The 56379-nt window shown below is 60.1% G+C and carries 54 protein-coding genes and 1 pseudogene (2 of these 55 cut by a window edge); 24 read left to right on the forward strand and 31 right to left on the reverse strand.

The window, feature by feature from the left end; all coding sequences use genetic code 11:
* The 3 genes from JFT63_RS17270 to JFT63_RS17280 all read left to right on the forward strand — a co-directional run.
* On the forward strand, positions 1-89 hold the final stretch of the coding sequence (locus JFT63_RS17270; protein ID WP_198844361.1) for an AAA family ATPase. Its footprint begins 1873 nt before the window's first position; the window shows 89 of its 1962 coding nt (coding positions 1874-1962); its start codon lies beyond the left edge, outside the window; its stop codon occupies positions 87-89.
* Positions 90-245: 156 nt separating this feature from the next.
* Entirely contained in the window at positions 246-1292 is a 1047-nt protein-coding gene (locus JFT63_RS17275) for an N-acetylmuramidase family protein (protein ID WP_057701011.1), read from the forward strand.
* Position 1293: 1 nt separating this feature from the next.
* Positions 1294-1884: a hypothetical protein gene (locus JFT63_RS17280; RefSeq protein ID WP_198844362.1), complete on the forward strand. Its 591-nt coding sequence runs from the start codon at positions 1294-1296 to the stop codon at positions 1882-1884.
* A gap of 113 nt (positions 1885-1997) precedes the next feature.
* On the opposite strand, the gene JFT63_RS17285 is transcribed toward JFT63_RS17280, so the two are convergent.
* Positions 1998-2861: a LysR family transcriptional regulator gene (locus tag JFT63_RS17285; RefSeq protein WP_198844363.1), complete on the reverse strand. Its 864-nt coding sequence runs from the start codon at positions 2859-2861 to the stop codon at positions 1998-2000.
* A gap of 98 nt (positions 2862-2959) precedes the next feature.
* Here JFT63_RS17285 and JFT63_RS17290 point away from each other — a divergent pair, with 98 nt between their 5' ends.
* The 6 genes from JFT63_RS17290 (at position 2960) to JFT63_RS17315 (ending at position 9664) form a co-directional block, all read left to right on the forward strand.
* A complete protein-coding gene (locus tag JFT63_RS17290; protein ID WP_198706462.1) occupies positions 2960-3901 on the forward strand; it encodes a DMT family transporter in 942 nt (313 codons plus the stop codon).
* Between the two features lie 77 nt (positions 3902-3978).
* Positions 3979-6066, forward strand: a complete 2088-nt coding sequence (gene dnaX / locus JFT63_RS17295; protein ID WP_198844364.1) for a DNA polymerase III subunit gamma/tau — start codon at positions 3979-3981, stop codon at positions 6064-6066.
* Positions 6067-6109: 43 nt separating this feature from the next.
* Positions 6110-6448 carry a YbaB/EbfC family nucleoid-associated protein gene (locus JFT63_RS17300; protein WP_003193199.1) on the forward strand — a complete coding sequence of 113 codons (339 nt, stop codon included), beginning with the start codon at positions 6110-6112 and terminating at the stop codon, positions 6446-6448.
* Positions 6449-6588: 140 nt separating this feature from the next.
* A complete protein-coding gene (locus JFT63_RS17305; protein ID WP_057701006.1) occupies positions 6589-7623 on the forward strand; it encodes an NADP-dependent oxidoreductase in 1035 nt (344 codons plus the stop codon).
* A 66-nt stretch (positions 7624-7689) separates the two neighbouring features.
* Positions 7690-8292: a recombination mediator RecR gene (gene recR, locus JFT63_RS17310; RefSeq protein ID WP_198844365.1), complete on the forward strand. Its 603-nt coding sequence runs from the start codon at positions 7690-7692 to the stop codon at positions 8290-8292.
* Between the two features lie 223 nt (positions 8293-8515).
* On the forward strand, positions 8516-9664 hold the full coding sequence (locus JFT63_RS17315; RefSeq protein WP_198844366.1) for an acyl-CoA dehydrogenase family protein: 1149 nt from the start codon (positions 8516-8518) through the stop codon (positions 9662-9664).
* 109 nt (positions 9665-9773) lie between these two features.
* Here JFT63_RS17315 and JFT63_RS17320 read toward each other — a convergent pair whose 3' ends face one another.
* Entirely contained in the window at positions 9774-10322 is a 549-nt protein-coding gene (locus JFT63_RS17320; protein WP_005790291.1) for an adenine phosphoribosyltransferase, read from the reverse strand.
* 78 nt (positions 10323-10400) lie between these two features.
* Positions 10401-11135 carry a fumarate/nitrate reduction transcriptional regulator Fnr gene (fnr, locus tag JFT63_RS17325; protein WP_005790290.1) on the reverse strand — a complete coding sequence of 245 codons (735 nt, stop codon included), beginning with the start codon at positions 11133-11135 and terminating at the stop codon, positions 10401-10403.
* Positions 11136-11290: 155 nt separating this feature from the next.
* Here fnr and JFT63_RS17330 point away from each other — a divergent pair, with 155 nt between their 5' ends.
* The gene (locus tag JFT63_RS17330; protein ID WP_057701004.1) at positions 11291-11752 is read left to right on the forward strand and encodes a hypothetical protein; all 462 of its coding nucleotides are present in this window, start codon (positions 11291-11293) and stop codon (positions 11750-11752) included.
* A gap of 6 nt (positions 11753-11758) precedes the next feature.
* Here the strand turns inward: JFT63_RS17330 and hemN are convergent, their stop codons facing one another.
* From hemN to ccoG, 6 genes are all read right to left on the reverse strand, one after another.
* Positions 11759-13141, reverse strand: a complete 1383-nt coding sequence (gene hemN / locus JFT63_RS17335) for an oxygen-independent coproporphyrinogen III oxidase (RefSeq protein WP_057701003.1) — start codon at positions 13139-13141, stop codon at positions 11759-11761.
* A gap of 103 nt (positions 13142-13244) precedes the next feature.
* On the reverse strand, positions 13245-13928 hold the full coding sequence (locus tag JFT63_RS17340; RefSeq protein ID WP_198706457.1) for a sulfite exporter TauE/SafE family protein: 684 nt from the start codon (positions 13926-13928) through the stop codon (positions 13245-13247).
* On the reverse strand, positions 13921-14133 hold the full coding sequence (gene ccoS / locus JFT63_RS17345) for a cbb3-type cytochrome oxidase assembly protein CcoS (protein ID WP_005790284.1): 213 nt from the start codon (positions 14131-14133) through the stop codon (positions 13921-13923). The genes JFT63_RS17340 and ccoS overlap by 8 nt, the downstream gene beginning before the upstream one ends.
* A 22-nt stretch (positions 14134-14155) precedes the next feature.
* Positions 14156-16606: a heavy metal translocating P-type ATPase gene (locus JFT63_RS17350; protein ID WP_198844367.1), complete on the reverse strand. Its 2451-nt coding sequence runs from the start codon at positions 16604-16606 to the stop codon at positions 14156-14158.
* Positions 16607-16614: 8 nt separating this feature from the next.
* A complete protein-coding gene (locus tag JFT63_RS17355; protein WP_186558355.1) occupies positions 16615-17154 on the reverse strand; it encodes a FixH family protein in 540 nt (179 codons plus the stop codon).
* A gap of 15 nt (positions 17155-17169) precedes the next feature.
* On the reverse strand, positions 17170-18573 hold the full coding sequence (gene ccoG / locus JFT63_RS17360; protein ID WP_198844368.1) for a cytochrome c oxidase accessory protein CcoG: 1404 nt from the start codon (positions 18571-18573) through the stop codon (positions 17170-17172).
* Between the two features lie 423 nt (positions 18574-18996).
* On the opposite strand from ccoG, the gene JFT63_RS17365 reads away from it, so the two are divergent.
* Positions 18997-19461 carry a hypothetical protein gene (locus JFT63_RS17365; protein WP_198844369.1) on the forward strand — a complete coding sequence of 155 codons (465 nt, stop codon included), beginning with the start codon at positions 18997-18999 and terminating at the stop codon, positions 19459-19461.
* Between the two features lie 129 nt (positions 19462-19590).
* On the opposite strand, the gene ccoP (JFT63_RS17370) is transcribed toward JFT63_RS17365, so the two are convergent.
* The 8 genes from ccoP (JFT63_RS17370) to ccoN (JFT63_RS17405) form a co-directional block, all read right to left on the reverse strand.
* Positions 19591-20568 (reverse strand): cytochrome-c oxidase, cbb3-type subunit III, encoded by a 978-nt coding sequence (gene ccoP / locus JFT63_RS17370; protein WP_198844370.1) that lies wholly within the window; start codon positions 20566-20568, stop codon positions 19591-19593.
* Positions 20565-20750, reverse strand: coding sequence for a CcoQ/FixQ family Cbb3-type cytochrome c oxidase assembly chaperone (locus JFT63_RS17375; protein WP_003193169.1), 186 nt, complete (start codon positions 20748-20750; stop codon positions 20565-20567). Before JFT63_RS17375 ends, ccoP (JFT63_RS17370) begins: the two co-directional genes overlap by 4 nt.
* A 5-nt stretch (positions 20751-20755) precedes the next feature.
* Positions 20756-21364 (reverse strand): cytochrome-c oxidase, cbb3-type subunit II, encoded by a 609-nt coding sequence (gene ccoO, locus JFT63_RS17380; RefSeq protein ID WP_003193167.1) that lies wholly within the window; start codon positions 21362-21364, stop codon positions 20756-20758.
* A complete protein-coding gene (ccoN, locus tag JFT63_RS17385; protein WP_122732170.1) occupies positions 21364-22806 on the reverse strand; it encodes a cytochrome-c oxidase, cbb3-type subunit I in 1443 nt (480 codons plus the stop codon). Before ccoN (JFT63_RS17385) ends, ccoO (JFT63_RS17380) begins: the two co-directional genes overlap by 1 nt.
* Positions 22807-23251: 445 nt before the next feature.
* A complete protein-coding gene (ccoP, locus tag JFT63_RS17390; RefSeq protein ID WP_198844371.1) occupies positions 23252-24199 on the reverse strand; it encodes a cytochrome-c oxidase, cbb3-type subunit III in 948 nt (315 codons plus the stop codon).
* Complete coding sequence (locus tag JFT63_RS17395; RefSeq protein WP_003193161.1) at positions 24196-24396, reverse strand: cbb3-type cytochrome oxidase subunit 3; 201 nt, start codon at positions 24394-24396, stop codon at positions 24196-24198. Before JFT63_RS17395 ends, ccoP (JFT63_RS17390) begins: the two co-directional genes overlap by 4 nt.
* A 3-nt stretch (positions 24397-24399) precedes the next feature.
* Positions 24400-25008 (reverse strand): cytochrome-c oxidase, cbb3-type subunit II, encoded by a 609-nt coding sequence (ccoO, locus tag JFT63_RS17400; protein ID WP_003193159.1) that lies wholly within the window; start codon positions 25006-25008, stop codon positions 24400-24402.
* 10 nt (positions 25009-25018) lie between these two features.
* Positions 25019-26443, reverse strand: a complete 1425-nt coding sequence (ccoN, locus tag JFT63_RS17405) for a cytochrome-c oxidase, cbb3-type subunit I (RefSeq protein ID WP_198844372.1) — start codon at positions 26441-26443, stop codon at positions 25019-25021.
* A 79-nt stretch (positions 26444-26522) separates the two neighbouring features.
* On the opposite strand from ccoN (JFT63_RS17405), the gene JFT63_RS17410 reads away from it, so the two are divergent.
* Positions 26523-27209 carry an alpha/beta family hydrolase gene (locus JFT63_RS17410; protein WP_198844373.1) on the forward strand — a complete coding sequence of 229 codons (687 nt, stop codon included), beginning with the start codon at positions 26523-26525 and terminating at the stop codon, positions 27207-27209.
* A gap of 57 nt (positions 27210-27266) precedes the next feature.
* Here the strand turns inward: JFT63_RS17410 and JFT63_RS17415 are convergent, their stop codons facing one another.
* From JFT63_RS17415 to JFT63_RS17430, 4 genes are all read right to left on the reverse strand, one after another.
* A complete protein-coding gene (locus tag JFT63_RS17415; protein ID WP_157243898.1) occupies positions 27267-27719 on the reverse strand; it encodes a hypothetical protein in 453 nt (150 codons plus the stop codon).
* A gap of 123 nt (positions 27720-27842) precedes the next feature.
* Positions 27843-28700: a hypothetical protein gene (locus tag JFT63_RS17420; RefSeq protein WP_186558361.1), complete on the reverse strand. Its 858-nt coding sequence runs from the start codon at positions 28698-28700 to the stop codon at positions 27843-27845.
* A gap of 163 nt (positions 28701-28863) precedes the next feature.
* The gene (locus tag JFT63_RS17425) at positions 28864-30429 is read right to left on the reverse strand and encodes a methyl-accepting chemotaxis protein (RefSeq protein WP_032879969.1); all 1566 of its coding nucleotides are present in this window, start codon (positions 30427-30429) and stop codon (positions 28864-28866) included.
* A gap of 204 nt (positions 30430-30633) precedes the next feature.
* Positions 30634-31425 (reverse strand): CPBP family intramembrane glutamic endopeptidase, encoded by a 792-nt coding sequence (locus JFT63_RS17430; RefSeq protein ID WP_198844374.1) that lies wholly within the window; start codon positions 31423-31425, stop codon positions 30634-30636.
* Positions 31426-31845: 420 nt separating this feature from the next.
* Between JFT63_RS17430 and JFT63_RS17435 the strand changes: the two genes are divergently transcribed.
* Complete coding sequence (locus tag JFT63_RS17435) at positions 31846-32706, forward strand: DMT family transporter (RefSeq protein WP_198844375.1); 861 nt, start codon at positions 31846-31848, stop codon at positions 32704-32706.
* Positions 32707-32817: 111 nt separating this feature from the next.
* Here JFT63_RS17435 and JFT63_RS17440 read toward each other — a convergent pair whose 3' ends face one another.
* Positions 32818-33699 (reverse strand): DMT family transporter, encoded by an 882-nt coding sequence (locus tag JFT63_RS17440; RefSeq protein ID WP_198844376.1) that lies wholly within the window; start codon positions 33697-33699, stop codon positions 32818-32820.
* 153 nt (positions 33700-33852) lie between these two features.
* Between JFT63_RS17440 and aceK the strand changes: the two genes are divergently transcribed.
* The 5 genes from aceK to JFT63_RS17465 all read left to right on the forward strand — a co-directional run bounded on the left by aceK (position 33853) and on the right by JFT63_RS17465 (position 41952).
* The gene (gene aceK / locus JFT63_RS17445; RefSeq protein ID WP_057700988.1) at positions 33853-35568 is read left to right on the forward strand and encodes a bifunctional isocitrate dehydrogenase kinase/phosphatase; all 1716 of its coding nucleotides are present in this window, start codon (positions 33853-33855) and stop codon (positions 35566-35568) included.
* Between the two features lie 70 nt (positions 35569-35638).
* Entirely contained in the window at positions 35639-39550 is a 3912-nt protein-coding gene (hrpA, locus tag JFT63_RS17450; protein WP_198844377.1) for an ATP-dependent RNA helicase HrpA, read from the forward strand.
* Positions 39551-39862: 312 nt separating this feature from the next.
* Complete coding sequence (locus JFT63_RS17455; RefSeq protein WP_057700986.1) at positions 39863-40984, forward strand: beta-ketoacyl-ACP synthase III; 1122 nt, start codon at positions 39863-39865, stop codon at positions 40982-40984.
* Between the two features lie 123 nt (positions 40985-41107).
* Positions 41108-41722 (forward strand): RNA polymerase sigma factor, encoded by a 615-nt coding sequence (locus JFT63_RS17460; protein WP_057700985.1) that lies wholly within the window; start codon positions 41108-41110, stop codon positions 41720-41722.
* Positions 41716-41952 carry an anti-sigma factor family protein gene (locus tag JFT63_RS17465; protein ID WP_057700984.1) on the forward strand — a complete coding sequence of 79 codons (237 nt, stop codon included), beginning with the start codon at positions 41716-41718 and terminating at the stop codon, positions 41950-41952. The genes JFT63_RS17460 and JFT63_RS17465 overlap by 7 nt, the downstream gene beginning before the upstream one ends.
* A 116-nt stretch (positions 41953-42068) precedes the next feature.
* On the opposite strand, the gene JFT63_RS17470 is transcribed toward JFT63_RS17465, so the two are convergent.
* On the reverse strand, positions 42069-43391 hold the full coding sequence (locus tag JFT63_RS17470) for a putative porin (RefSeq protein WP_198844378.1): 1323 nt from the start codon (positions 43389-43391) through the stop codon (positions 42069-42071).
* 284 nt (positions 43392-43675) lie between these two features.
* Here JFT63_RS17470 and JFT63_RS17475 point away from each other — a divergent pair, with 284 nt between their 5' ends.
* Positions 43676-44809, forward strand: coding sequence for a GNAT family N-acetyltransferase (locus JFT63_RS17475; protein ID WP_057700982.1), 1134 nt, complete (start codon positions 43676-43678; stop codon positions 44807-44809).
* Positions 44810-44929: 120 nt separating this feature from the next.
* On the opposite strand, the gene aqpZ is transcribed toward JFT63_RS17475, so the two are convergent.
* The 5 genes from aqpZ to JFT63_RS17500 all read right to left on the reverse strand — a co-directional run bounded on the left by aqpZ (position 44930) and on the right by JFT63_RS17500 (position 50029).
* Complete coding sequence (gene aqpZ / locus JFT63_RS17480; RefSeq protein ID WP_198706446.1) at positions 44930-45631, reverse strand: aquaporin Z; 702 nt, start codon at positions 45629-45631, stop codon at positions 44930-44932.
* Between the two features lie 174 nt (positions 45632-45805).
* Positions 45806-47638, reverse strand: a complete 1833-nt coding sequence (locus JFT63_RS17485) for an ABC transporter ATP-binding protein (RefSeq protein ID WP_057700980.1) — start codon at positions 47636-47638, stop codon at positions 45806-45808.
* An 82-nt stretch (positions 47639-47720) separates the two neighbouring features.
* Positions 47721-48284, reverse strand: coding sequence for a peptidylprolyl isomerase (locus tag JFT63_RS17490; RefSeq protein WP_032879982.1), 564 nt, complete (start codon positions 48282-48284; stop codon positions 47721-47723).
* A 3-nt stretch (positions 48285-48287) separates the two neighbouring features.
* Positions 48288-49091, reverse strand: a complete 804-nt coding sequence (locus JFT63_RS17495; protein ID WP_198844379.1) for an alpha/beta fold hydrolase — start codon at positions 49089-49091, stop codon at positions 48288-48290.
* A 14-nt stretch (positions 49092-49105) separates the two neighbouring features.
* The gene (locus tag JFT63_RS17500; protein WP_005790234.1) at positions 49106-50029 is read right to left on the reverse strand and encodes a LysR family transcriptional regulator; all 924 of its coding nucleotides are present in this window, start codon (positions 50027-50029) and stop codon (positions 49106-49108) included.
* Between the two features lie 49 nt (positions 50030-50078).
* On the opposite strand from JFT63_RS17500, the gene JFT63_RS17505 reads away from it, so the two are divergent.
* The 3 genes from JFT63_RS17505 (at position 50079) to JFT63_RS17515 (ending at position 52217) form a co-directional block, all read left to right on the forward strand.
* Entirely contained in the window at positions 50079-50393 is a 315-nt protein-coding gene (locus JFT63_RS17505; RefSeq protein WP_057700977.1) for a hypothetical protein, read from the forward strand.
* 151 nt (positions 50394-50544) lie between these two features.
* Positions 50545-51144, forward strand: a complete 600-nt coding sequence (locus tag JFT63_RS17510; protein ID WP_198706445.1) for an FMN-dependent NADH-azoreductase — start codon at positions 50545-50547, stop codon at positions 51142-51144.
* A gap of 203 nt (positions 51145-51347) precedes the next feature.
* On the forward strand, positions 51348-52217 hold the full coding sequence (locus JFT63_RS17515; RefSeq protein WP_034128297.1) for a carboxylate/amino acid/amine transporter: 870 nt from the start codon (positions 51348-51350) through the stop codon (positions 52215-52217).
* On the opposite strand, the pseudogene JFT63_RS17520 reads toward JFT63_RS17515, so the two are convergent.
* Together JFT63_RS17520 and JFT63_RS17525 are read right to left on the reverse strand one after the other, a co-directional pair.
* Positions 52174-53198 (reverse strand): annotated as a pseudogene (locus tag JFT63_RS17520) (NADP-dependent oxidoreductase). The gene JFT63_RS17515 and the pseudogene JFT63_RS17520 overlap by 44 nt on opposite strands.
* A gap of 61 nt (positions 53199-53259) precedes the next feature.
* On the reverse strand, positions 53260-54048 hold the full coding sequence (locus JFT63_RS17525) for an SDR family NAD(P)-dependent oxidoreductase (protein WP_198844380.1): 789 nt from the start codon (positions 54046-54048) through the stop codon (positions 53260-53262).
* Positions 54049-54173: 125 nt separating this feature from the next.
* On the opposite strand from JFT63_RS17525, the gene JFT63_RS17530 reads away from it, so the two are divergent.
* Positions 54174-54740, forward strand: coding sequence for a TetR/AcrR family transcriptional regulator (locus tag JFT63_RS17530; RefSeq protein ID WP_198844381.1), 567 nt, complete (start codon positions 54174-54176; stop codon positions 54738-54740).
* Between the two features lie 16 nt (positions 54741-54756).
* Here the strand turns inward: JFT63_RS17530 and JFT63_RS17535 are convergent, their stop codons facing one another.
* Complete coding sequence (locus tag JFT63_RS17535; protein WP_198844382.1) at positions 54757-56049, reverse strand: mechanosensitive ion channel family protein; 1293 nt, start codon at positions 56047-56049, stop codon at positions 54757-54759.
* Positions 56050-56241: 192 nt separating this feature from the next.
* Between JFT63_RS17535 and JFT63_RS17540 the strand changes: the two genes are divergently transcribed.
* On the forward strand, positions 56242-56379 hold the 5' portion of the coding sequence (locus tag JFT63_RS17540; RefSeq protein ID WP_005790219.1) for a DEAD/DEAH box helicase. 1209 nt of this gene lie beyond the right edge of the window; only the first 138 of its 1347 coding nucleotides appear in the window; its start codon is at positions 56242-56244; the stop codon falls past the right edge of the window.

The following is a 56379-nucleotide window of genomic DNA, read 5'->3' on the forward strand; positions in this document are numbered from 1 at the left end:
CAACCCGCCAACTCTATCTGCCCTACGATGTGGTCGAGTGGCTCGACTATCACAACTACCAGAAAACCCGCGAATTACACGGTTACTGACGGATTTAATCCAGCTGTTTCACAACTTTTAAACAGCCCTCTAGACAATCCCCAGAACGCCTTGTTAGCTTGCGCCAGCCACTTGTTTCAAACTATGACAAGGGCATGGATTGATATTGAAGTGCTATCGCTTCTCTACCTACAAGGATGTCTGTCATGAAAAGCCTGCAAGGGTTGCCTCGACTTATCAGTGCTTCAGTCGGCGCGCCCGGCAAAGCCCGCAACTTGCCCGCCGATGTGCAGTGTATCCAGTACTTATTCAATCTGATCATTCCCAGGATGGGCTTTGCCTTGCAGGAAAACGGCGAGTGCGACGGCCAGTTGGTGCAGTGCATCAGCCAGTATCAGTTCCGCCATCTCAAATATGCTCATCCCGACGGAGTGATCGACCCCACGGGGCGTACGTTCAACAGCTTGATCGAGGAAGCGGTGAAAGTCCCGGTGCGAGCTTTCCCGACCTTGCGTATTCCCAGCTTTCTCAACGCATTGGGCAATAACAACGTCGATGCGGTGCAAGCCACGGTCAATGTCTACCTGAACCAGGTGCGTGCGGTGATCGAGGCCGAGCGGCGCAACCGCCAACTAATGCTGCAGGCCACCTGCGACGGCGGCACGACGCTGAGCGATACGGACTTCCAGAATGCTGCCAAGCAATTGGGCAACGGCATCTCGGTGAATGTGGTCAAGGCGTTCGCCACCATCGAGTCGGGCGGGAAGGTGGGGTTCGGGCCGGCCAGGCTGCCGATCATTGCCTTTGAAGGTCATCACTTTCGCAAGTACACCAAGCACATCTACGACCAGTCGCACCCGCTGCTATCGTACATCTACAAGAAAAAAGCCGGGCCGCAGTGGCAGACCAACAACAAGGACCAGGTCAAGGCCTGGGAAACCATGGCCACCGCGTTTGCTCTCGACCAGGAAGCGGCACTGATGTCGGCGTCCTGGGGCATGTTTCAGATCATGGGGTTCAACTTCGCATCCTGCGGGTTCAAGACGGTGTTCGAGTTTGCAGCGGCGTTAAAAGTAAACGCCGGTAATCAACTCAAGGCCTACCTCAGTTTTTGCAGCAAGAGTACGGCGTTGATGAGTGCGATGAAAAACAAGGATTTCACGGCCATGGCCCGTAACTATAACGGCGATGACTACGGCAACTATGACGTGCTGATGAAGCAAGCCTACGAAGCCTTTGAAGGGAAGAAATAAGATGATTCGTTTTCTGGCGATAGGTGTGTTGTCGTTGAGCGCCGTGGCCTGCGCATTTGCGGGCTCGGCCGCTTTGCATTCGGGCAAATATGAAGGCTTGATGCTGGCGGTGACGCCCGGGAATCAGGTTGAAGGCTTTTATTCCGAAGCGATGGGCGAGGGCGTGAGCCGCCGTTGTACCTTCTACCTGCAAGGCAAGCCAGAAGCACTCACCACTTGGCTGGATGCTGCCTACCCTGGCAGTGTGGCAGTAGTGTCCGACGGTGTGACGCTGACGGTGGAGCAGGGCCGTCAACATCCCGGCTGCATCAACGTGTTGATGCCGGAAATCGCCACGGGCCTGGACCTGACCCAGAGCGCCAGTAAAAAATGGATCGGGCTGGTGACCGTATCTGCCGACAAGGCTTACTTGCTGAAAACTCCGGGGGCGAAGGCGGCCAAGCGTCCCTATATCGTCAAGGGGGATGTAGTGGGTGTGCTGGCGTTCAAGGACGGCTGGGCGCAGGTGGAGTTTATCAATGCGCACGACCGTTCCTTCACGGGCTGGATCAGCCAGGGCCAGTACACACGGTTGGCTGCACCGAAGCTCTGAGAAGCTCTGAAATGTGGGAGGGGGCTTGCTCCCGATGAGGAAGGGTCAGCTAGCACCTATATTGATTGACCCACCGCTATCGGGAGCAAGCCCCCTCCCACATTTTGGCGGTGTTAGCCGAAGGTTTCGCGCAGTAGCCCGGAGAATGCATCCCGTGCAAGATGCCGCTGGGTATCTTTGTGCCAGAACAACAGGTTGTCCACGGGCGCCAGCGCATCAAAGCGATACGACGCCAGCTGATTGGCCTGCTCATAACGCGCCAGGATGCCCTCCGGCGCCAAAGCCACGCCAATCCCCGCGCTGACGCAACCGATGATCGTGCCCCAACTGGTATAGCTGGCAACCGCCGGCTTGAAGTCCTGGGGCTTGAGCCAGTTCTCCAGCGCTGCGCGGTAGGGGCAGCCCGGGGGCCATACCAGCAGCGTGCGGCCGGCCAGGTCTGCGGCGCTGTGGATGGGAGCGCTGGACGCGTTGGCGATCAACACCAGGCGTTCGCTGTAGACCACGCTGTGTTCCAGCTTCGGGTGTTTGCCACTGGCGGCCACCAGCGCCACATCCAGACGATGGTGTTGCAGGTCATCCAGCAGTTGCGCCCAGGCGCCGGTCACCAACTCCAGGCTGACCTCGGGATAACGCCGGTGATACTCCGCCAACAGCGGTGGCAGGCGGCCGCTGGCGCTGGATTCCACCGCGCCGATGCGCAAGGTGCCACGGGGAATCGCGCCGGCATCCACCGCACGCTTGGACTCATCCACCAACCCCAGGATGCGCTCGCAGTAATCCAGAAAAATCTCACCCGCAGCGCTGATCGCCAGCCCGCGACCGGCGCGGATAAACAAGGGTGTGCCCAACTCGCTTTCCAGCTGCTTGATGCGGGTGGTGATATTGGACGGTACACAGTGCAGTTGCAGGGCGGCCTGGGCCACGCTGCCGGTTTGCGCCACGGCTCGCACCATTTTCAGTTGGGCCAGTTCCATTGCTCAGTTCCAATGATTTCAGAAGTCAGAAACGCTTAATTGTCCTGCGCCTGGCCCGGGCCAAGACTGGGGGTATTCCTTTTCTGCGGATACCGTCGATGAATACCCCTTCACCGCTAAAGCTTACGCTAGTCATTGCCGGCGTCATCCTTTGTTGGGCTTATTCACCCATAGGTGTGCACATGGGGCTGCACAGCTACAGCCCCGGTCAATTGGCGTTGTTGCGGTTTTTGATTGCGTCGCTGTTCATGGCTGGTGTGGCCTGGGTAGTCGGCATAGGGCGGCCCCAGGTACGTGACCTGCCGTGGTTGTTGGTGCTGGGCTTTTTCGGGGTATTCCTGCATCACACCAGCCTTAATCACGGCCAGCAATGGGTGACGGCGGCGGCGTCGAGTGTGTTGGCGCAGTCGGCGCCGCTGTTCAGTGTGTTGATCGCGTTTTTCTGTTTGCAGGAGCGCGTCAGCCTCTGGCGTTGGAGCTGTGTGCTGTTGGGGTTGGCAGGCGTGCTGGTGGTGATCGGGGGCGACCATGGCGTAGGCGCTATTGAGCCACACGGCTTGCTGATCCTGCTGGCGGCGTGCTCATGGAGCGTGTATTTCGCCATCCAGCGCCATTACGCCCATCGCTACAGCCCGCTGACCATGGCGTGCTACATGGTCTGGTCCGGCACCCTGATGCTCTGCGTGAACCTGCCGGGCCTGCCCGCCGCCGTTATGCAGGCGCCGCTACCGGAAAACCTCGCCGTGCTGGTGTTGGGGATTTTCCCCAGCGCGCTGGCCTATCTGGCCTGGGGTTATGTGCTCAAGCATGTCGAAGTCAGCCGTGCCTCGGTGGCGATGTACCTGATTCCGCCAGTCGCCATGGTGATGGCCGCCACGCTGCTCGGTGAACAGGTGACCCTGCAGGTAATGCTCGGCGCGGTGATTGTGCTGACCAGCGTTGCCGCTATCAGCCTGGAAGGGCGTTGGCGTTCAATCGTGCAGCCAGAACACCCGCAGGCGCCATCTGGAGGGCCAATCAAGCCAGCTTCGTCAGATTAGACGAGCGTGCCGGATGCAATTTCCCCCCTGCTCCGCTAGCATTACCGGCTTCCGCTTCCCAGTTGCGACGGTTTTCGATGAGTTATCAGGTTCTTGCACGTAAATGGCGTCCGCGCTCGTTCCGCGAAATGGTCGGCCAGACCCATGTGCTCAAGGCTCTGATCAATGCCTTGGACAGCCAGCGGCTGCACCACGCCTACCTGTTCACCGGCACTCGCGGGGTGGGCAAGACCACCATCGCGCGCATTATCGCCAAGTGCCTGAACTGTGAGACCGGTATCACGTCAACGCCTTGCGGTACCTGTTCGGTCTGCCGCGAGATCGACGAAGGGCGTTTCGTCGACCTGATCGAGATCGACGCCGCAAGCCGCACCAAGGTCGAAGACACCCGCGAGCTGCTCGACAACGTGCAGTACGCGCCGAGCCGTGGGCGCTTCAAGGTCTACCTGATCGACGAAGTGCACATGCTGTCCAGCCACTCCTTCAACGCGCTGTTGAAAACCCTGGAAGAGCCGCCGCCCTACGTCAAATTCATCCTGGCCACCACCGACCCGCAGAAACTTCCTGCAACCATTTTGTCGCGGTGCCTGCAGTTCTCGCTGAAAAACATGACGCCTGAGCGCGTGGTCGAGCATTTGACCCATGTGCTGGGGGTCGAGAATGTACCGTTCGAAGACGACGCTCTGTGGTTGCTGGGCCGCGCCGCCGACGGTTCGATGCGCGACGCCATGAGCCTCACCGACCAGGCCATCGCTTTCGGCGAAGGCAAGGTGATGGCTGCCGATGTGCGCGCTATGCTCGGTACTCTGGACCATGGCCAGGTCTTCGACGTGCTGCACGCGCTGATCGAGGGTGACGCCAAGGCATTGCTTGAGGCCGTGCGCCACCTGTCGGAGCAAGGCCCGGACTGGAATGGCGTGCTCTCGGAAATCCTCAATGTGTTGCACCGCGTCGCTATCGCCCAGGCCCTGCCGGAAGGCGTGGATAACGGCCATGGTGATCGTGACCGCGTGTTGGCCCTGGCCCAGGCCTTGCCGGCCGAGGATGTGCAGTTCTACTACCAGATGGGCCTGATCGGCCGCCGCGACCTGCCCCTGGCACCGGACCCGCGAGGCGGCTTTGAAATGGTGCTGCTGCGGATGCTGGCGTTCCGGCCGGCGGATTCGGCAGATGCGCCGAGACAGCCGCTAAAGCCAGTGGGGATCAGCCAGGCCACAGTTGATTCCGCCAAACCAGTGGCTGGCGCCGCCGTTGTCGCGCCAGTAGTTGCTGCGCCTGCGCCGATTGCCCCTGCGCCGATTGCGCCGGCACCTGAGCCCGAACCAGCGCCGGTGGCAGCTGCGCCTGTGGTTGAACCCGAGCCGGTTGTCGAGCCCGCGCCCGTAGTCGACTTGCCCTGGAACGATCCGGTTCAAACGCAAGCCGAGCCCGACCCCGAACCGGAGCAACAGCCCGCGGTAGAACCGGTACTTGAAACCACCGGTGAGCAGCCCGAGCTGACGCCGATGCCGGCGCCGACCCCGGACAGCGTGGTACCGGACGCCCCTGAGTGGGTATCGGCGCCCGTTCCCGAGCCGACCGTCGCCCAGGTTGAGGCGGCCACCCCAGGCATCGACCTGGACGACGAACCGCCGCTGGACGAAGACTATATCGAGCCGGACATGGATTCGGCCTACAGCTACCTGGACGAATTGGCCAGCGAGCACACCGCCGAGCCGGCGCCCGAGCCCGAGGCTGAACCCGCTGCGGCCCCGGCTACCGGCCTGGCCCTGCAATGGCTGGAATTGTTTCCGAAACTGCCGATCTCCGGCATGACCGGGAGTATCGCCGCCAACTGCACCCTGATATCCATCGAGGGGGATAATTGGCTGCTGCACCTGGACCCGGCCCACAGTGCCTTGTTCAACGCCACCCAGCAGCGCCGGCTCAACGATGCGCTCAACCAGTACCATGGGCGCACGCTGACCATCGCCATCGAACTGATCAAGCCCGAGCAGGAAACGCCGGCCCAGGCCGCGACCCGTCGGCGCCTTAATCGCCAGCGCGAGGCTGAGGATTCGATCCACGCTGATCCGCTTATCCAACAAATGATGCAACAGTTCGGTGCGGTCGTGCGCCACGATACTATTGAACCTGTCGAAGCCCCGGTGACCCAAGCGTCATGACACCGGGCTATTTATTGATCCACGTACTTTTGAGGTGATTCCCATGATGAAAGGTGGCATGGCCGGCCTGATGAAGCAGGCACAGCAGATGCAGGAAAAAATGGCCAAGATGCAGGAAGAACTGGCCAACGCCGAAGTCACCGGTAAAGCCGGTGGCGATATGGTCAGCGTGGTGATGACCGGTCGTCACGACATCAAGCGTGTCAGCATCGACCCTAGCGTGTTGCCTGGCGTGGGTGAAGATGACCTGGAAATGCTCGAAGCGTTATTCGCTGCAGCCGTCAATGACGCTGTGCGCAAGATCGAAGCCAACAGCCAGGACAAAATGTCCGGCGTGACCGCTGGCATGCAACTGCCGCCGGGCATGAAACTGCCGTTCTGATACAGGTTTTAGCTAGACTCAAATGCCAGGCATCGCGCCTGGCATTTTTTTTGGCCGGTCGAAACATCGAACCCCAGGCCTTCACCGATGGTCTGCACCCTATACCGTTGAAACCACTCACCGATAAAGGAGCCCCGCTGATGCCTCAAGAAATGACGCTCAACCAACGCATCGTTCTGGTCTCACGCCCTCAAGGCGCACCCACGCCGGAAAACTTCCGCCTGGAGCGGGTAAGCCTGCCGGACCTGGCAGACGGTCAGGTGCTGCTCAAGACGCTGTATCTGTCTTTGGACCCCTACATGCGTGGGCGCATGAGTGACGCGCCGTCCTACGCCGCGCCGGTGGAAATCGGCGAAGTGATGACCGGTGGCGCCGTCAGCCGTGTCGAGCAATCGCGCAATCCGAAATTCGAAGTGGGTGATCTGGTGGTCGGCGCCACCGGCTGGCAGAGCCACAGCATCTGCGACGGCAAGAGCCTGATGCCATTGCCCAAGGGCCTTGCGAGCCCGTCGATGGCCCTGGGTGTGTTGGGTATGCCAGGCATGACCGCCTACATGGGCCTGATGGATATCGGTCAGCCGAAGGCCGGGGAAACCCTGGTGGTGGCGGCTGCGTCCGGCGCGGTGGGCTCTGTGGTCGGCCAGGTGGCCAAGCTCAAGGGCTTGCGTGTGGTGGGGATTGCCGGTGGTGCCGACAAGTGCCGCTATGTGGTGGATGAGCTGGGCTTTGACGCCTGTATCGACCACAAAAGTGATGACTTCGCCCATGAGCTGGCCCTGGCCTGTTTCAAGGGCGTGGACATTTATTTTGAAAACGTCGGCGGCAAGGTCTTCGATGCAGTGTTACCGCTGCTCAATCCCAGGGCGCGCGTGCCGCTGTGCGGGTTGATCGCCAGCTATAACGCCAATGAAGCGCCCAGCGGTCCGGATCGCCTGCCGGCACTTCAACGCACCCTGCTGACCAAGCGGATGCGTATCCAGGGCTTTATCGTGTTCGACGACTATGGCGACCGCCAGCCGGAATTCCTCAGCGCCATGGCGCCGTGGGTGCGCGATGGCAAGATCAAGTTCCGCGAGGATGTGGTCGATGGCCTGGAGCAGGCGCCTGAAGCCTTTATCGGTTTGCTCGAAGGGCGCAACTTCGGCAAGTTGGTGGTGCGTGTCGCGCAGGATTGAGTATTTGACGCTAATCCGGGGCGCGGGTATAAACCGCGTCTCGTTGTTTTGTCGGACCCTTCGCCCATGAGCTTCAGCCCCCTGATTCGCCAACTGATCGACGCCCTGCGCACATTGCCAGGTGTTGGCCAGAAAACTGCCCAGCGCATGGCGCTGCAACTGCTGGAGCGTGATCGCAGCGGCGGCACCCGCCTGGCCCAGGCGCTGAGCCATGCCATGGAAGGTGTGGGCCACTGCCGCCAGTGCCGCACCCTTACCGAAGAAGAACTGTGCCCGCAATGCGCCGATCCTCGTCGCGACGACACGTTGCTGTGTGTGGTGGAAGGGCCAATGGATGTGTACGCGGTGGAGCAGACCGGTTATCGAGGTCGCTACTTTGTGCTCAAGGGCCACCTGTCGCCGCTCGACGGTTTGGGGCCGGAAGCCATTGGTATCCCGCAACTGGTCGCGCGCATTGAAGAGCAGGGCACCTTTACCGAAGTGATCCTGGCGACCAACCCGACGGTGGAAGGTGAAGCCACCGCACATTACATCGCCCAGTTGCTGACCAATAAAGGGTTGATTACTTCTCGGATCGCCCATGGCGTGCCGTTGGGTGGCGAGCTGGAATTGGTGGACGGCGGCACCCTGGCGCACTCGTTCGCAGGCCGCAAACCGATCGCCCTCTAAGAGCCAACACAGCATCAAATGTGGGCTAAATACTGTAGGAGCGAGCTTGCTCGCGAAAGACGTCAACGATAACGCGTGATTCCTGAATAAACGCGGCGCCTGTGAGTTTTTCGCGAGCAAGCTCGCTCCTACAGTATTAAGGCCTGTCCTTGATAGCTGTGCATGGCTTGATAACCAAGCAAGCGCTTGGTAAGTTCGCTCCATCTCGCCATGGAGCTTGCCGATGTCTGCCTATCAGGAATACTTCGACCCCAGCCACCAATTGGTCCGCGACAGCGTGCGTCGGTTTGTCGAACGCGAGATGCTGCCGGGCATCGAGCACTGGGAGGAGGCTGAGAGCTTTCCCCGTGAGCTTTACCTCAAGGCCGGAGCGGCGGGCATCCTGGGGATCGGCTACCCCGAGGCGCTGGGTGGCAGTCACGAAGGCGATCTGTTCGCCAAGGTCGCCGCCAGCGAAGAACTGATGCGTTGCGGTTCCGGTGGTGTAGTGGCCGGGCTCGGCTCCCTGGATATCGGCCTGCCGCCCATCGTCAAATGGGCTCGGCCTGAAGTGCGTGAGCGTATAGCGCCCCAGGTGCTGGCCGGCGAGAAGATCATCGCCCTGGCGGTCACCGAGCCGAGTGGCGGCTCGGATGTTGCCAACCTGCGCACCCGCGCCGTGCGTGACGGCGAGCATTACCGTGTGAGCGGTGCCAAGACCTTTATCACCAGCGGCATTCGCGCGGATTTCTATACCGTAGCGGTGCGTACCGGCGGGCCGGGCTTCGCTGGTATCAGCCTGCTATTGATTGAGAAAGACACCCCCGGTTTCACCGTCGGCCAACCGCTGAAGAAGATGGGCTGGTGGGCGTCAGATACGGCCGAGCTGTTTTTCGATGATTGCCACGTGCCTGTCGGCAACCTGATCGGCGCTGAAAACATGGGGTTTGCCTGCATCATGGGCAACTTCCAGAGCGAGCGCCTGGCCCTGGCGCTGATGGCCAACATGAACGCGCAACTGGCCCTGGAGGAAAGCCTCAAGTGGGCTGCCCAGCGCGAAGCGTTCGGCAAACCCATCGGCAAGTTCCAGGTGCTCAAGCATCGCCTGGCGGAAATGGCCACTGCCGTGGAGGTCTCCCGCGAGTTCACCTATCGCCAGGCTGCGAAGATGGCCGCCGGCAAGAGCGTGATCAAAGAGATCTCCATGGCGAAGAACCTGGCCACCGATACGGCTGATCGGGTGACTTATGACGCGGTGCAGATGCTGGGTGGGCAGGGGTATATGCGCGGCAGCCTGGTGGAAAGGCTGTATCGCGATAACCGGATTCTGTCGATTGGTGGCGGGACGCGTGAAGTGATGAATGAAATCATCAGCAAGCAGATGGGGTTGTGAACCGGGGTGTTCTCTCGGGCCTCATCGCGGGCAAGCCCAGCTCCCACAGGGGAATGCATTCCAAGGTGGGAGCCGGGCTTGCCCGCGATGACGGCAGTACTGACGACCCTTACCTTTCAGTCAGCCCAAACTGCGTCAGGCAAAACGTGGGAATCCCCATGTCTTCCAAGCGCTGCGACCCTCCCAGCTCCGGCAAATCAATAATTGCCGCCGCTTCAAAAATCTGTGCGCCCATGCGCCGCACCAGGTTCGCTGCAGCAATCAGGGTGCCGCCGGTGGCGATCAGGTCATCGAATATCAGCACCGAATCGCCTTCGCACAGGCTGTCGGCGTGCACTTCCAGGAAGGCTTCGCCGTACTCGGTCTGGTAACCCTCGGCCAGCACGTCCGCCGGCAGCTTGCCTTGTTTGCGAAACAGGATCAGCGGCTTGTTGAGCTGGTAGGCGATGATCGAACCGATCAGGAAGCCGCGGGCATCCATCGCACCGATATGCGTGAAATCGGCTTCGACATAGCGCTGGGCAAAGCTGTCGGCCACCAGACGCAGGGCGCGGGGCGATTGGAACAGCGGGGTGATGTCACGAAAGATAACCCCAGGCTTGGGGAAGTCGATGACAGGGCGAATCAGGGATTTGATGTCGAACGAATCGAAAGTCATCGTCGCAGAGTCCTGGGCGGAAAACGGACTCGAAGTATACCTGCGGCCTTGCCGATTGGCGCGGCCGCGGTGTCTGGATCAGACCTCCAGTGAGCCACCGGCCAATGCGCACAGCTGGATCGGGTCGAGGATATGCACTTCCTTGCCCTCGGCGGCAATCAACTGGTTCTGCTGGAAGCGGGTAAACACGCGGGATACGGTCTCAACGGCCAGGCCCAGGTAGTTGCCGATTTCATTACGCGACATGCTCAGGCGGAACTGGTTGGCCGAGAAACCACGGGCACGGAAGCGCGCCGACAGGTTGACCAGAAACGTCGCGATGCGCTCGTCGGCGGTTTTCTTCGACAGCAGCAGCATCATTTGCTGATCGTCACGAATTTCGCGGCTCATCACACGCATTAACTGGCGGCGCAACTGCGGCAGTTGCAGGGCCAATTCGTCCAGGCGCTCGAAAGGAATTTCGCACACCGACGTCGTCTCCAGGGCCTGGGCCGACACCGGATGAATCTCGGTGTCCATCCCAGACAGCCCGACCAGCTCGCTGGGCAGGTGGAAGCCGGTGATTTGCTCTTCGCCGCCGTCGCTGAGGCTGAACGTTTTCAACGCGCCCGAACGTACTGCATAGACGGAATCAAACTTGTCGCCCTGGCGAAACAAAAATTCGCCTTTTTTCAATGGGCGGCCGCGTTTGACGATGTCGTCCAGCGCATCCATGTCTTCCAGATTCAACGAAAGTGGCAGGCAGAGGGGAGCCAGGCTGCAATCCTTGCAATGGGCCTGGCTGTGAGCGCGCAGTTTAACTGGCTCGGACATTTCTTAAATCCTTGTGGGAAAACACACATAAGACGTAAGGGTAACGCACTGGGGGGCACGGAGGCCAGCGTGTACAAAAAACCTGCCGGTATATAAAGATTTGGCTAAAACCGCCGATAGTACTGCCATCGACTACAAATACGGCGGCTCAAACCATGATAGCCCTCAGTACTCAACTCGCTTCGCGTACTCAAATCCAGGCACTGCCCGAAACCAAAAAGGCTGCCGAATCCGATGTGGGTGTTATCCCGACGGCGGACGAGGCCAAACCTGCCGTTTCGGTGACCATTTCCGGTGCCGCAATGAAAGCTGCCGAGGCCGAGAAAACCTCAAACAGTGACATCGACGAAAGCGGCCTGGCGGACAACGTCAAGAATTTGCTCAAGATGATTCGTGAGATCAAAAAGCAGATTGCCGAGAAACAGGCTGAGATGGCTGCGGTAATGGCCGACAGAAGTCTCAGCCCTGAGCAGGCCCGTGCCCGACTCTCCGGGCTGCAGTCGGCCTTGAGCGCGTTGCAAGCCAGCTTGACCAGCGCTCAGGCGTCCCTGACCAAGGCGATGAAAGACATGAGCGCCGGTGATGCAGCCAAGGCCGCGACCCTGGCCATGAAGTAAGTGCGTTCAGATGACCCGGGAAAATCGTTGCCGGTTCTGGTGCTCCAGGTAGGCATCGAACACCATGCACACTGAACGCACCAGCAGGCGCCCGGCCGGCAGTACACGAATGCCCTGGGCGTCCAACTCGATCAGGCCGTCGCCGGCCATCGTTTCCAGTTGCGGCCATAGCTCGGCAAAGTAGCCGCGAAAATCGATGTTGTACGCCTGTTCGATCGCCTCGAAGCCCAGGCTGAAATTGCAGATCAATTGCTGAATCACCTCCCTTCGCAGACGGTCGTCCGTTGTGCAGACCAAACCACGGCTGGTCGCCAGTTGTGCGCCCGCCAAAGCGTTCTGGTATTGGGTGAGGTCGCTGCTGTTCTGGCAATACAAATCGCCAATCTGGCTGATCGCCGAAACCCCCAACCCAATCAGATCGCAGTGCCCGTGGGTGGTGTAACCCTGAAAGTTGCGTTGCAGCTTGCCTTCTTCCTGGGCGATAGCCAGTTCGTCGTCCGGCAGGGCAAAGTGGTCCATGCCGATATAGCGGTAGCCGGCCTGGGTCAGTTGCTCGATGGTGGTTTGCAGCATCAGCAGTTTTTCGGCCGGCGAGGGCAGGTCTTCGGTATTGATCCGCCGCTGGGGCATGAAGCGTTCCGGCAGGTGGGCGTAGTTGAATACGGACAGGCGGTCCGGTTGCAGGCGGATGACTTCCTCTACGGTGCGCGCAAAGTTAAGCGGTGATTGCTTGGGCAAACCGTAGATCAAGTCGATATTGATCGAGCGAAATTGCAGGGTACGCGCCGCATCGATCACCGCGCGGGTCTCTTCCAGGCTTTGCAGGCGATTGACCGCCCGTTGCACCTCGGGGTCGAGGTCTTGCAGGCCGATGCTTACGCGATTGAAGCCCAACTCGCGCAACAGGCCCATGGTGGCCCAGTCGGCTTCGCGAGGGTCGATTTCAATGCCGTAGTCGCCCGAATCATCATCGAGCAAATTGAAATGCTGGCGCAGGCAATTCATCACCTGGCGCAGTTCATCGTGGCTGAGAAACGTCGGGGTGCCGCCGCCAAAGTGCAACTGCTCCACGGGCTGCTTCGGATCGAGATGGCAGGCCACCAGCTGGATTTCCTGCTCCAGGCGCTGCAAGTAGGCCTGGGCGCGACCACGGTCCTTGGTGACAACCTTGTTGCAGGCGCAGTAGTAGCAAATGTTGGCGCAGAACGGTACGTGCACATACACCGATAACGGTCGTACGGCCTTGCGGCTTTCGCGCAGGGCGTGGAGCAGGTCGAAGGTGCCGACCTGGCTGTCCAATTGTACGGCGGTAGGGTAGGACGTGTAGCGCGGCCCCGCCAAGTCGTAGCGGTGAATCAGATCTGTGTCCCAACGAATGGCGTCGAGCATGCGGGCGGTCCCCCGGATTGGCTAGTTTGGCGAGTCTAGGGGCAGGGCAGGCAAGGCATGTTGATTTGCATCAACGGGGAGCGGCGCTATGCCACAGGGGCTTTCAATGACCCATCAGCCAGTGCTGATGCGGGCCCGGCAAGGTCCAGATACCGAAAAGGATCACCAGCAGGCCGCCGGCCATGCGCACGCTGCGTTTACGCAAAAGTGCGGTGACACGCTCCGCCGCCAGCCCGGTAGCCAGCAGCACCGGCCAGGTGCCCAGGCCGAACGCCAGCATCAGCAACGCGCTGTCCAGCGCATTGCCCTGGCTTGCCGCCCACAGCAGGGTGCTGTAGACCAACCCGCACGGCAACCAGCCCCACAGCGCGCCCAGCAGCAAGGCCCGAGGCAGGCTCGACACTGGCAGCAAACGGTTGGCCACCGGCTGGATGTGCCGCCACAGGCCGCGCCCGAGGCTTTCGATGCGGGTCAGGCCGCTCCACCAGCCCGCCAGGTAAAGGCCCATGCAAATGAGCAGTAACCCGGCAAGCACGCGCATGAACATCGCCGCCGGGCTGTTGGCCACCGCCCAGCCGGCCAGGCCGATCAGCAGCCCTGCCGTGGCATAGCTGAGGATGCGCCCCAGGTTGTACGCCAGCAGCAAGCGAAAGCGGCGGCTGCGTTGCTCCCTGGGGATCGCCAGGGTCAGCGCGCCCATCAGCCCGCCGCACATGCCCAGGCAATGGCCGCCGCCAAGCAGGCCCAGAATCAACGCCGAAACCAGCAGAGGCGCCAGCTCAAGCATGGGGTGGGTCCTTGGGCGGTTGTTCGGGGCCGTTGGCTTCGTCGATGGCGGCCAAATGGTTAGGGTCCTGATCGTCAAACAGCACGCTGTGTGCCGGGCCGTCGAGATCTTCGTACTGGCCGCTGTCCACGGCCCAGAAGAAGATATAGATGGCCACACCCACTAACAGCAGCGCCGCCGGAATCATTACGTATAAAGCTGGCATCTGCACTCCATGCCCGCGCGGCTCAGGCCGGCAGCGGGCGGGTTACTGGGGCGGTACCTTTAGCCTGCGCGCTCGACAAACGAGTCAGGCGCAATGCGTTAAGCACCACGGTCAACGAACTGAGGGACATGCCAATGGCGGCCCAGATCGGCGTGATCCAGCCCAGGGCCGCGAATGGCAGCATCAGGCCATTGTACAGCCCGGCCCACAGCAGGTTCTCAAGGATTACTCGACGGGTGCGCCGCGCCAGGCTGAAGGCTTGCACCAGTGCCTCCAGACGGTTGGACAACAGCACCGCGTCGGCGCTGGTTTTCGCCAGGTCGGTGGCCGAGCCCATGGCCACGCTGATATCGGCGGCGGCCAGCACCGGCACATCATTGACGCCATCGCCCAGCATCAGCACTTTGCGGCCTTGCTTGTGCAGGTTTTGCAGCACCTGCAACTTGTCGTCAGGGCGCAGGCCGCCGTGGGCTTCGTCGATGCCCAGTTCGAGGGCGACACTGGCCACCATCGGCGAGCTGTCGCCTGAGAGCAGCAGCGTGCGCCAGCCGCGTGCCTTGCACGCTGCGAGCAGGGCAGGCGCGTCGCTGCGCAGGCGGTCGTCGAGTACGAACCAGGCGAGTGCGCCGCTTTGATCACCCAACAGCAGCCATTGCCCCGCTTCGTCCGGCGAGGCGGGAATCGCGCAGCCACTGAGCTCACAGACAAACCCCGGTTGGCCGATACGCAACAGGCGGTCGCCCACACGACCCTCCAGGCCCAGGCCCGGGGTGCTCAACACTTCATCCGCAGCCAGGGGCGCACGCCCGAAGGCACGAGCAATCGGGTGTTCCGAGCGGTTCTCCAGGGCGGCGGCGAGGCCCAGGCAGTGGTCGCTGTCCAATGCGCCCAGGGGGCGAATGGCGCGCAACGCCAGGCGCCCTTCGGTGAGGGTGCCGGTCTTGTCGAAAATCACCGTGTCGATCTGGTTCAGGCCTTCGAGCACGTGGCCGCGGGTCAGCAGCAACCCCAGGGTGTGCAAGGTGCCGGTGGCAGCCGTCAGGGCGGTCGGCGTGGCCAGGGACAGTGCGCACGGGCAAGTCGCCACCAGCATTGCCAACACAATCCAGAATGCGCGGGACGGGTCCAGCTCCCACCACAGCAGGCCGATCACCGCGGCGGCGATCAGCGAGCACAGCAGGAACCACTGCGCGGCACGGTCGGCGATTTGCGCCAGGCGTGGCTTCTCGGCCTGGGCGCGCTCCAGCAGGCGCACAATGGCGGACAGGCGTGTGTCGTGGCCCAGGGCGCGCACTTCGACGATCAACGCGCCTTCAACATTCAGCGTGCCGGCCGTGACGCTGTCGCCGGCCCGTCGCGGTTGCGGCAGGTACTCGCCGGTCAGCAGGGATTCATCGACGCTGGATTGGCCGTCGAGGATCACACCATCCGCCGGCAGCACCGCGCCGGGCTGCACCAGTACACGATCACCCAATGCCAGTTCACTGAGCAGGATGCGTTCGCTTTGGCCATCGCCCTTGAGGCGCAGGCACGAGGCGGGCAACAGGTTGACCAGTTGAGCAGTGGCCGCCGCAGTGCGCTCCCGAGCGCGACGCTCAAGGTAACGCCCGGCCAACAAGAACAGCGCAAACATGCCCACCGCATCGAAATACAGTTCGCCCACGCCGGTGATCGCGGTCCAGATACCCGCCAGGTACGCACCGCCAATTGCCAGGGATACCGATACGTCCATGGTCAGGTGGCGCGTGCGCAGGTCACGCAGGGCGCCTTTGAAGAATGGCGCGCAGCTGTAAAACACGATGGGTGTGGTGAGAAACATCGCAACCCAGCGCAGGATCACGTGCAACTCCGGGCTCAGGTCGATATTAAATTCCGGCCAGGTCGCCATGGTTGCCATCATCGCCTGGAACCACAGCAAACCGGCGACCCCCAGTTGACGCAGGGCCAGACGGTTTTCGCCGGCCAGTTGTTCGGCGGCGCGGTCGGCCTGGTAGGGGTGAGCGGCATAGCCGATATGGCGCAGTTCACTGAGCAGTTGGCTCAATGGCAGTTGCCCATCGGCCCAGCGTACATGCAGGCGATGGTTGGACAGGTTCAGCCGCGCCTCGGCCACCGCGGGCAGGCTGCGCAAGTGTTTCTCGATCAGCCAGCCGCAGGCGGCGCAGCTGATGCCCTCCATCAACAGGGTGGTTTCGGCCAAGTCGCCCTGATGGCGTACAAAGGGCTTTTGCACGTCGGCGCGGTCGTACAGCGCCAGCTCATCCACCAGTTGCACCGGTAGCGCCTCGGGGTTGGCCGAGGCTTCGCTGCGGTGCAGGTAATAGCTTTCCAGCCCACCGGCCACAATCGCTTCGGCCACGGCCTGGCAGCCAGGGCAGCAGAGTTCGCGGCGCTCGCCAAGGATGCGGGCGGTGAACCGGCTGCCGGAGGGGACGGGCAGGGCGCAGTGGTAGCAAGGCGTTGGGCTGGTCATGGGCGCTGCTATTTTTTCAGGTCTTCGGCACCCTGCAACGGTTCGTCACCCAGCAGCAGATCCTTATCGTGGCTGACCTCTTCTTCCTCGAACATCCTCCAGGTGTTGTTGCCTTCCACGCCAAGCAGTTCCACGAAACGGCGGCCTTCAACCTTGTCGGTGACCTGGCCGATATAGCGGCCGTGCTCGCTGTCACTGCGGGTCAGGACGATCTTGCGATCCTTTTCCGGCTGGGTAGGGGAAATCAGGTTCAGTTCCAGGGTCGCAGGGCCGCTGTTGCCGGTCAGGTGCAGCTCGACTTCGCCAGTCAACTCATCCAGGTGCAGCTTGGCACGCAGTTGCAGGGTCTGGGCCAGGCGTTCGCGGTCCAGGGAGCGGTTGATGCCTTTGCCGGCCTCGTAGTAGTTGTCGTTGACCAGGTTGTCCGGGTTGTTGACCGCGATGGTCACCATGGACAGGGTCAGCGTCACCGAGCAGGCCAGGATCGCGATGATGATCCACGGCCAGAGGTGCTTGTACCAAGGGCTTGCAGCAGTGGTTGCGGGCATTCTTGTGTTCCCTGTTTAACGAACTTGTGGGCCGATGAATCGGCTCTTGGCTTCAATATGAACGCTGGTGTCGTCGGCGTCTTTGAGGATGAAAGTCACCTCGTTGGTGCTCGACGGCAGTTGCTCCGGCGCACTCGACAACTCCACCGGCATACTGACGATATCGCCGGCGGCCACCTTGATTTCGCGTCGCCCCTGCAGCTTGAGGTCCGGCAGGCCGGTGGCGTCGAGCACGTAGGTGTGGTCGTGCTGGTCCTTGTTCATGATCTTCAGGCTGTAGACGTTTTCGATGCGCCCCTCGGCGTTTTCGCGGTACAGCACGCGGTCCTTGCTGACATCGAAACCCACCAGCGAACGCATGAAGAATGCGCCGACCAGCAAGCCGATCATCGCCAGCAGCACCAGCGCATAGCCGATCAGCCGTGGGCGCAACTTGTGGGTCTTCTGCCCGGACAGATTGTGTTCGGTGGTGTAGCTGATCAGGCCGCGTGGGTAGTCCATCTTGTCCATGATGTTATCGCAGGCGTCGATACAGGCGGCGCAGCCGATGCACTCGATTTGCAGGCCATCGCGGATATCGATACCGGTGGGGCACACCTGCACGCACATGGTGCAATCGATGCAGTCGCCCAGGCCCTGGGCCTTGTAGTCGACGCCCTTTTTACGCGGGCCACGCACTTCGCCACGGCGCGGGTCATAGGAAACAATGAGTGTGTCCTTGTCGAACATCACGCTCTGGAAACGCGCGTAAGGGCACATGTAGATGCACACCTGCTCGCGCAGCCAGCCGGCATTGCCGTAGGTGGCGAGGGTGAAGAAGCCGACCCAGAAATACGACCAGCCATCGGCCTGGCCAGTGAAGAAGTCGAACACCAGCTCGCGGATCGGTGAAAAATAGCCGACGAAGGTCATGCCAGTGACAAAACCGATGAGCAGCCACAGCGTGTGCTTGCTGAACTTGCGCAGGAACTTGTTGGCGCTCATGGGCGCCTTGTCCAGCTTGATGCGCTGGTTGCGGTCGCCTTCGGTGACCTTTTCGCACCACATGAAGATCCAGGTCCACACGCTTTGCGGGCAGGTATAGCCGCACCACACGCGGCCGGCGTACACGGTAATAAAGAACAGCCCAAAGGCCGCAACAATGAGAATGCCCGAGAGCAGGATGAAATCCTGGGGCCAGAAGGTGGCGCCAAAAATGAAGAACTTACGCTCCGGCAGGTTCCACCACACCGCCTGGTGACCGCCCCAGTTCAGCCACACGGTGCCGAAGTACAGCAGGAACAGGCCGGCGCCACCGAGCATGCGCAAATTGCGGAACAGGCCGGTGAAGGCACGGGTGTAAATTTTCTCTCGCGAAGCGTAGAGATCGACGGTTTTGGCAGGCGGGGTAACGTCATGTACCGGTATCTGGTTGCTCATCATTGCATCCCACGGCGGTGGAGATTTGCCTCGGCCAGTACGTGCCGGCCGCGATCAAATGGGGGGTGTTGCAGTGGCCTAATGATACGCCCCCGGTGGTGCGTGAAGGGTGCGACCTTTGGTCGCGTTGGGGGAAATCAATTGATGGTGTACGTGATCTGGATCAATTGACTTGTGAAGTATGGACGGTTTTTGAGTGCGAGCGGGTCATTTGTGTACTGAGTCAATCAGCGCAACGCTCTTGTTGGATCTGTCAGTGCGCTCCTCGCGAATCAGGATTGAGTTACTCTAGGCCGCGCCGTCGACGACAACTAAGGTTCCCACTTTATTGGTACTCAGGGTCTTATGATGGAACTGATTGAAGTTGATAAGCCACAGAGAGAGGCCACTACTTACGGTGGCTAATTAATGTGAGGAGTCACTATGAATATAAACAATGGCATGGCGATTAAATTTCCATATGATTTAATCCTCCCTGAAGCCGGGGTCTCGATAGTAGCTGCCGCTTCGTTGAATCTCTACAACCAATATTCCGGCTGGAACGATTTGCGACTCTCCAAGCAATTGGCGGGCGACTTCAAAATGTTTGAAGATCCGAAAAATCCGGGATTTATCACCTTGTCTCGGCTTGAAGAGCTTTCTAAAGAGTGCACAGACGTCGGTCAGTTCGCTAAGGAACTGCTGAAGCGTGAATCACTTTTGGATAAACTTGATAGTGATGGTGACAAGTGGCTGGACGGCAAAATCAGCCCGCAAAGCATTCAGGATACGATTGCCGAGCTAACCCAACTGAGAAAAAACAGCCAAGTCAAAGTCAGTGTCATCAGCGGCGTCGCGCCTCTCGTAGAGGTCACGCCTGCGGTGGTGGCTACCGTTGGCCCGTTGTAACCTGCTCCCGTAGAGAACAGGCAGCTCAGTATCACTCTCAAGACTCTCTGCGTGACGCAGGTTCTTGATGATGCAATTGCTGATACGGACTATGCCCCGCACGGTTCTCACAGTGCGGGGCTTCCCAGGTTACTGAGCTTCGGCAGCCTTGTCGGCATGAGATAAGCTGTAAACATACGCTGCCAGCAAATGCACCTTGTCATTGCCCTGCAGTTGCTCCTGCGCAGGCATCTGGCCCTGACGGCCATAGCGGATGGTCTGCTGCAGTTGCGCGAAGCTCGAACCGTAGATGAATGCGCCTGGATGTGTCAGGTCCGGCGCGCCCATGGCGGGAGTGCCTTTACCGGTCGGGCCGTGGCAGGCCACGCAGTTGGCGGCGAAGAGTTTCTCGCCGTTGGCCACGTCGGCCTTGGCGCCTTCGGGCAGTTTGCGGCCATCGAGCTGGGTCACCACAAAGCCTGCTACGTCAGCTACGCCTTGCTCGCCGATGACTTCGGCCCAGCCCGGCATCACCGCGTGGCGGCCCTTCATGATGGTTTCCTTGATGGTGTTGGGTTCGCCACCCCAGCGCCAGTCAGCGTCGGTCAGGTTGGGGAAGCCGTAGGCGCCCTTGGCGTCGGAGCCGTGACACACCGAGCAGTTGGAGGCAAACAGTCGGCCGCCCATTTTCAAGGCTTGCGGGTCCTTGGCGACTTCCTCAATGGGCATTGATGCGAATTTGGCGAAGATCGGCCCGAACTTGGCCTCCGACCTGGCCATTTCCTTTTCCCATTCGTGTACGCCGGTCCAGCCGGTCTGGCCGTTGGCAAACGCGGTTTGCTTGTCGTTGTCCAGGTAGTTGTAACCCGGCAGCAGGCCTTTCCAGTTACCCAGGCCCGGGTAGAGCACCAGGTAGCCAAGAGCGAAGACGATGGTGCCGACAAACAGCATGAACCACCATTTGGGCAGCGGGTTGTCGTACTCCTCGATGCCGTCGAACGAGTGGCCGACGGTCTCATCCGTCTGCTCGGTGCGCTGGCCCTTGCGGGTCGACAGCAGCAGCCAGGTCAGGGCGAAGATGGTACCCAGACTGAGGACTGTGACGTACAGACTCCAGAACGTAGTCATTCTTTGTTACTCCTAGAAGCTTGCTCGACGTGCTTGATGGCTTCGGGGTCATCTGCGAAGGGCAGCATGGTCGCGTCGTCAAACTCCGACTTGCGCCGTGGGCTGAACACCCACAACGCCAGGCCGATAAAGGCCACCATCACCACAACGGTGCCCAGGCCACGAATCATCCCGATATCCATGTAGGTCACCGTTTGCTTTTGATGATGGTGCCAAGGCCTTGCAGGTAGGCCACCAATGCGTCCATTTCGGTCTTGCCCTTCACGGCTGCGGCTGCACCGGCGATGTCTTCGTCGGTGTAGGGCACGCCCAGGGTGCGCAAGACTTCCATCTTCTTCGCGGTGTCCTTGCCGTCGAGCTTGTTTTCCACGAGGAACGGGTAAGCCGGCATTTTCGACTCCGGCACCACGTTGCGCGGGTTGTACAAGTGCGCACGCTGCCAGTCATCGGAATAACGCCCGCCCACACGGGCCAGGTCCGGGCCGGTGCGCTTGGAGCCCCACAGGAACGGGTGGTCCCACACGCTTTCACCGGCCACCGAATAGTGGCCGTAGCGTTCGGTTTCGGCACGGAACGGGCGGATCATCTGCGAGTGGCAGCCCACGCAACCGTTGGCGATGTAGACGTCACGGCCTTCCAGTTCAAGGGCGGTACGCGGCTTCATGCCTTCGACCGGCTTGTTCGTCACGTCCTGGAAAAACAGCGGGACGATTTGGGTCAGGCCGCCGATGCTCACGGCGATGACCATGAAGAAGGCCAGCAGGCCGATATTCTTCTCGACTACTTCATGCTTCATCAGTGAGCTCCCACAACGGCGATCTTGGCGGCGGCTTCAGCTTGCGCCGGGTCGGAGGCGCGCACGGTGCGCCAGACGTTGTAGGCCATCAACAACATGCCGCTGGCAAAGAACGCACCGCCCAGGGCTCGCACGATAAAGCCCGGATGGCTGGCTTGCAGCGCTTCGACGAAGGAATAGGTGAGGGTGCCGTCATCGTTGATCGCACGCCACATCAGGCCCTGGGTGATGCCGTTGACCCACATCGAAGCGATGTAGAGCACGGTGCCAATAGTGGCCAGCCAGAAGTGCGCGTTGATCAGCCCGACGCTGTGCATCTGCGCGCGGCCGAACAGTTTGGGGATCATGTGGTACAGCGCGCCGATGGAGATCATCGCTACCCAGCCCAGAGCGCCGGCATGTACGTGGCCGATGGTCCAGTCGGTGTAGTGGGACAGCGAGTTGACGGTCTTGATCGCCATCATCGGCCCTTCGAAGGTCGACATGCCGTAGAACGCCAGCGATACCACCAGAAAACGCAGGATCGGGTCGGTGCGCAGCTTATGCCAAGCGCCCGAGAGGGTCATCATGCCGTTGATCATGCCGCCCCAGCTTGGCGCCAGCAGGATGATCGACATCGCCATGCCCAGGGACTGTGCCCAATCCGGCAAGGCGGTGTAGTGCAAGTGGTGAGGGCCGGCCCAGATGTACAGGGTGATCAGTGCCCAGAAATGGACGATGGACAGGCGATAGGAGTAGATCGGGCGCTCGGCCTGCTTGGGCACGAAGTAATACATCATGCCCAGGAAGCCGGTGGTGAGGAAGAAGCCTACGGCGTTGTGGCCATACCACCACTGGATCATCGCATCCGTCGCGCCCGAGTAGGCCGAGTAGGACTTGAACAGGCTGACCGGCAACGAGGCGTGGTTGACGATATGCAGCATCGCCGTGACCAGGATAAACGCACCGTAGAACCAGTTGCCGACGTAGATGTGCTTGGTCTTGCGCTTGACGATGGTGCCAAAGAACACCACGGCATAGGTCACCCAGACGATGGCGAGCAAAATCGCGATCGGCCATTCCAGCTCGGCGTATTCCTTGGTGGTGGTGTAGCCCAGCGGCAGGCTGATGATGGCGCCGACGATAACCGCCTGCCAGCCCCAGAAGGTGAAGGCGGCCAGGCCATCCGAGATCAAGCGCGTCTGGCAGGTGCGCTGCACCACATAGTAGGAGGTGGCAAACAGTGCACATCCACCGAAGGCGAAGATCACCAGGTTGGTGTGCAGCGGGCGCAAACGACCGAAGGTCGTCCATGGCAGGTCGAAATTCAATTGCGGCCAGACCAGTTGCGAGGCGATGAACACCCCGAGCCCCATGCCAAGGATCCCCCAGACCACCGTCATGATGGCGAACTGGCGGACTACCTTATAGTTATAAGCAGTCGGACTGATTGCTGTGCTCATTCTAAGGTTCCACGGTTTAGGTTTTTTTATAGGTAAAATCGGCCGCAAGTATGTAGAAACCGAGGGGCCATTGCAACGCAATGACTGACCTGTATCAATGCGTTCCACGCCAGATTCTGCGCCCTTTCCATGTTTGGTGTAAGGATAAAGACCGAAATAGAAAGCTGATCAAGTGGACAGGAATTTTAGGGGGCGCAACGGATACCGTCGCCTACGCCAGAATTGCTCCACTGTGGGAACAAGCGTAGACCCGAATAGGAGGAGGGGAAAGGTGGGTGTCGCGAGGGTGCGACACTTGGTCGCGCAAGTGAAAACAACACCGGATCCCTGTAGGAGCGAGCTTGCTCGCGAAGTACTTCAGAGCGCCGCGTTTATTCTAGTTAAACGCGGCGTCCCCAGGTTCTTCGCGAGCAAGCTCGCTCCTACAGTGGAACGGGTTACTGCTCTACTGGGTCACGCTGTCTGGCGTTGCACCATCAGCGTTATGGGACAGGCTGTACACGTAAGCCGCCAGCAGGTGCACCTTGTCATTACCTTGCAGCACGTCCTGGGCCGGCATCTGGCCCTGGCGACCATGGCGGATGGTCTGCTGCAACTGCGCCAGGCTGGTGCCGTAGATAAACCCGGCAGGCTCGGTCAGGTTGGGCGCACCCATGGCTTCCACGCCGTGGCCCTGCGGGCCGTGGCAGGCGACGCAGGTGGTGTTGAAAGCGGCCTGGCCCGCTGCGAGGTCAGCAGTGCTGTCGGCGGGCAAGGGCAGCTTGGCCAGGTCGTGACGCACATAGGCGGCGACGTTCTTCACCCCGTCCTCGCCCAGCACTTCACCCCAGGCCGGCATCGCCGCGTGGCGACCGTTCAGGATGGTGGCCTTGATGGCCTCGGCCGAACCGCCCCAGCGCCAGTTGTTGTCGGCCAAGTTGGGGAAGCCATAGGCGCCCTTGGCGTCCGAGCCGTGGCATACCGCGCAGTTGGAGGCGAACAGGCGACCGCCCATCTTCAACGCTTGCGGGTCCTTGGCCACTTCTTCTACCGGCATGGCCGCGAACTTGGCGAAGATCGGCCCGAATTTGGCGTCGGCCTTGGCCATTTCCTTGTCCCATTCCTTGGTCTGGGTCCAGCCGTCTTCATAGCCCGGCAGCACGCCTTTCCAGTTGCCCAGGCCCGGGTAGAGGATCAGGTAGCCGACGGCAAATACCAGGGTGCCGGCGAACAACATAAACCACCACTGGGGCAGCGGGTTGTCGTATTCCTCGATCCCGTCGAAGGCGTGGCCCATGGTCTGGTCGACGCTGCCCTTGGTTTCGCCCTTGCGGGTGCCGACCAAGAGCCAGGTCAGGCCGATCAGGCTGCCCAGGGTCAATACGCAGATCCATGTACTCCAAAACGTAGTCATGGCCGAGTGCTCCTTGTGGCTGGCTCTGCTTGAGCGTCGGGTGGGGAAGGTTCATCGGCAAACGGCAGCAGGCGGGCCTGCTCGAATTCCGCATTGCGGCGGTTGTTGAAGACCCACAGCGACAGGCCGATAAAGGCGATGGCGACCACCAGCGTGCCGAGGCCGCGGATGGTGCCCGCATCGAATTCAAATCCCATGGCTCACCTCTTGCTCTTGATGGCAGTGCCGAGCACTTGCAGGTAGGAAACCAGCGCGTCCATCTCGGTCTTGCCCTTGAGGCTGGCGACGGCGCCGTTGATGTCGTCGTCGGTGTACGGCACTCCGAGCGTGCGCATCACTTTCAATTTGGTCTCGGTGTGGCTGCTGTCGACGGCGGCGGTGACCAGCCACGGATAGGCCGGCATTTTCGACTCCGGCACCACGTTGCGCGGGTTGTACAAGTGCGCGCGGTGCCAGTCGTCCGAGTAGCGCGCGCCGACGCGGGCCAGGTCCGGGCCGGTACGCTTGGAACCCCACAGGAACGGGTGGTCCCACACGCTTTCGCCGGCCACCGAGTAGTGGCCGTAGCGCTCGGTCTCGGCGCGGAACGGGCGGATCATCTGCGAGTGGCACTGCACGCAGCCTTCGCGGATGTAGATGTCGCGGCCTTCCAGTTGCAGCGCGGTGTAGGGCTTCATGCCTTCGACCGGTTTGTTGGTCACGTCCTGGAAGAACAGCGGGACGATCTGCGTCAGGCCACCGATGCTCACGGCGAGCACCATCAGCAGCATCAACAGGCCGACGTTCTTTTCAATCGTTTCGTGTTTCATCATCGACTCCTCAGGCCATCTGCGCGGCAGCGGTGACTTCGGCAGGTTGCGCCGAACGCACGGTGCGCCATGTGTTGTAAGCCATCAGGAACATGCCGCTGAGGAAGATCGCACCGCCCACCAGACGCACGATGAAGCCTGGGTGGCTGGCCACCAGGGTTTCGACGAAGGAGTAGGTGAGGGTGCCGTCTTCGTTGACCGCACGCCACATCAGGCCCTGGGCGATGCCGTTGACCCACATCGAGGCGATGTAGAGCACGGTGCCGATGGTGGCCAGCCAGAAATGCGCGTTGATCAGGCCGAGGCTGTACATCTGCTCGCGACCGAAGATTTTCGGGATCATGTGGTACAGCGCGCCGATGGAGATCATCGCCACCCAGCCCAGCGCCCCGGCGTGTACGTGGCCGATGGTCCAGTCGGTGTAGTGGGAGAGGGCGTTGACGGTCTTGATCGCCATCATCGGGCCTTCGAAGGTCGACATGCCGTAGAAGGCCAGGGAGACAACGAGGAAGCGCAGGATCGGGTCGCTGCGCAACTTATGCCAGGCACCCGAGAGGGTCATCATGCCGTTGATCATGCCGCCCCAGCTTGGCGCCAGCAGCACCAGTGACATCACCATGCCCAGGGACTGTGCCCAGTCCGGCAAGGCGGTGTAGTGCAAGTGGTGAGGGCCTGCCCAGATGTACAGCGTGATCAGCGCCCAGAAGTGCACGATCGACAAGCGATAGGAATACACCGGGCGCTCAGCCTGTTTGGGCACGAAGTAGTACATCATCCCCAGAAAGCCCGCAGTCAGGAAAAAGCCTACCGCGTTGTGCCCATACCACCACTGCACCATGGCATCCGTCGCACCGCCGTACAGCGAGTAGGACTTGGTCAGGCTGACCGGGATTTCCAGGTTATTGACGATATGCAAGATGGCCACGGTGATGATGAACGCACCGAAGAACCAGTTACCCACATAGATATGCTTGGTCTTGCGCTTCATGATCGTGCCGAAGAACACGATGGCGTAGGCGACCCAGACGATGGTGATCAGAATGTCGATCGGCCATTCCAGCTCGGCGTATTCCTTGGAGCTGGTGTAGCCCAGTGGCAGGCTGATCGCCGCCAGCAGGATCACAAGCTGCCAGCCCCAGAAGCAGAACGCGGCGACTTTCGGCGCGAACAGCTGCGTCTGGCAGGTGCGTTGCACCGAGTAAAAGGAGCTGGCGAACAGCGCACAGCCACCGAACGCGAAAATCACCGCATTGGTGTGCAATGGGCGCAGACGGCCGAAGCTGGTCCAGGGCAAATCGAAGTTGAGCGCAGGCCAAACCAATTGGGCCGCGAGAAAAACCCCGAGCCCCATGCCGACGATGCCCCACACCACCGTCATAATGGCGAATTGGCGGACCATCTTGTAGTTATAGGCGGTACTTAAAGTAGTGTTCATGGTTCCCCATCCACGGTTCAACCCAAGCAAGTGCGGCACTTGGGCTGGAGTTATAGGCAGACTAAAAAGCGAGGCAAGCATGGGCAAAGAGCACAAGGCCAGTATTGACGGGGATCAATGGGCGCAGTGTGTACGGGAACATGGCTGGTTGTGGGATGTCGCCACGGGCACGATTTCGGATAAGCCGGTCACGTTGATCCTGGCCCACGGCGCTGGCGCACCGATGGACTCGGCGTTCATGAATGACATGGCTGCACGCCTTGCCGGGCATGGCGTGAACGTTTTGCGCTTCGAGTTCCCATACATGGCCCAGCGCCGCTTGGAGGGGGGCAAACGCCCGCCGAATCCGGCGCCGAAACTGCTGGAGGCGTGGCGTGAGGTGTATGCCCAGGTGCGACGTCATGTCGCTGGGAAACTGGCGATTGGCGGCAAGTCGATGGGCGGGCGCATGGCCAGTTTGTTGGCCGATGAGCTGGGCGCCGATGGGTTGGTGTGCCTGGGCTATCCGTTTTATGCGGTGGGCAAGCCGCAAAAGCCTCGGGTGGAGCACTTGGCCGGGTTGAAGACGCCGACGTTGATTGTGCAGGGCGAGCGCGATGCCTTGGGCAATCGTGCGGCGGTGCAGGGTTATGACTTGTCAGAGAGCATTGAGGTGATGTGGCTGGCGGCGGGGGATCATGATTTGAAGCCGTTGAAGGCGTCGGGGTTCAGTCATGAGCAGCATTTGGAGGCGGCGGCCATCAAAGCGTCAGGTTTTCTCGCCTGACGCTTTGCAGGTCTCTATGTTGGGATATTTCGGCTAGTGTTTTCGTGAGGTTTAACACTAGCGGTCCCTAATGAGCGTGAAGTGTCCTGTCGCGTCGTATTGAGCATACTCACTGTCGAAGGACGCCTCGAAGTTGCCATTGGCCGTGCCTTCAACAGGGTTGAGCTTTATTGTCAGCGTTGCGTGTTTGGCGGGAATTGCTGTAGTGCCAGGCATGTCGCCAGGGCCAGAGATGTAAAGAGCATAATGTAAAATTCCGTCAAGTATATACGTATTGTCTATCGGCGCTTCTCCTAGGTAGGGAATATGAAAATAATACGAAGAAAAATTCTTTTCAGGTTTATCTCCAATGGCCCCTGAAAATATCCAGGTATTTGTCTGTGTACGATGACCAAAAATTGTTCTTTCTGCAGTGATTGATGTTTGAGAGTTTTTAAATGTCCATTCAAAATGGTTGTTTGCTGATTGAGAGAGATAGCAGTCGGGGATGAAAATAATTTCTTGGTTCATGGTGAGACCTTTTACCCGTGGGGTTTGCGCTATCTGATTTTTTCAGAAATGCCAGCTTGAGTGTGTCGCGCTCGCCTGAGACGTGAAACTTATTTTGTTTTAAGCCTCTGTTGTCGAGCCTTATTACGATGGGGGGGTAGGGTCTTTTATAGGCTGAAACGTGCCGTTAGTCATCTCTACACGGTCGCGGATTTTATTTTTAAAGGTGGCTTCGCAGCGCAACGGCTGCTGAGTCAGTGTAAGCGTTACATTGTATTCGTCTTCATAGGTGCCACCGCCGAAGGGAGCATAGTAAAAATTCGATTTCTCATCACCGTTTTTAAATGTTTCATCGATGATCTGTTCATTTTCATCGTCGCAGTAAATATAAATAGCCCACTCCCGGTATTGAGGCGTACCCCATTCTCCCTCCTCGCCGGTCAGATACCATGCCTTACTTGAATTGGAGTAGGCCAACCAGCCCTCCGTTTTGTATTGAGTTTGTCCTTCTGTCCACTTAAAGACCGAACGTTGTGAGTTAAGGGTAGTTCCAGGCCACTCACAGCGGCATTTTATTTCGCATAATTCCGACGCTGTGTCAGTGAAAGAACCTTCGAAATTCAGCGTTGTGTTCCCTGTGCTTTCGTCAACGGTTACTTCAATGTCGCCGACAGGTTTAATACGTTCTTCCGTTTCAGGTGCGTTATTGTTTGCACCTTGAATGTACACGTGGGCGAAGGCTTTCGGGGTTTGCTTGAGTGATTTGTTCGGTGATGTGCTTATGGAGTCGCAAGGTATTTTCAGTAACAGTGATTGTTGAGTGTCAGGGGACTGGAGCGTTAACTTGACCCAATACTGATTATTGTATTCGGATAGGTGCAGTGGGAGGGCCCAGCCTTCCAATGTTCTTTCGTTGTTCGATGATTTTTCAGTCCACTGCACACGTCCCATGGTTTTTGGGAAGGGATGCAGGGCGCTATTTGAATCGGCAGGTCGGGACATGGCGATGTGCTCCTGTTTGACAGGTTCACACTATAAGGAGGGAGGCGTTCAAAGGTTAACTGTGAGAATTGACAGTTTTATAGAATGCTTGGTGATAAAAAGATGATGAGTGATAGCCATCTGCAAGGGACTCACTTGTTGGAGAAAGTGAGCCCCTGAAGTTCTACCGGTTAAAACGCTCCACCAGCGAGTACTGAGTATTCGCCGTATGCGTCAGCTCTTCACTCAACTGCGCCGAGTTCATCGCCTGCTCTGAAGTCTGGTCTGCCAACAACGCGATGGTGCTGATGTTACGGCTGATCTCCTCGGCCACGGCGCTTTGCTCTTCGGTGGCAGCGGCAATCTGGGTGGTCATGTCGGTGATGTTGGCCACCGCCTCACTGATACCCACCAACGCCTGATCCGCTTCCATCACCCGCGCCACACCTTCTTCAGCCTGGCGGTGCCCGGCGTCCATGGTTTGCACGGCTGCAGCCGCCGTGTGTTGCAGCTTGGCGATCAGGGTATGGATCTGCCCGGTGGATTCAGCCGTACGCTGCGCCAGTTGGCGCACTTCATCGGCGACCACCGCAAAACCACGGCCCATCTCACCGGCACGCGCGGCTTCGATAGCGGCGTTGAGCGCCAGCAAGTTGGTCTGGTCGGCGATGCCCTTGATTACATCGACAACGCCGCCAATTTCATCGCTGTCCTTGGCCAGTTGAGTAACCGTCACACCGGTCTCGCCTACCGCAACCGACAGCCGCTGAATCGCCTCGCGGGTTTCCCCGGCGATATCGCGGCCGCGACCGGTCAGGCGGTTGGCTTCCTGGGTGGCGTCGGCGGTGCGCTGCACGTGGCTGGCGACTTCCTGGGTGGTTGCAGCCATCTGGTTGACGGCGGTGGCCACCTGTTCGGTTTCCACACGCTGACGTTCCAGGCCGCTGGAGCTGCTGTGCGCCAGGGTGTTGGACTGTGCCGCCTGATCGTTGAGGTGCTCGGCAGTGTCCTGCAAGCGGGTCAGGCAGGTCTTCAGACGCGCTTCCTGGCTGAGGATCGACATTTCCAGGCGCGCTTGTGCGCCACGGCTGTCGGTGTACATTTGCGCAATCAGCGGGTCGGAGGTGGTCTGCTCGGCCAGGCGCAGCAGGCGCTTGAGGCCGCGTTGCTGCCAGCTCAGGCCCAGCAGGCCCAACGGGACCGACAACGCCGCAGCCAGGGCAAAACCCCACTGGGAGGTGAGGGTGGCGCCGATCATGAAACTCAGTTGGCTGACCAGGATAAACGGCAGCCAGTCCTGCAGCACCGGCAGCCATTTGTCGCGCTGGGGAATGGCCGACTTGCCCTGGTTGATGCGTTGATAAAGCGCCTCGGCCCGGCGGATCTGCTCGGCGGTGGGCTTGATGCGCACCGATTCGTAGCCGATCACCTGGTTGCCGTCGAACACCGGTGTCACATAGGCGTTAACCCAGTAGTGGTCACCGGTCTTGCAGCGATTCTTGACAATGCCCATCCATGGCAAGCCTTGTTTGAGCGTGGACCACATGTGCGCGAACACCGCCGAGGGCACATCCGGGTGACGCACCAGGTTGTGCGGAGCACGGATCAGTTCGTCGCGGGTGAACCCACTGATTTCGACAAACGCGTCGTTGCAGTAGGTAATGACGCCCTTGGCATCTGTGGTGGAGATCAACCGTTGCTGAGCGGGGAAGGTACGTTCGCGCTGGGTAACGGGTTGGTTATTACGCATGATTGTTCAATCCGCAAGGCTTTCAGGGGGTATCGGCCATGTGGGGCATTTATTTAACTTATTTTTGCAACAATCCTGGGACAGACGTTACCCCTGTAGGAGCGAGCTTGCTCGCGAAGCACCCAAGGGCAACGCGTTCATTCAGGATGCCTGCGTTAGCGTTGAAGTGCTTCGCGAGCAAGCTCGCTCCTACAGAAGAAAGGCTTAGCTGGCCAGCATTGGGTAGGTGAACAAGCCGAAGTGCAGCAGATTCAAGCCAAAATGCGTGGCAATCGCTGCGCCGAGCCCGCCAAAGCGATACGCCAGGCCGTAACCGACCCCGGCAATACTGGCCAGCATCACCCATTGCCAACCCGCACCGAAATGCATCAGGCCGAATAACAGCGAGGCCAGCAGCAGCGCAAGGTTCTCGCCGTAGGGCAAGTGTTTGAAGCGTTGGCTCAGGCCGCCCTGAACATAGCCACGAAACAGCGCTTCTTCCACCAGCGTCACCAGCAGCAGGTTATTGAGTACCCACAGCCATGCCTGGTCCGGCCATTTCGGCGCCCAGCTGATCATTCCCATCAGTGCGGCACCACCCAATACGGCGATAGCGGCCAGGGTCAGGGCCAGGGCGGTGACGCAGATCGACAGGCGCAATGAGCGTCGCGCCACAATCCACGGGCAGGCCAGCAACAGCCAGAAGCCTATCAGGGGCTTGTCCTGGTTCAGGTACATCGAGAATGGCACTGAGTCCGGAGTAAAACGCTGGGGCGCAATGCCGCGGCCGTTATAGAAACCCGGCAACCAGTGCATCGCCAGCCCCAGAGCCAGCACGATAAACAAACCATGGCCCAGGTAGCGTGCCCAGGGGTTGCGTTGCTGGCGTACGGCGTACCCGGCCACCAGCAGCAGTGCAATGGAGACCGCCGCCAGTACGCCCAGTTGGCCGTAGATCAAGGCCACGACATAGCCAATGGAAAGTAGGGTGAGGTACAGCCAGGGCAAAGCAATCATGTGAAATCCTTCGAAAAAACCGGGCGGCATTATAGCGAGTGGCCAGGTTGTAGGGCATGAAAACGCCTCCACGTACAAGGCAAGGGGGAAAGGATTGCAAAGTATGTTTGCGGCTGGTTATAGTCGTCGCCTATTTATCCCTTCAAAAAGATCAGCACATGCCAGCTTCCCAGTGCATAGCGGTAGTCGATTCAGCGGTCAACGCTGTGGTCGTGCCGTGCCGTGGCAAGCAGCCTGCGCAGATCAGTCATTACCCCCCACCTGTCAGTAGCACGCCGGTGTACGCAGTCGTATCACCGCCGGGTGTTGGCATTGCGGGCTGATCAGCGATTCGCTGTTGCCCCGTGCCTGCCTGAAAAAACCTACTGAAATTCAGTCCTTACTGAATCGGCTTTTTTGCCTGATAACAGGTGGTAACTCATGTCTGTTCTTTCGAAACAATCCGTGGCCGCGGCGGCCTCGACGAGCGTGTTTGTCTTGCTGTGGAGCAGCGGGGCGATCTTCTCCAAGCTGGGCCTGGCCCATGCTTCGCCCTTTGCTTTTCTGCTGATCCGGTTTGCCATCGCTCTGATGGGGTTGGTGATGCTGGTGCCAATCCTCAAGTTGAAGCTGCCGCGCGCCGGCAAGCCCCTGCTGTATGCAGCGGCGACGGGCCTGGTGTTGTTGGGGGCTTATCAGATTTTCTATCTGTTGGCCCTGGACCTCAAAGTCACCCCCGGGGTGATGGCGACCATCATGGGCGTGCAGCCGATCCTCACCGTGGTGTTGATGGAGCGCCAGCGCTCCTGGCGCCGGCTGTTCGGCCTGGGGTTAGGCTTGGCCGGGTTGATCATGGTGGTGTACCAGGGCGTCGGGCTGGCGGGCATGTCCCTGGCGGGGATGCTGTTCGGGCTGCTGGCGCTGGCGAGCATGACGTTTGGCTCGATCATGCAAAAGCGCATCACCGACAACCCCTTGGGCACATTGCCGTTGCAATACCTGGCCGGGCTGTTGCTGTGCGGCGTGTTCGTGCCGTTCCAGCCGTTCCACTTCGAGCACAGTGCAGGCTTTTACCTGCCGGTGCTGTGGATGGGTTTGGTGGTGTCGGTGCTGGCGACGCTGTTGCTGTATCGGCTGATTGCACGGGGCAACCTGGTGAATGTCACCAGTTTGTTCTATCTGGTGCCGGCGGTGACGGCGGTGATGGACTACCTGATCTTCGGCAACCGCCTGGCGCTGTTGAGCGTGCTGGGAATGGCGTTGATCATCGTCGGTTTGGTCTTCGTGTTCCGTAAGAACTAAAAACCACCCCTGTAGGAGCGAGCTTGCTCGCGAAGAACGTCAACGATAACGAGGGCATCCTGAATGAACAGGGCGCTCTCCGGTTTTTCGCGAGCAAGCTCGCTCCTACAGTTATTTGGACCGGCGCAGCACCAACCACAAGGCCCCGGCAATCAGCACACCGCCATACAGATGAGCCATGGACAGCGGCTCATCCAGCAGCAACGCTCCCCACAGCACGCCGAACGGCGGAATCATAAAGGTCACGGTCATTGACTTGACCGGGCCGATGGATGACAGCAGGCGGAAGTACAGAATGTAGGCGAACGCCGTACATACCAGCCCCAATCCCAGCAGCGACACCCACACCTGCCAGCCGCCCCAACTCGCCGGCGGATGGGTGAGGGCGCTGAAGGCGAAGAACGGCAGCAAAAACAAGGTTGCACCCAGCATACTGCCCAAGGCCGACAGGCGACTGTCCAACCCGCCGCGCTGATCCAGCCAGCGTCGCGCCAGGAAACCGGCGAAGCCATAGCAGGTGGTCGCCAGCAGGCACGCCAATGCGCCCATTAACAGTTCCAGATCAAATGCCACCGGCCCCGCGCGGGTGAGCACGGCAACACCAAGCAGCCCCAAGGCCACCCCCGCTATTTTCGACGGCGTCAGACGCTCGCTGAAAAACAACCCGCCAATCAACACACCCATCAGCGGTGTGGTGGCGTTGAAAATTGCCGAATAACCCGCCGGCAATACCTGCGCCGCCACCGAATACATGGTTGCCGGAACCCCGGAGTTGATCACGCCCAACAGCAAAACGGTCTTGAACTTGCCCTGGAAATCCCAGCTCACCCGCATCATTGCCAGGATCACCAGCAAACCGGCAGCGGCAATCGACACACGGAAAAATGCGGTCGGCACCGTGCCGATTTCCGGCGCGATGATGCGCATAAACAGGAAACTCGCGCCCCAGATGGCAGCCAGTCCCAGCAAGTAGAGGGTGTCAACAGGTCTCACGGAAAACTCCTACGCCAATCAGGCGGGGAGTGTTGCCCAGCGCTCAGGCCGACACAATCGCTAACTACAGCCGCCCCTGAAAAATCCCACTTCTCCTGCCGGCGTTCACTGTCTAAGCTCTGAGCTTCCCGCTACCCGTTCGAGGTTTCCCGCATGTCGCAGCCCGCCCTCGCTATCGCCCGGATGATCCTCGACGGTTTCGACGATTACCGTGAGCACTTTCGCCAGATCACCGATGGTGCCCGCGAACGGTTCGAGAAGGCCCAGTGGCAGCAGGGGCAGGCGGCGTCGGCGGCGCGCATCAACCTGTATGAAGAGAAAGTCGCCGAGGTCACTGCCCGCCTGCGCGCCGGTTTCGACGCCGGCGCGTTGCAGGACATCGAGCTGTGGCCGCTGGTGAAAAGCGCCTATATCGGCCTGATCGACCTGCGCTTTGACGATGAGTTGTCCGAGACCTGGTACAACTCGATCTTCTGCGGCCTGTTCAGTCATGACCTGATCAGCGACGGCTGCATGTTCATCCACACCACCCGGCCGAGCCTGCGCCGGGCGCGGGCGGCGCAAACCCGGGTTTACACGCCGGCCGGTAAAATATCAGACATGCTGGCGCAGATTTTCTCTGACTACAGCTTCAGCGAGCCCTACGCCGACCTTCCTGCCGATCTGAGCCGCCTCGAAGCCCAACTGCGGGAAAACCTGCCGGATTGGGTATGCAAGGACCCGGACCTCAAGGTCGAGCTGTTTTCCTCGGTGCTCTACCGCAACAAAGGCGCCTACCTTGTAGGGCGTATCTACACCCGCGACGAACAATGGCCGTTGGTGATTCCGCTGCTGCACCGTGAAGGGCGAGGCATCCAGATCGATGCGTTGATCACCGACGAAGCCGACGTGTCGATCATCTTCTCGTTCACCCGTTCCTATTTCATGGTCGACGTGCCGGTGCCCGCTGAATTCATCGGTTTTCTCAAACGCATCCTGCCGGGCAAGCACATTGCTGAGCTGTACACCTCCATCGGTTTCTACAAACACGGCAAATCCGAGTTCTACCGCGCACTGATCAATCACCTGGCCACCACTGACGATCAGTTCATCATGGCCCCCGGTGTGCGCGGTATGGTCATGAGCGTGTTCACGCTGCCGGGGTTCAACACCGTGTTCAAGATCATCAAGGACCGCTTTTCACCGTCGAAAAACGTCAACCGCGCCACGGTGATCGAGAAGTACCGGCTGGTTAAAAGTGTCGACCGGGTAGGGCGCATGGCCGATACCCAGGAGTTCGCCGATTTCCGTTTCCCCTTGAGCAAGTTCGAGCCCGAGTGCCTGGCCGAGCTGCTGGAAGTCGCCGCCGGCACGGTCGAAGTGGAAGGCGACAGCGTGCTGATCCGCCACTGCTGGACCGAACGGCGGATGACGCCGCTCAACCTCTACCTCGACAACGCCAACCCCGCTCAGGTGCGCGAAGCATTGGAGGATTACGGCCTGGCGATCAAGCAACTGGCGGCGGCGAATATCTTCCCTGGCGACATGCTACTGAAAAACTTTGGCGTCACCCGCCACGGCCGCGTGGTGTTCTACGACTACGATGAAATCTGCTTTCTCACCGAAGCCAACTTCCGCCATATTCCTGCGCCGCGTACCCCCGAGGATGAAATGGCCTCCGAGCCCTGGTACTCCATCGGCCCGCTGGATGTGTTCCCCGAAGAGTTCCCTCCGTTCCTGTTTGCCGACGCGGGGCAACGCAGGTTGTTCGATGAACTGCATGGCGAGTTGTACAACGCTGACTACTGGAAGGGCCTGCAGGATGCGATTCGCGCCGGCAAGGTCATTGATGTGTTCCCATACCGGCGCAAGGACCGCGATAACGAATGAGGCGCGCGCACGTCCAGGGTTTTCTGCGACAATCCGCCCCCTGCATAAATAGACGACCCAAACGCACCTGATGACTGACCAAGCACCCACCATCGACCAACTGCTCAAAACCCTCGATCACGCCATGCTCGCCGACCGCCACCGCTTGCGCCGGCAGTTGCTTGAGCTGCGCAAGAAGCCCGATGAGGACAAGCTGGCGCAGTGGGTGGCGCGGATGCAGGCATCCTGTGCACAGGTCACGGCGCGGCGCGCCAGCCTGCCGGTGATCCGCTACGACGACAGCCTGCCGATTGCCGCCAAGCGCGATGAGATCAAGGACGCGCTGCTCAAGCACCAGGTGCTGATCATTGCCGGTGAGACCGGTTCGGGCAAGACCACCCAGTTGCCGAAAATCTGCCTGGAAATCGGTCGCGGCCAGTACGGTCTGATCGGCCACACCCAGCCACGTCGGATCGCAGCGCGCAGTGTCGCCAGCCGTGTCGCTGAAGAGCTGGCCACGCCATTGGGTGCGCTGGTCGGTTACCAAGTGCGCTTCGAAGACCAGAGTGACTCCAACACCCTGATCAAGCTGATGACCGACGGCATCCTGCTGGCCGAAACCCAGAACGACCGTTACCTGGAACGCTACGACACGATCATCGTCGACGAAGCCCACGAACGCAGCCTGAACATCGACTTTCTGCTCGGCTACCTCAAGACCCTGTTGCCGCGGCGCCCCGACCTGAAAGTCATCATCACCTCGGCGACCATCGACCTGGAGCGCTTTTCCAAACATTTTGACGATGCGCCGATTGTCGAGGTGTCGGGCCGTACCTTCCCGGTGGACACCTGGTATCGCCCACTCACCCTGGAACAGGACGAAGAGGGCAACCGCGTCGAGGACGACCTGACCGTCGACCAGGCGATCCTCGCCACCCTCGACGAAATCGCCGCCCATGAACGCAGCGAGCGACGCAGCCCCGGCGATGTGCTGGTGTTTCTGCCCGGCGAGCGCGAGATCCGCGATGCCGCCGACATGCTGCGCAAGGCCCAGCTCAAGCACACCGAGATTTTGCCGCTGTACGCGCGGCTGTCGCCGGCCGAGCAACAGCGCATTTTCCAATCCCACCCGGGCCGGCGCGTGGTGCTGGCGACCAACGTTGCGGAAACCTCGCTGACGGTGCCGGGCATTCGTTATGTGATCGACAGCGGGACTGCACGCATCAGCCGCTACAGCTACCGCGCCAAAGTGCAGCGCCTGCCGATCGAGGCGATTTCCCAGGCCAGCGCCAACCAGCGCAAGGGCCGTTGTGGCCGGGTTGAGCCGGGCATTTGCGTGCGTCTGTACAGCGAAGAGGATTTTATCGGGCGCCCGGAGTTCACCGATCCGGAAATCCTGCGCACTAACCTCGCCGCCGTGATCCTGCAGATGCTGCACCTGCGCTTGGGTGAGATCACCGATTTCCCGTTTATCGAACCGCCGGATGGCAAAGCGATCAGCGACGGGTTCAACCTGCTGCAGGAACTCTCGGCGGTGGACCGTAACAGCCAGCTCACGCCGTTGGGCCGCCAGCTTGCACGCCTGCCGGTGGACCCGCGTATGGGCCGCATGTTGCTCGAAGCGGCCAAGCTGGGCAGCTTGCAGGAAGTGCTGATTGTTGCCAGCGCCATGTCGATCCAGGACCCGCGCGAGCGGCCGCCGGAGCGCCAACAGGCCGCCGACCAGGCCCACGCACAGTGGAAAGATCCGGATTCGGACTTCGCCGGGTTGGTCAACCTGTGGCGCGGGTTTGAAGAGCAGCGCCAGGAACTGACTGCCAGCCCGTTGCGTAACTGGTGCCGCAAGAACTTCCTCAATTACCTGCGTCTGCGCGAGTGGCGCGACTCCCATCGCCAATTGAGCCTGATCTGCCGCGACATGCAGCTCACCGTCAATAAAGAGCCGGCGGATTTCCCCAAACTGCACAAGGCGGTGCTGTCCGGTCTGCTCAGCCAGATCGGCCAGAAGACCGAAGACGGCGACTACCTCGGTGCGCGGCAGCGCCGATTCTGGATCCATCCCTCGTCCGGCATCGGCAAGAAGCGTCCGCAATGGCTGATGACCGCCGAACTGGTGGAAACCACCAAGCTCTATGCGCGCATGGTGGCGAAGATTGATGCCGACTGGATCGAGCCGCTGGCGGGGCACCTGATCAAGAAAAACCACTTCGAACCCCATTGGGAGAAGAAGCGCGGCCAGGTCGTGGCGTTTGAGCAGATCACTCTGTTCGGCCTGATTGTGGTGGGTCGCCGCCCGGTGCATTACGGGCCGATTGACCCGGTGGTGTCTCGCGAGTTGTTTATTCGTGAGGGCCTGGTGCGCGGCGAGATTCAGTCCCGTGCCAAGTGCCTGACGGCCAACCAGAAACTGTTGGAGCAACTCGACGAGCTGGAAGCCAAGGCTCGCCGTCGCGACATCCTGGCCGACGAAGAAACCCTGTACGCCTTTTACGATGCGCGCCTGCCCGCAGAGATTTATCAGACCGCGACGTTCGACAGCTGGTACAAGGTCAACAGCCAGAAAGACCCGCAACTGTTGATCATGCGCGAAGAAGACGTATTGGCCCGCGAGGCCAGCGAAGTCACCGCCGCGCATTATCCGGACACCTTGCACTTGGGCGACCTGGCGCTGGCCTTGAGTTACCACTTCGAACCTAACCACCCCCGTGACGGCGTGACCCTGCGGGTGCCGGCGCCGTTGTTGCCGGCGTTGCCGGCCGAGCGCCTGGAGTGGCTGGTGCCGGGCTTGATCGAGGCCAAGTGCATCGCCCTGGTGCGCAACTTGCCCAAGGCGTTGCGCAAAAACTTCGTGCCCGTGCCGGACTTCGTCAAGGCCGCGCTGCAACGCATCGAATTCGGCCAGGGCTCGCTGCCCCAGGCGCTGGGACGCGAACTGCTGCGCATGACCGGTGCGCGGGTCAGCGATGAAGCCTGGGCCGAAGCGGCGCAGCAGGTAGAAAGCCACCTGAAGATGAACCTGGAAGTGGTCGACGGCCAGGGTAAGTTCCTTGGCGAAGGTCGCGACCTGGCCGAACTGACTGCACGTTTTGCCGAGGCCAGCCAGGCTGCGTTGGCGGTACCACAGACTGCGAAAAGCCAACAGCCGGTAGAGGCCAAGGTGTTCGCGGCGGTGGCCGAAAAGACCCAGCAAAACATTGCTGGCCTGTCGATGACGGTGTACCCGGCGCTGGTGGAAGAGAACGGCACGGTCAAGGAAGGGCGTTTCTCCACCGCCGCCGAAGCCGAGTTTCAGCATCGCCGCGCATTGCAGCGGCTGCTGATGCAGCAACTGGCGGAGCCGGCAAAATTCCTGCGCGGCAAATTGCCGGGCCTGACTGAGTTGGGCTTGATGTATCGCGAACTGGGGCGTATCGACGCGCTGGTGGAAGACATCCTGTTGGCCAGCCTCGACACCTGTGTACTTGAAGGCGAAGCCAGCCTGCCGCGCGATGGCGCGGGCCTGGCGGCCCTGGCCGAGCGCAAGCGTGGCAGTTGGACCGAGCACGCCGAGCGCCTGGCACGCCTGACCCTGGAAGTGCTGAAACTCTGGCACGGCCTGCAAAAGCGCTTCAAAGGCAAGATCGACCTGGCCCAGGCCGTGGCCTTGAACGATATCAAGCAGCAACTGAGCAACCTGGTATACCCAGGGTTTGTGCGGGAAACCCCGGCCCAGTGGTTCAAGGAACTGCCGCGTTTCCTCAAGGCTATCGAACTGCGCCTGGAAAAACTGCCGAGCCAGGTGCAAAAGGATCGGGTATGGAGTAGCGAGCTCAGCGGCCTGTGGGCGCAATACCAGAACCGCCTGAACAAACACACCCAGGAAGGCAAGCGTGATCCACAGTTGGAGCTGTACCGCTGGTGGCTGGAGGAATACCGGGTGTCGTTGTTTGCTCAGCAGTTGGGTACCAAGGTACCGATTTCCGATAAACGCTTGAGCAAGCAGTGGAGCCAGGTAGAGCCCTGATTCCGGGCCCAACTGTAGGAGCGAGCTTGCTCGCGAAAAACGTCAACGATAACGCGGGTTTCCTGAGTAAACGCGGCGCCTGTGAGTTTTTCGCGAGCGAGCTCGCTCCTACAGGTATTAGGGCTTGCTCCCTCCCACAATGGGGCGTTTGTGTGGCCTATAGCGCCAAATCCTCGGGGTTGTGGCAAACTTCGCGGTTACAAGAGTGAATAAAGCGTCGCCAGTTTGATGCCTGCTGGACGGAATCAAACGACTTAAAGTTTGGTACGACGGTACCAATATCTTCTGCCTGACAGATTTAGAGGAACGACCGTGCATAACGTCGTCATCAGCGGCACTGGCCTGTATACCCCGGCCAATAGCATCTCCAACGAAGAGCTGGTGCAGTCTTTCAATGCCTACGTACAACAGTTCAACGCCGACAACGCCGCCGCCATCGAGCGTGGCGAGGTGCAGGCGCTGACCGAGTCGAGCGCGGCATTCATCGAAAAGGCATCCGGCATCAAGAGCCGTTTTGTGATGGACAAGGACGGCATCCTCGATCCGCAGCGCATGGCCCCACGCTTGCCCGAGCGCAGCAACGACGAATGGTCGGTGCTTTGCCAGATGGCCATCGGTGCCGCCGAACAAGCCCTGCAACGTGCCGGCAAGACCGCCGCCGACATCGACGGCGTCATCGTCGCCTGCTCCAACTTGCAACGCGCTTACCCGGCGATCGCCATTGAAGTTCAGGAAGCTTTGGGCATCCAGGGGTTCGGTTTCGACATGAACGTGGCGTGTTCTTCGGCCACCTTCGGCATCCAGAACGCGGCCAACAGCATCCAGTTGGGTCAGGCTCGGGCGATCCTGATGGTCAACCCGGAAGTCTGCACCGGCCACCTGAACTTTCGCGATCGCGACAGCCACTTCATCTTCGGTGATGCCGCCACGGCGGTGATCCTGGAACGCGCTGACCTGGCGACGTCCGAGCACCAGTTCGACGTGGTGAGCACCAAGCTGCTGACCAAGTTTTCCAATAACATCCGTAACAATTTCGGCTTCCTCAACCGCACGGCGGAAGAGGGCGTTGGCGCCCCCGACAAGCTGTTCGTGCAGGAAGGCCGCAAGGTATTTCGCGATGTCTGCCCGATGGTGGCCGAATTGATTGGCGCGCACCTGGCGGAAAATCAGTTGAGTGTGACCGATGTGAAGCGTTTCTGGCTGCACCAGGCCAACCTGAGCATGAACCACCTGATCGTGAAAAAGCTGCTGGGGCGCGATGCGTCGGTGGCAGAAGCGCCAGTGATCCTCGATACTTACGCCAATACCAGCTCGGCCGGCTCGGTGATTGCGTTTCACACTTATCAGGATGACCTGCCCAAGGGCTCGGTTGCCGTACTCAGCTCCTTTGGCGCCGGGTATTCGATTGGCAGTGTGATCCTGCGCAAACGCTGAGTGTGTGGGAGCTGGCTTGCCTGCGATGGCATCACAGTGGTGTGCTTGATACACCGAGGTGTCTGCATCGCAGGCAAGCCAGCTCCCACAGGACCGGGTGTGCACTTTTAAATAGAGGTTTGAATGGCAGCAGCGGACGACGCGCACCTGCTTGAACGCCTGCTCAAGGGTGAGCAGCGGGCCTATAAGGAATTGGTCACCACCTACCAGAGCGCAATGCGGGCGGTGGCCTATGCCATCGTCGGTCAGCGCCACGCCGATGAAATCGTGCAAGACGCCTGGCTTTCGGTCGTACGTAATCTGGCCAAATTTGAAGGGCGATCAAGCCTCAAGACGTGGCTGTTGACCATTACCGCCAACGCCGCCAAGGGGCGTTACAAACAGAATCGTCGAGAGGTACTGCTCGACGACTTGCCTTCGCCCCACGGCACCATTGGTGATGACCGTTTCAGCCCGGATGATGGCCATTGGGCTGTCGCCCCGTATGCCTGGCACCAGGACACCCCGGAAGCGCTGTTGACCGAAGATGAACTGCGCAAATGCCTGGAACATACGATTCTGAGTTTGTCCGAATTGCAAAGCAGCGTGCTGGTGTTGCGTGAACGCCAGGGTCTGGAGCTGGAAGAGATCTGTAATCTTCTGAGCCTTTCGCTCTCCAACGTGCGTGTGCTCTTGCATCGAGCACGGCTTAAAGTCTTCGCTACGGTGGAGCATTTTGAGGAGACGGGCGAATGCTGACCTGTAAAGAGCAAGTAGCGCGCTCCAGTGACTATCTGGATGGTCAATTGACCTTCCGTGAACGTCTGATGGTGCGTCATCACTTGATGTTCTGCCCGAACTGCCGACGGTTTATCCGGCAGATGCGCCTGTTGCAGGCGACGCTCAAGCGTATGCCGCAAGAGCCGGTGGAGGGTGTTGATGCGCTGGCTGAACAACTGGCGGCCGAGCGGCGTAAAGACATCATGTAGGAGCGAGGGGGACGCCTAGTTCTTGCTCGCGAAAAACGTCAACGGTAACGCGGGTAACCTGGATAAACGCGTTGCCTGTGCGCTCTTCGCGAGCAAGCTCGCTCCTACAGTAACGGTTAGAACTTGGCTTCAGCATCCAGCTGCAAGGTATTGGTGTTGGCGTCACGCTGGGTACGGCTGGCGTAGTCCGCCTTGGTCAGGAAGTAGGTGGCGCCGAGGGCGAAGTTTTTGTCGATGTCGTAGCTGACCTTCATCTTGTGACCGCGCGAACCGGTGGTGCCGTTGGCGAAGTCCGAATCGGTGAAGGCGCCTACGACGGCATTACGTTGAACGTCGCGGTAGTTGTAGTCCAGGTTGAAACCGAACACCTTCGTCTTGGCACCCAGCAACCAGGCGGTGTCCTGATCGGTCACGGCATCGTTGTTTTTCACGTATTGGCCGTAAAACGACAGCGGCACTGCCAGGCCGCCGACGTCCGCCTGGGCAAAACCTTCATACAGGCGGAATTCGTTGTTGGCCGAGTTGCCGTTGACCGCCAGTGCGCAAGGCGTGGTGGTGGTTGTGCAGCGGCTGTCCTCGTCATTCTTGTAGGCGTAGACGCTGCCGCCCAGAGTCATTTTCAGGTTGTCGGTGACCGAGAAACGCGTGCCCAACTGGCCCGACGTCAAGCGCAGGTCGTGGCGGAACTGCACGCCGTCGCCGTCGACGTTGTCCTTGAGGTTGTAGTTACCCAGGCTGCCGAACAGTTCGGCGCTGCTGCCCAGGGGGTATTTGTAGGTGACGGCCAGGCCTTCAGGGTTGATGTCGCTATCCCAGATCACATCGCCCATGTTTACCCATGGCTGCAGCATCTTGCCGCCGATCACGTGCAGGTTCTTGATCTGGTCCGGGTGGTAGTCGATGTAACCGAGGTCCAGCCAGATCGATTTTTTATCGAAGTAGCCGTCCTGATCCTGGTTGGTAGAGCGTGCATCGTCACCGCCGCCGGTGGCGATACGGATGCCGGTGTCCACCTGCGGGTTGATTTCGGTGTAGGCACCCAGGCGTGCGCGGATACGTTGACGGTCTTTGTCACGCCCACCGTTGTTGGGTTCGCCATCGATCTTGATGGTTTCCTGACGGAAGCGCACGTCACCCTTGAACTGAGTCTTGGCGGCCCACGCCAATTTCTGGTCGAAGCTGCTCAGCTCGTTGGTTTTTTTCGCAGTGGCTGCGATCTGCTCGTTGGTCTCTTGTTGAGCCTGGCGTGCGATCTGTTGTTCTTTCTGGTCCTTGGCCAGTTCCGCTTGCAGTTCGGTGTACTGCGACGCGGTGATCTGGCCGTTGGCCTTGAGCATGTCGAGCAATTTAGCGTCGACTGCAGCGCTGGCCGGAACGCTCAGTGCCAGCAACAGGCCGCCACACAGGACCGCCGCAGTTTTAGTGGAAGCAAGACGCATATCAATCTCCGAAAGTGAGGAGGGATGGCAAACCATCCAGGACACAACCGACCCATGACGGACGGAAAAAATGTCGCCCGGTAGACCCGGGCGCTCTAAAAACTGGCGTCAGTATCGCGGCCGTTTATGACGGAGTAGTGGCTAAGTGATTTCATGTAGATGACAGCTTGTAACGGGAAGGAACTAACCTTTGCCCGTTCTGTCTGCGCGTTTTGCAGATGTGCGTCAGGCTGCGATAGGCGATACTGCCCAGGCTTTCACGCCGAGAAACAATGAGGATGTCGATGCCACTGCAACGCCTGGACAGCCTGTCCGCAATCGCTGCGCCCACCTGGGATGCCCTGGTGCCGCAGGCCCAGCCTTTTGTGCGGCATGGGTTCTTGAGCGCGCTGGAAGACAGTGCAAGCCTGGGCCCGCAGTCAGGCTGGCAGCCGGAACATTTGCTGCACTGGGAAGGCTCAAGATTGGTGGCGGCATTGCCCAGTTACCGCAAATGGCACTCCTATGGCGAGTACGTGTTCGACCATGGCTGGGCCGACGCCTGCGAGCGCGCCGGCATCGATTACTACCCCAAGCTTCTGACCGCCGTGCCGTTCAGTCCGGTCAGCGGGCCGCGCTTATTGGCGGCCAGTGCCGAAGACGGCTTCGAGTTGCTCAAAAGTTTGCCGGGTTACCTGGAAATCGAAGGGCTCTCCAGCGCCCATATCAACTTCACCGACGCTTTGGCCGACGATGCCCTGGCCCGGCAGCCTGACTGGATGCAACGCCTGGGTTGTCAGTTTCATTGGCAGAACCGTGGCTATCGCGACTTCCAGGATTTCCTCGACGCCCTGAGTTCCCGCAAGCGCAAGCAGATGCGCAAAGAGCGTGAACAAGTGGCGGGGCAGGGCATCGAGTTCGAGTGGCTGCAAGGCCACCAACTGAGCGAAGCCCAATGGGATTTTGTTTACGCCTGCTACGCCAACACCTATGCGGTGCGCCGCCAGGCGCCCTACCTGACGCGGGCGTTTTTCAGCCTGTTGGCCGAACGCATGCCCGAGGCGATCCGTGTGGTGCTGGCCAAGCAAGGCCCGCGCCCGGTGGCCATGGCCTTCAGCCTGATCGGTGGCGACAGCTTCTACGGCCGTTACTGGGGCTGCCTGGCGGAGTTCGATCGGCTGCATTTCGAAACCTGCTTTTATCAGGGCATGGACTACGCCATCGCCCACGGCCTGCAACGCTTCGATGCGGGCGCCCAGGGCGAGCACAAATTGATTCGCGGGTTTGAGCCGGTGATTACGCGGTCCTGGCACTACCTGCGCCATCCGGGGTTGAAGAGCGCTGTGGAGGACTTTCTTGAGCGAGAACGCGTTGGGGTTCTGGCGTATGCCGAGGAGGCGAGGGCGGCCCTGCCTTATCGGCACTCTGACGGAACGTGAAGCACACTGTAGGAGCGAGCTTGCTCGCGAAGAACGTACAGGCGACGCGTGTTTACAGCTGTAAGCACGGCGTCATCGTTGGCGTTTTTCGCGAGCAAGCTCGCTCCTACAGGGATTGGGTCAAGCGGTTTTTTCTGCACCCAACCATCGGTAGGTAAGGCCGCCGATCACCGCGCCGAGGATCGGCGCGAGCCAGAACAGCCACAACTGCTGCAGCGCCCAGCCGCCGACAATCAACGCAGGCCCCGTGCTGCGGGCCGGGTTGACCGAGGTGTTGGTCACCGGGATGGAGATAAGGTGGATCAGCGTCAGCCCCAGGCCAATGGCGATGGGCGCGAAGCCTGCGGGGGCGCGGCGGTCGGTGGCGCCCAGGATGATCAGCACGAACATCGCCGTCATCACCAGCTCACAGACCAACCCTGCCGCCATCGAGTAACCACCGGGTGAGTGTTCGCCATAGCCGTTGGAGGCCAGGCCGCTCGCCAGTTCAAAGCCGGGTTTGCCGCTGGCAATGAAATACAGCAGCGCGGCGGCGATGGTGGCACCGATCACCTGAGACACGATGTAGGCCGGCAACTCCCTGGCCGGAAATCTTCCGCCCACTACCAGCCCCACCGAAACGGCCGGGTTGAGGTGACAGCCGCTGATATGCCCGATGGCAAACGCCATGGTCAGCACGGTGAGCCCGAAAGCCAGAGCCACGCCGAGCAGGCCGATTCCGACGTTCGGGAAAGCGGCTGCCAGTACCGCACTCCCGCAGCCGCCCAACACCAGCCAAAACGTACCCAGCCCTTCCGTTACGGAACGTTTGAACAGTGACATGAACACTTCCTTAGATTGCTCTATCTGATTAACGGTCTTTGTGGCTTCCCTGCCGCCTAAATCAGGGCCCTCCTGGGGCCTGATTGCAGTACAGCAGGATTGTGTCGCAAGACCAGCTCGATAGAGAAAACTGTCAGAATTGTTCGGAATTGCCCACGCACCTATCCAATGAAATCAGTCTATTCCGACAAATCCGCCGGTCTGGTGCTGCCACAATCGCGAATAAAGCCCGCCCTGCGCCAGCAACTCGGAATGGCTGCCGCTTTCGGCAATCTGGCCTTTCTCCAGTACTACCAGGCGATCCATTCGCGCAATGGTCGACAACCGGTGGGCGATCGCAATCACCGTCTTGCCCTGCATCAGGGTTTCCAGGCTCTCCTGGATTGCCGCTTCCACTTCCGAGTCCAATGCCGAGGTGGCTTCGTCCATGATCAGGATAGGCGCGTCCTTGAGCAGCACACGGGCGATGGCGATACGTTGACGTTGACCGCCGGAGAGTTTCACCCCGCGCTCACCCACATGGGCGTCCAGCCCGGTGCGGCCCTCGGAATCCGACAGCAGCGGGATAAACTCATCGGCGCGAGCCTTGTGCACAGCAGCCCAGAGCTCTTCGTCGGTTGCGTCCGGTTTGCCATACAGCAGGTTGTCGCGGATCGAACGGTGCAGCAGTGATGTGTCCTGGGTGATCATGCCGATCTGGGCGCGCAGGCTTTCCTGGGCCACGTCGGCGATGTTCTGGCCGTCGATCAGGATGCGCCCGCCTTGCAGGTCGTAGAGGCGCAACAGCAGGTTGACCAGCGTCGATTTGCCTGCGCCGGACGGGCCGATCAAGCCGATCTTTTCCCCGGCCTTAATGTTGAGGTTGAGGCCACCAATGATCCCGCTCTTCTTGCCGTAGTGAAAATCCACCTGCTCAAAGTGCACTTGGGCATGGGGGACTTTCAGGCGCGGGGCGTTTTCACGGTCGGTCACGGCCAGTGGCTGGGCGATGGTTTTCAAGCCGTCCTGCACGATGCCGATATTTTCGAAGATGCCGTTGACCACCCACATGATCCAGCCGGACATGTTGACGATGCGGATCACCAGGCCGGTAGCCAGAGCAATTGCGCCCACGGAAATCAGCGACTGGGTCCACAGCCACAAAGCCAGGCCGGTGGTGGTCACAATCAGCAGGCCGTTCAAGATACAGATCACGGTGTCCATGCTGGTGAGCACGCGGGCGGCCAGTTGGGTTTTTTCGGTCTGTTCGATGATCGCTTGCTTGGCGTATTCCTGTTCGTTCTGCGTATGGGCGAACAGCTTCAAGGTGGTGATATTGGTATAGCCGTCGACGATTCGACCCATCAATTTGGAGCGCGCCTCGGAGGAGATCACCGAGCGTTCCTTCACCCGTGGTACGAAGTAACGAAGGGCCAGGCTGTAGCAGACGATCCAGGTGATCAGCGGGATCATCAGCCGCCAGTCAGCCTCGGCAAACAGCACCAGGGCACTGATGGCGTAGATCGACACGTGCCAGATGGCTTCTGCCGTCGCCACTGCCGAATCCCGCAAAGAGTTGCCGGTTTGCATGATCCGCTGGGCGATGCGCCCGGCGAAATCGTTCTGGAAGAAGTTCAGGCTCTGCTTGAGCACGTAGCTGTGGTTCTGCCAGCGAATCAGGCTGGTCATGCCGGGGTTGATGGTCTGGTGCACCAGCAAGTCATGCAGGCCGTTGAAGAGTGGGCGCAGCAGCAGGGCAACCACGGCCATCCAGATCAGCTCGGCGCTGTGGATCTGGAAGAAATTCGCCGGCGGTGTGCCCTGGGCCAGGTCGATGATGCGGCTCAGGTAGCTGAACAGCGCCACTTCGATAAGCGCTCCGACCAGTCCCACCACCAACAGTGCGGCGAAGCAGGGCCACACCTGGCGCAGGTAATAGAGATAGAAGGGCAGGACTTTTTCGGGAGGGGCCGCGCTGGGAGCGTCGCGGAAAATATCGATCAGTTGTTCAAAGCGACGATAGAGCATTGGGTTTGACGCCCGCCGGGCGGGCTCTCCTTTCAAATGCGCGCGGTGCCGTATGGGCACCACGCGAAGCTAGCTGCAGACCTCAGTCGATGCGCTTGGCCGACTTGATCAACACAGGATCGATTGGCACGTTCTGCATGCCCTGCTTGGTGGTGGTCTGGGAGTTGACGATGATGTCGACCACATCCATGCCCTTGACCACCTTGGCGAACACGGCGTAACCGGCATCGCGACCCGGGTCGAGGAAGGCATTGTCGGCTACGTTGATGAAGAACTGGCTGGTGGCCGAGTTAGGGTCATTGGTGCGGGCCATGGACAGGGTGCCGCGCACGTTATGCAGGCCATTGCTGGCCTCGTTCTTGATCGGTGCTTCAGTCGGTTTTTGCGACATTTGTTGGGTGAACCCGCCGCCCTGGACCATGAAGCCCGGGATTACGCGGTGGAAAATCGTGTTGGTGTAGAAACCCTTGTCGACATAGGCGAGGAAGTTCTTGGTGCTGATCGGCGCCTTGACCGGGTCCAGTTCGATTTCAATGTCGCCATTGGTGGTGGAGATCAATACGTGGGGCGCCTTGGCAGGTTCGGCCGCCATCAGGTTGGCAGCGAACAAAACGGAACCGGCAAAGAAGGCGATTTTTTTCAGCATGGGTCAGTGATCCTGGGTAGTGGTTTCGACTGTCTTTAGAAAATCGAGCAAGGTCGCGTTAAAGACTTCGGGTTGATCCAAGGGCGTGGCATGGCGGGAATCTTCGATCACCACCAGTCGCGCATCGGGCAGCAGTTTTACATAGATTTCTTTCTGCGCCACGGGGGTGTAGTCGTGGTCAGCGCTGATGACCAGGGTTGGACAGGTAATTCGTGAAAGTTGTTCCTGTACGCCCCAGCCCACAATCGCGTCGAAGCTGGCGAGATAAGCACGTTTGTCGTTGCTTGCCCAGCGTTCGGCCATCTTGCGGCGCAGGTCGGCCTGTGCAGGTTTGGGGAACAGTCGGTTGCCCAGGGCCTTGCCGATGGTGCTCAGGCTGAGCACGCGGGCCAGGGTCCAGCGTTTGGCCCACTGCCAATAGTCACCTGCACTGCGCACTTTGACTTCGGGCGCACTGTTGACGATGCACAGGCTTGTGACCCGCGCGGGGTCGTCCACCGCCAGTTGGAAGGCGATCATGCCACCCATGGATAAACCCACAACGTGGGCAGGCGGCAGGTCCAGGTGTTCGATCAGGGCCAACAGGTCGAACGTGAAGCCCTGAATGCTGTAACGCTCGCGGGGCTTATCGGAGCGGCCATGCCCGCGCACGTCGACCACGATCAGGCGATAGTGCCGGGCCAGTACCGGCACTTGCAGCTCCCAATCCTGGCTGCTGGAGCCCAGGCCGTGAATCAGGATCAGCGGAGCGCCGTGGCCGTATTCCTCGTAGTGCAGGCTGCAGCCTTCGTGGTCGAACCAGGCCATGGGTGAACTCCGTTTCAGGCTTGTCGGGGGGCGGCGAAAGGCGCGTCCAGGGGGGCGGTGTCAAAGGTGCGCAGCAACTCCACAAGAATCTGCGTCGCCGGCCCCAGGGGTTTGTCCTTGTTGGAGTAAAGATAGAACGTCGGGTGACGGCTGCCGCCCTGTTCCAAGGGCAGTTGCTTGAGTACGCCTTCGGCCAGTTCACGCTCGATCATGTGCCGTGGCAGCCAGGCAAAGCCCAGGCCGCTGCCCACGAAGGCGGCGGCGGTGGCCAGGCTGCCGACGGTCCAGCGCTGTTCGGCACCCAACCAACCCACGTCGCGCGGTTGCTGACGACCGGAGTCGCGGATGACCACTTGCATCTGGCTTTCCAGGTCCTGGAAGCTCAGCTCGCGATTCATACGGTGCAATGCATGTTCGGGGTGGGCCACGGCGATGAATTCCACATCGCTCATTTCGGTACCCAGGTAACCGGGGATACTGAAACCGCAAATCGCCAGGTCGGCTACGCCTTCGATCAGCAGTTCTTCAACGCCGGACAACACCTCTTCACGCAAGCGCACCCGGCAGCCGCGGCTTTGCGGCATAAACGCAGTCAGCGCGCGCACCAGGCGGGCATTGGGGTAGGCCGCATCCACCACCAGCCGCACTTCGGCTTCCCAGCCCTGTTCCATGTGGTGGGCGAGGTCTTCCAGTTGGCTGGCGTTTTTCACCAGTTGGCGGGAGCGGCGCAGCAGCACTTCGCCGGCCTCGGTGAGCACCGCCTTGCGCCCATCGATACGCAGCAGCGGCACGCCGAGTTGATCCTGCATACGGGCCACGGTGTAGCTCACTGAAGATTGCGAACGGTGCAGCGCTTCAGCCGCCTGGGCGAAGCCACCGTGGTCAACCACGGCCTGCAACGTGCGCCATTGATCGAGGGTAACGCGGGGCGCTTTCAAGATGAGCTCCTCTTGTCCTAAGCTGGCGGTCCTTATTGGAGACTGCCGAATGAGAAAGTTGTGTTGTGTGTTGCTGGCGCTGCTGCCGATGAGCGCATTTGCCTACCCTATCGACGTGACGAAAAAGATCGATGGCGTAAGCATTGATTACACCGCCTCCGACGTAGACGCAGACATCAGCTCGATTCAGCTAAACAACTACGGCAACCAGGATGCAGTGTGTTCGGTAATCTTCACCAACGGCCCGGAATCACCGCGCCGTCGCACCGTGACCGTGCCGGCAGGCAAAAGCACCAACAGCACGGTCAGGTTCAACCGCTCCATCATCAAGATGCGCATCGCCTTGAACTGCAGCCCCAAATAAAGCGATAGCGGAGCATGTCCACAGGCGTACTCCGCTTATAAACAAATTTATAGATGGGTTATAGCAGTTTTTTGCGCTTTTTAATCGAATTAGCCCTGGTTAATCTTCTCTCCATCGACTTACAACCTTTACCGATGGAGCCTACGTAGCCATGTCCAACGTTCTGATCATCGAAAGCAGTGCGCGCCAGCAGGATTCTATCTCTCGCCAGCTCACCCAACAGTTCATCAGCCAATGGCGGGCTGCCCACCCGGCCGATCAGATCACCGTGCGCGACGTGGCGCTCAACCCGGTTCCACACCTGGACGCCAACCTGCTTGGCGGCTGGATGAAACCTGAAGAGCAGCGTAACGACAGCGAACAGGTGTCTCTGGACCGCTCCAACGAATTGACCGAAGAACTGCTCGCCGCCGATGTGTTGGTAATGGCTGCACCGATGTACAACTTCGCCATTCCCAGCACCCTCAAAGCCTGGCTGGATCACGTGCTGCGCGCCGGCGTCACGTTCAAGTACACCGCCACCGGGCCGCAAGGCTTGTTGACCGGCAAGCGTGCCATCGTGCTGACCGCCCGTGGCGGCATTCACACCGGGGCCACCTCGGACCATCAGGAACCCTACCTGCGCCAGGTCATGGCCTTTATCGGCATTCACGACGTGACTTTCATTCACGCCGAAGGGGTGAACCTGAGCAGCGACTTCCAGGAAAAAGGCATCAACCATGCCAAAGCCTTGCTCGCACAGGTGGCGTGATCCGTTAATCGCCAGATAATCGCGAGCTGTTTATATAGCGCCACGCCAACCCTTCAAGTACGCGTATCGAACCTCCCTTTGCACTTGTTGCTCCTGAGTGCTCCTGCCCGACTGCCGCTTTAGCGAGGTCGGGTTTTTTTTGCCTTGAGTTTCTTCACGGCTGGAAAAGCTTTAATGTCGCGCCCATTCGAAACGAGGCGCGCATGGGCTATTTACTGGTTGTTACTCTGATTCAGGCATTTTCCTTCAGCTTGATCGGCGAATACCTCGCCGGTCACGTCGACAGCTACTTCGCTGTGCTGGTGCGGGTAGTGCTGGCCGGGCTGATCTTTATCCCGCTGACCCGCTGGCGCTCGGTGGAGCCTGCGTTCATGCGCGGCATGTTGGTGATCGGTGCATTGCAGTTCGGCGTGACCTACGTATGCCTGTACCTGAGCTTTCGCGTGCTGACGGTGCCGGAAGTGCTGCTGTTCACCATCCTCACCCCGCTGCATGTGACCCTGATAGAGGACGCGCTTAATCGCCGCTTCAATCCCTGGGCGCTGGTCGCGGCCCTCGTGGCGGTGGGCGGTGCGGCAGTGATTCGTTTCGATCAGATCACCCCGCACTTCCTGATGGGGTTCTTGCTGCTGCAATTGGCCAACTTCACCTACGCCGCCGGGCAAGTCATGTACAAGCACCTGGTGGCACGTTATCCCAGTGACCAGCCGCACTTCCGGCGTTTCGGTTATTTCTACCTGGGCGCCTTGTTGGTGGTGTTGCCGGCGTTCCTGCTGTTCGGCAAGGCCGATTTTTTGCCGCAAGCGCCGCTGCAATGGGGTGTGCTGGTGTTCCTTGGTTTGGTCAGCACCGCGCTGGGCATGTACTGGTGGAACAAGGGCGCCTGCCTGGTCAACGGCGGCACCCTGGCGGTGATGAACAACCTGCATGTGCCGGTGGGGCTGTTGCTGAACCTGCTGATCTGGAACCAGCACGAACCGCTGGGCCGTCTGGCCCTGGGCGGCCTGGTGATTCTGGGGGCGGTTTGGATCAGCCGGCTGGGTGTGCGTCGGGCGGTGTCGTCTCCATCGTGATCACCACCTTGCCTTTGGCGCGGCCTTGTTCGACATAGTCCAGGGCCGCCGCTGTGGATTCGAAAGGAAAGGTACGGTCGATAACCGGCCGGATACTGCCGGACTCGACCAGCGCGGTGATTTCATCCAGTTGTACGCCACTGGCACGCATGAAGACAAACTCATAGCTCACGCCTTGCTTGCGTGCTTTCCTGCGGATACCGCTGCTCAACAGGCCCATGACCAGGCCTAATGCCCATGGCAGGTTCTGGGCGCGGGCGAAGGCGGGCGTCGGCGGCCCGGAGATGGAGATGAGCTGACCGCCGGGCTTGAGCATCTTCAGTGACTTGGCCAGTGCATCCGGGCCCAGGCTGTTCAGCACCACATCGTAATCGCGCAGCACGGCCTCGAAGGCTTGCTGTTTGTAGTCGATCACTACATCCGCGCCCAACGCCTTGACCCACTCCACATTGGCGGTGCTGGTGGTGGTGGCGACAAAAGCGCCCAAATGCTTGGCCAGCTGGATGGCGATACTGCCCACCCCGCCTGAGCCCGCATGAATGAAAACCTTCTGGCCTTTCTTCAGCTTCGCGGTTTCCACCAGCACCTGCCACGCCGTGAGCGCGACCAGGGGCAGGGCCGCGGCTTGCTCCATAGTGATGTTGTCGGGTTTGCGCGCCAGTGCGTCTTCGTGCACGGCAATCCGCTCGGCGAAGGTGCCGATACGTTGCTGGGGCGGGCGTAGACTTCGTCCCCCGGTTTGAAGCGTCGTACCGCAGCGCCGACGCTGAGCACCACGCCGGCCAGGTCATTGCCCAGTGTCAACGGCAACGCATAGGGCAGGATCAGTTTGAATTCGCCCTTGGCGATCTTTGCATCCAGCACATTGACGCTGCTGGCCCGCACCTGAACCAGCACGTCATGCTCACCCACAACAGGCGCGGGGGTCTCGATGAGGCGGCCGGGCTGCTTGCCGTACCGTTCGATGGAAAATGCCTCCATGGTTCAACGCTCGTTGCTTCGGTGAGAAGGGCAGGCGCGGAGCACGCCTGCTACCGGTTGATCAGGCGTTGGCCAGGTAACGCTCGGCAACCTGGGACTGCTTGATCTGCGCCAGCAAGCCTTGCCGCGCAGCCTGCAACGCGTCCCAACGGGCGCCGTCCTGCAACGGCGGAATGGTCACCGGCTCGCGGCGGTCGAAACCGACCAGCGCTGCGTCCACCAGATCACCCACTTCCATCACGTCCGTGAGGGTGTTGATATCAATGCCCGCACGCTCCCAGATCTCGGTACGCGTGGCGGCGGGCAGCACGGCTTGCACGTACACGCCTTTGGGCGCCAGCTCCAGGCTCATGCCCTGGGACAGGAACAGCGCGAACGCCTTGGTCGCGCCGTATACCGTCATGCCGAATTCCGGGGCCAGGCCCACTACCGAGCCAATGTTGATGATAGCGCCGTTGCCCGCTGCCGCCAGGCGCGGGGCGATGGCACTGGCCAGGCGTACCAGCGCCGTGGTGTTGAGGGCGACCAACTGCGCGACGCTGTCGGTGGACTGTTCAATAAAACTGCCGGACTGCGCGGCGCCTGCATTATTGACTAGCGTGCCAATGCTGGCGTCGTCGCGCAGGCGCGCTTCAACTGCGGCCAGGTCAGCGTTCTGGGTCAGGTCGGCCGGGAGGATATCAACGCTGACGGCGTGGTGCTCACCCAGCCTGGCGGCGAGCGCTTCCAGGCGCGCGATGTCACGGGCGACCAGTACGAGGTCGTGGCCGCGTGCGGCAAAGCGTTCGGCGTAGGCGGCGCCAATACCGGTCGAAGCGCCAGTGATCAGAACGGTGTTGGAAGTGCTCATGGTGTGATGCTCTGTGAGTGCGAGGAGGTTTTATGATGTTGATCATAATCAAAGCTGTCAACGGTTTTGATTATGATCGACATCATAGTAATATGCCTATCTCGCACGCTGTCAGGACCACAGACATGAAGATCACCAAGGCGCAGTCACAGAGCAATCGGGCCCATATCGTCGCGACAGCTTCCGAGCTGTTCCGCGAGCGGGGTTTCGATGGGGTGGGCGTGGCCGAGTTGATGGCTGCGGCTGGTTTTACCCAAGGCGGCTTTTACAAGCATTTCGGTTCCAAGGCGGACTTGATGGCGGAAGCCGCCGCCAATAGCCTGGCGCAGTCACTGGCCGACAGCGCGGAGAGGGAGGTGGAGCAGTTTTTCGAGGTTTACCTGTCCAGGCAGCACCGCGACCATCGCGGCGGCGGATGCACATTGGCGGCGTTGTGTGCCGATGCCGCCCGTCAATCGGACACGCTGAAGGCGACCTTTGCCGAGGGTTTGGAAAACACCCTGCAGACCCTGGAAGCAAAGTACAACGCGGCTCATGAGACGCCGCAAGAAGGCCTGCGTGCGAAAATGCTCGACAGCATGGCCCATGCCATCGGCGCAATCATGCTGTCGCGGGCGTGCCCGGATGATTCCGCACTGGCCGATGAAGTGCTTGAGGTTTGCCGCAAGGAGATTACGGCGTCACTGCCGTAATCCCGTTCGCATCACCTCATGCCGTTTCGGCGACGGACACCTGCGTGGCCCCGGCCAATGCTGGCAGCACGCCAGCGCGCAGGTCATTACCGCTCGGCTGCTGATACAGGCTCAACCCGAACTCCGGCAACACTGCCAGTAGATAATCGAAAATATCCCCCTGGATCCGCTCGTAATCTGCCCACGCCGTGGTGCGGGTAAAGCAGTAGATCTCCAGTGGCACGCCCTGGGCAGTGGTTTGCATCTGGCGCACCATGCAGGTCATGTTCGGCTGGATGTCCGGGTGGCTTTGCAGGTATGCCAGTGCGTAGGCGCGAAAGGTGCCGAGGTTGGTCATGCGCCGACGGTTGGCCGACAGTTGCGCTCTGTGGCCCTGGGCCTCGTTCCAGGCCTTGAGTTCGGCCTGCTTGCGGCTGATATAGCCGCTGAGCAAGTGCACCTGGGTCATGCGCACTTCTTCCTCGTCGTTCAGGAAGCGTACGCCGCTGGCGTCGATGTACAGGCTGCGCTTGATACGGCGCCCACCGGAGGCCTGCATACCGCGCCAGTTCTTGAACGACTCGGACATCAAGCGCCAGGTCGGGATGGAAACGATGGTCTTGTCGAAATTCTGCACCTTGACCGTATGCAGAGTGATGTCCACCACATCGCCATCGGCACCCACCTGGGGCATTTCGATCCAGTCGCCAACCCGCAGCATGTCGTTGCTGGTCAACTGCACACTGGCGACGAACGACAGCAGCGTGTCCTTGTACACCAACAGAATCACCGCCGACATCGCACCCAGGCCAGACAGCAGCAACAGCGGCGAACGGTCGATCAGGGTGGCGACGATGATGATTGCGCCAAACACGAACAACACCATTTTTGCCAACTGCACATAACCCTTGATCGAGCGGGTGCGTGCGTGTTCGGTGCGTGCGTAGATATCCAACAGGGCGTTGAGCAGGGCGCTCAAGGCCAACACCATGAACAGAATGGTGATCGCCAGCGCCACGTTACCGATAAACAGAATGGCGGTCTTGCTCAGGTCAGGTACCAGGTACAGGCCGAACTGGATCACCAGGGGCGGCGTCATTTGCGCCAGGCGATGGAAGACTTTGTTATGTCGCAGATCGTTCAACCAGTGCAGGGCCGGTTGCCGGCCAAGCAATTTGACCGCGTGCAGGATGAGGTAACGCGCTACCCGTCCAACCAGCAGTGCCACCACCAGCAGCACCAGCAAGCCGAGGCTGGAATGCAGGACCGGATGTTCATCGAGGGCGCCCCAAAGGTCTTGGACGTTGAGCCAGAGCTGTTTGATATCCATGAGTGAACCGATTCTTCTGTAAGACAACACGGGCCGATTAGAGCATTTAAGTGCAACAAAGTTGACGCTCTGGACAAAATCGCTGACAAAAAAGCAGCTGATTAGTCCCGTTCGCGTAAAGAAACTCGGTTTGGGCGCCCGAAACCGGTAACCTATGCAGCTGATATTTTGTATTTCTTCGAGGTAGCACCCGTGTTTTCCCAATTCGCCCTGCACGAACGCCTGCTCAAAGCCGTGGCCGAGCTTAAATTTGTCGAGCCTACGCCTGTGCAAGCAGCGGCCATCCCGCTCGCGCTCCAAGGGCGTGACCTGCGGGTGACGGCGCAAACC

It is taken from the genome of Pseudomonas sp. MF7453 (genome assembly GCF_016405455.1).
Lineage (GTDB): Bacteria > Pseudomonadota > Gammaproteobacteria > Pseudomonadales > Pseudomonadaceae > Aquipseudomonas > Aquipseudomonas paralactis.

Bases quoted from the DNA above. Each gene is read 5' to 3' on its own strand.
- ccoO (WP_003193159.1), bottom strand. From the start codon at position 25,008: ATGAAACACGAAACGATTGAAAAGAACGTCGGCCTGTTGATGCTGCTG.
- JFT63_RS17355 (WP_186558355.1), bottom strand. From the start codon at position 17,154: ATGCCCGCAACCACTGCTGCAAGCCCTTGGTACAAGCACCTCTGGCCG.
- hemN (WP_057701003.1), bottom strand. From the start codon at position 13,141: ATGCTCGACGCCATTCGTTGGGACACAGATCTGATTCACCGCTACGAC.
- JFT63_RS17420 (WP_186558361.1), bottom strand. From the start codon at position 28,700: ATGTCCCGACCTGCCGATTCAAATAGCGCCCTGCATCCCTTCCCAAAA.
- JFT63_RS17315 (WP_198844366.1), top strand. From the start codon at position 8,516: ATGTCTGCCTATCAGGAATACTTCGACCCCAGCCACCAATTGGTCCGC.
- JFT63_RS17350 (WP_198844367.1), bottom strand. From the start codon at position 16,606: ATGACCAGCCCAACGCCTTGCTACCACTGCGCCCTGCCCGTCCCCTCC.
- JFT63_RS17490 (WP_032879982.1), bottom strand. From the start codon at position 48,284: ATGCTGAAAAAAATCGCCTTCTTTGCCGGTTCCGTTTTGTTCGCTGCC.
- fnr (WP_005790290.1), bottom strand. From the start codon at position 11,135: ATGTCCGAGCCAGTTAAACTGCGCGCTCACAGCCAGGCCCATTGCAAG.
- JFT63_RS17430 (WP_198844374.1), bottom strand. From the start codon at position 31,425: ATGATTGCTTTGCCCTGGCTGTACCTCACCCTACTTTCCATTGGCTAT.
- JFT63_RS17410 (WP_198844373.1), top strand. From the start codon at position 26,523: ATGGGCAAAGAGCACAAGGCCAGTATTGACGGGGATCAATGGGCGCAG.
- ccoN (WP_198844372.1), bottom strand. From the start codon at position 26,443: ATGAACACTACTTTAAGTACCGCCTATAACTACAAGATGGTCCGCCAA.
- JFT63_RS17465 (WP_057700984.1), top strand. From the start codon at position 41,716: ATGCTGACCTGTAAAGAGCAAGTAGCGCGCTCCAGTGACTATCTGGAT.
- JFT63_RS17290 (WP_198706462.1), top strand. From the start codon at position 2,960: ATGAATACCCCTTCACCGCTAAAGCTTACGCTAGTCATTGCCGGCGTC.
- ccoG (WP_198844368.1), bottom strand. From the start codon at position 18,573: ATGAGCAACCAGATACCGGTACATGACGTTACCCCGCCTGCCAAAACC.
- JFT63_RS17460 (WP_057700985.1), top strand. From the start codon at position 41,108: ATGGCAGCAGCGGACGACGCGCACCTGCTTGAACGCCTGCTCAAGGGT.
- ccoP (WP_198844370.1), bottom strand. From the start codon at position 20,568: ATGACTACGTTCTGGAGTCTGTACGTCACAGTCCTCAGTCTGGGTACC.
- JFT63_RS17495 (WP_198844379.1), bottom strand. From the start codon at position 49,091: ATGGCCTGGTTCGACCACGAAGGCTGCAGCCTGCACTACGAGGAATAC.
- JFT63_RS17330 (WP_057701004.1), top strand. From the start codon at position 11,291: ATGATAGCCCTCAGTACTCAACTCGCTTCGCGTACTCAAATCCAGGCA.
- JFT63_RS17305 (WP_057701006.1), top strand. From the start codon at position 6,589: ATGCCTCAAGAAATGACGCTCAACCAACGCATCGTTCTGGTCTCACGC.
- JFT63_RS17435 (WP_198844375.1), top strand. From the start codon at position 31,846: ATGTCTGTTCTTTCGAAACAATCCGTGGCCGCGGCGGCCTCGACGAGC.
- dnaX (WP_198844364.1), top strand. From the start codon at position 3,979: ATGAGTTATCAGGTTCTTGCACGTAAATGGCGTCCGCGCTCGTTCCGC.
- ccoS (WP_005790284.1), bottom strand. From the start codon at position 14,133: ATGCCAGCTTTATACGTAATGATTCCGGCGGCGCTGCTGTTAGTGGGT.
- recR (WP_198844365.1), top strand. From the start codon at position 7,690: ATGAGCTTCAGCCCCCTGATTCGCCAACTGATCGACGCCCTGCGCACA.
- JFT63_RS17285 (WP_198844363.1), bottom strand. From the start codon at position 2,861: ATGGAACTGGCCCAACTGAAAATGGTGCGAGCCGTGGCGCAAACCGGC.
- JFT63_RS17510 (WP_198706445.1), top strand. From the start codon at position 50,545: ATGTCCAACGTTCTGATCATCGAAAGCAGTGCGCGCCAGCAGGATTCT.
- JFT63_RS17340 (WP_198706457.1), bottom strand. From the start codon at position 13,928: ATGCTTGAGCTGGCGCCTCTGCTGGTTTCGGCGTTGATTCTGGGCCTG.
- ccoN (WP_122732170.1), bottom strand. From the start codon at position 22,806: ATGAGCACAGCAATCAGTCCGACTGCTTATAACTATAAGGTAGTCCGC.
- JFT63_RS17535 (WP_198844382.1), bottom strand. From the start codon at position 56,049: ATGGATATCAAACAGCTCTGGCTCAACGTCCAAGACCTTTGGGGCGCC.
- hrpA (WP_198844377.1), top strand. From the start codon at position 35,639: ATGACTGACCAAGCACCCACCATCGACCAACTGCTCAAAACCCTCGAT.
- JFT63_RS17300 (WP_003193199.1), top strand. From the start codon at position 6,110: ATGATGAAAGGTGGCATGGCCGGCCTGATGAAGCAGGCACAGCAGATG.
- JFT63_RS17320 (WP_005790291.1), bottom strand. From the start codon at position 10,322: ATGACTTTCGATTCGTTCGACATCAAATCCCTGATTCGCCCTGTCATC.
- aceK (WP_057700988.1), top strand. From the start codon at position 33,853: ATGTCGCAGCCCGCCCTCGCTATCGCCCGGATGATCCTCGACGGTTTC.
- JFT63_RS17470 (WP_198844378.1), bottom strand. From the start codon at position 43,391: ATGCGTCTTGCTTCCACTAAAACTGCGGCGGTCCTGTGTGGCGGCCTG.
- JFT63_RS17425 (WP_032879969.1), bottom strand. From the start codon at position 30,429: ATGCGTAATAACCAACCCGTTACCCAGCGCGAACGTACCTTCCCCGCT.
- JFT63_RS17505 (WP_057700977.1), top strand. From the start codon at position 50,079: ATGAGAAAGTTGTGTTGTGTGTTGCTGGCGCTGCTGCCGATGAGCGCA.
- JFT63_RS17515 (WP_034128297.1), top strand. From the start codon at position 51,348: ATGGGCTATTTACTGGTTGTTACTCTGATTCAGGCATTTTCCTTCAGC.
- ccoP (WP_198844371.1), bottom strand. From the start codon at position 24,199: ATGACTACGTTTTGGAGTACATGGATCTGCGTATTGACCCTGGGCAGC.
- JFT63_RS17475 (WP_057700982.1), top strand. From the start codon at position 43,676: ATGCCACTGCAACGCCTGGACAGCCTGTCCGCAATCGCTGCGCCCACC.
- JFT63_RS17530 (WP_198844381.1), top strand. From the start codon at position 54,174: ATGAAGATCACCAAGGCGCAGTCACAGAGCAATCGGGCCCATATCGTC.
- aqpZ (WP_198706446.1), bottom strand. From the start codon at position 45,631: ATGTCACTGTTCAAACGTTCCGTAACGGAAGGGCTGGGTACGTTTTGG.
- ccoO (WP_003193167.1), bottom strand. From the start codon at position 21,364: ATGAAGCATGAAGTAGTCGAGAAGAATATCGGCCTGCTGGCCTTCTTC.
- JFT63_RS17415 (WP_157243898.1), bottom strand. From the start codon at position 27,719: ATGAACCAAGAAATTATTTTCATCCCCGACTGCTATCTCTCTCAATCA.
- JFT63_RS17485 (WP_057700980.1), bottom strand. From the start codon at position 47,638: ATGCTCTATCGTCGCTTTGAACAACTGATCGATATTTTCCGCGACGCT.
- JFT63_RS17375 (WP_003193169.1), bottom strand. From the start codon at position 20,750: ATGGATATCGGGATGATTCGTGGCCTGGGCACCGTTGTGGTGATGGTG.
- JFT63_RS17395 (WP_003193161.1), bottom strand. From the start codon at position 24,396: ATGGGATTTGAATTCGATGCGGGCACCATCCGCGGCCTCGGCACGCTG.
- JFT63_RS17280 (WP_198844362.1), top strand. From the start codon at position 1,294: ATGATTCGTTTTCTGGCGATAGGTGTGTTGTCGTTGAGCGCCGTGGCC.
- JFT63_RS17275 (WP_057701011.1), top strand. From the start codon at position 246: ATGAAAAGCCTGCAAGGGTTGCCTCGACTTATCAGTGCTTCAGTCGGC.
- JFT63_RS17525 (WP_198844380.1), bottom strand. From the start codon at position 54,048: ATGAGCACTTCCAACACCGTTCTGATCACTGGCGCTTCGACCGGTATT.
- JFT63_RS17365 (WP_198844369.1), top strand. From the start codon at position 18,997: ATGAATATAAACAATGGCATGGCGATTAAATTTCCATATGATTTAATC.